The organism is Sutcliffiella sp. NPDC057660 (assembly GCF_042800035.1).
Lineage (GTDB): Bacteria > Bacillota > Bacilli > Bacillales > Bacillaceae_I > Sutcliffiella_A.
This window is the reverse complement of record NZ_JBHVHV010000023.1, coordinates 19,374-70,261: the sequence shown is the minus strand read 5'-3', so window position 1 is coordinate 70,261 and position 50,888 is coordinate 19,374. Positions and strand designations below refer to the sequence as shown.

Below are 50,888 nucleotides of genomic sequence, written 5' to 3'. Positions count from 1 at the left end.
CTGTCCCCCTGTGAGAGTAGGACGTTGCCAGGCAAGTTTAGAGGGAAGATCAGTGCTTAGGTGCTGGTCTTTTTTTGTTTTGGTTTTGTTCTTTGGAATTTTTGTTGTGAGGGGATGGTACTTAGTAGTGCCAGGCCCCTCTTTTTTTGTTTGGGGGAGAAAGAGGTTGGGTGGTGGGTGGAGGGGCCAGGCACTGGTGTGATTAGTGCCGTGACCAAGGGGGAAAGTTGAGGATGACGGTAAGAAAAGAAGCAATTCGTACCGCGACCGAGGGGGAAAGTTGAGGATGACGGTAAGAAAAGAAGCGATTCGTACCGTGACCAAGGGGAAAAGTTGAGGATGGCGGTAAGAAAAGGCGTGATTCGTGCCGTGACAGAGGAGAAGAAGAAGGGGAGACGGTAAGAAAGAAGTGATAAACCGTATAAATTAAAGAATGAAAATAGAATTGTGCGGATAAGAGAGGGTTTCATGTGACTCCCTCTGTGATAGTAGGACGTTGCCAGGTAAATTTTGTTGGAAGATCAGCGCAAAGGTGTTGGTCTTTTTTGTTTTGTTATTTGTTCTTTGTATGGTTGTTGTGGGGGATGGTACTTAGTAGTGCCAGGCCCCTCTTTTTTTGTTTGGGGGAGAAAGAGGTTGGGTGGTGGAGGGAGGGGCCAGGCACTGGTGTAGTGAAGTCCTCCTACTACCATTTACACCAACCTACCCCATGCCCGGCACACCTCATTACATAATACCCGCCCCCGCCAAACCAACATTTCCCCCGGACATGCAGCCGCCTCCCAAACCCCCATATAAACTTCTCTGAACAAATTTGACCAATTGATGTTTACATGCGGTCAAAAAGTGGAATTCTGTTGTTGTGAGAGATATTTATTGAAAAATTTTTGGTGGTCTTATATATTTTAATTATAGTCAAAGATAGTCAAGGTCAGATGGGGGGATAGCATGAGGAACATATCTGATGTCATTGAACAATATTTAAAGCAGGTTTTAGAGCGAAGCAGGGAGCATTCTGCGGAGATAAAACGGAGTGAGATTGCTGATAAGTTTGAATGTGTACCTTCTCAGATTAATTATGTGATAAATACAAGATTTACAATTGAACGAGGATATCTAGTGGAGAGTAAGCGCGGTGGCGGAGGTTATATACGCATCATAAAGATCAAGACCCATGATCACTTGCAGCTTATTGACCAGATTATTGATTTGATAGATGTGCGTGTTTCGCAGTCGAGTGCAGAGGATGTAATTTTTCGATTAGTGGAGGAGAAGATAATTTCTGCACGCGAGGCGAAGATAATGGTTAGTGTGATGGATCGTTCTGTTATCTATTTAGGGTTGCCTGAGAGAGATGAGCTGCGGGCAAGGATGCTAAAAGCGATGCTTACTACTCTTAAGTACCGTTAAGGGGGAAAACACGATGGTGTGTCAGGAATGTAAGGAACGTCCTGCGACGTTGCATGTTACGAAAGTTATCAACGGGGAGAAGTCGGAAGTTCATATCTGCGAGCAGTGTGCACAGGAAAAGGGAAACATGTCCATGTTCTCCGGCGGAACGGGATTTTCATTAAATAATCTGATTGCTGGATTGTTGAATTCAGAGCAGCTGATTTCGAACAAAAAGCCGGAGGAGTTCAAGGAGACCAAGACCCTCCAATGTGAACGGTGCAAGATGACATTTCCTCAGTTCACCAAGATTGGACGTTTTGGCTGTTCGGAATGCTATCGGACATTTGAGGATAAGATGCAGCCGATTTTAAAAAGGTTTCATAGCGGCAATACGGTGCATACGGGTAAAATCCCCAAGCGGATCGGCGGAAGCATGCATGTCAGAAAAGAGATAGATGCGCTAAAAGAAGAATTAAAAGAACTTATCTTACAGGAAGAGTTCGAAAGCGCAGCGAATATAAGAGATAAGATTAGAGAGTTGGAAAAGAAATTAAGTGATAAAAGAGAGGAGGAGCAATAAATGTCTCTTGAACACTTTTTGAATAATGAAGTTAGTTCCTGGATGAAGCAGGAGGGCCCCGCTTCTGATATTGTGCTTAGCAGCAGAGTGAGGCTTGCCAGGAATCTGGAGGAGATGTGGTTCCCTACCGTTTCTAGCAACGAAGAAGCAAAGGAAATCGTCGAAACGATGAGAACGCATTTTTCCGACCGGACCTTTCAGGAAATTGGTGAGTTGGAGTTTCTTGTTATGGAGGAGCTTAATGCGCTGCAGAAAAGAGTCCTGGTGGAGAAGCATCTGATTAGTCCGCAGCTTGCGGAACATTCGACGTATGGTGCATGTTTTCTATCACCGAATGAAGAAGTGAGCATTATGATAAATGAAGAGGATCATATTCGTATTCAGTGTCTGTTTCCAGGGTTGCAGCTGACAGAAGCTTTACAGATGGCCAATGACCTCGATGATTGGCTGGAGGAAAAGCTAGATTATGCTTTTGATGAAAAGCGAGGATACTTAACCAGCTGCCCGACCAATGTTGGGACAGGGATGAGGGCTTCGGTGATGATGCACTTGCCAGCACTTGTCATGACACAGCAAATGAACCGCATTGTCCCGGCAATCAACCAGCTGGGTCTGGTCGTTAGAGGGATATACGGCGAAGGCAGCGAAGCGTTGGGAAACATTTTTCAAATCTCGAATCAACTGACTCTGGGAAAATCAGAAGACGATATTGTGAACGACCTGCTTAGTGTGGTACAGCAACTAATTGCACAGGAGAGGTCGGCAAGGGAAGCATTAGTTAAAACTTCCAACATACAATTAGAAGACAGAGTTTTTCGTTCCTATGGTATATTGGCGCATAGCCGGGTGATGGAAACGAAGGAAGCGGCAAAATGCTTATCCGATGTACGACTTGGCATTGATTTGGGGTATATCGAGAATATATCAAGATCCATTTTGAATGAATTGATGATTTTAACGCAGCCAGGTTTTTTACAGCAGTATGCTGGCGGTCCATTAAGACCGGATGAACGAGATATTCGTAGAGCGAGCCTAATTAGAGAAAGACTTCGTTTAAAATTATAAATTAATCGGGAGGCGATTATATATGATGTTCGGTCGATTTACAGAGAGAGCACAGAAAGTACTTGCATTAGCACAGGAAGAGGCACTTCGTTTAAGCCATAATAATATCGGGACAGAGCATATCTTGTTAGGCCTGGTAAGAGAGGGAGAGGGAATTGCCGCTAAAGCGCTGATTGCTCTTGGCCTTGGTCCGGAGAAGATTCAAAAAGAAGTGGAGAATTTGATTGGACGTGGACAAGATAGCGGACAATCCATTCCGCACTACACACCTCGAGCGAAGAAAGTGATTGAGCTTTCCATGGATGAAGCACGCAAGCTGGGACATTCCTATGTAGGCACAGAGCATATCCTGCTCGGCTTGATCCGTGAAGGCGAGGGAGTGGCGGCACGTGTGCTGAATAATCTTGGTGTCAGCCTGAACAAGGCTCGCCAGCAGGTGCTTCAGCTTCTGGGCAGTAATGAATCTTCAGGAGGCCATCAGGGTGGAGCATCTCAAAATGTGAATACACCTACACTTGATAGCCTTGCGCGTGACCTTACAGCCGTTGCAAGAGAAGGCAGCCTGGATCCGGTAATCGGAAGAGCAAAGGAAATTCAGCGAGTGATTGAAGTACTTAGCAGAAGAACAAAAAATAACCCGGTTCTGATCGGAGAGCCTGGGGTAGGGAAGACGGCTATCGCTGAAGGCTTGGCACAGCAGATTGTCAACAACGAGGTGCCGGAGATTCTTCGTGATAAACGTGTCATGACGCTTGATATGGGTACAGTGGTAGCAGGAACGAAATATCGTGGGGAATTCGAGGATCGTCTGAAAAAGGTGATGGATGAGATCCGCCAGGCAGGCAATATCATTCTATTCATTGATGAGCTTCATACGTTGATTGGAGCAGGCGGTGCGGAAGGTGCCATTGATGCATCCAACATTTTGAAACCATCCCTAGCACGTGGGGAGCTTCAATGTATCGGTGCCACAACCTTGGATGAGTATCGTAAATATATCGAAAAGGATGCCGCGCTTGAGCGACGCTTCCAGCCTATTCAGGTGGATGAGCCAACAGCGGCTGAGTCCATTCAGATTCTGACAGGCCTGCGTGACCGCTATGAGGCGCATCACCGTGTATCCATCACGGATGAAGCGATTGAACAGGCGGTTAAGCTTTCCGATCGTTATATTTCGGACCGCTTCCTGCCGGATAAGGCGATCGACCTTATCGATGAGGCCGGCTCCAAAGTAAGACTGCGTTCATTCACTACACCTCCTAATCTAAAAGAACTGGAAGTGAAGCTGGAATCAGTTCGCAACGAAAAGGATGCAGCTGTCCAAAGCCAGGAATTTGAAAAGGCGGCGTCCTTGCGTGATACGGAGCAGCGCTTACGCGAACAGCTGGAGGATACGAAGAAAACGTGGAAGGAAAAGCAGGGTCAGGAGAATTCCGAGGTGACAGTTGAAGACATCGCCATGGTAGTGTCCAGCTGGACTGGAATTCCGGTATCCAAGCTTGCCCAGACCGAAACAGATAAATTGTTGAACATGGAACAGCTGCTTCACTCCCGTGTCATCGGTCAGGACGAAGCGGTGAAAGCAGTATCCAAAGCGGTGCGTCGAGCACGTGCCGGTTTGAAAGACCCTAAACGTCCTATCGGCTCCTTCATCTTCCTTGGACCTACCGGGGTAGGTAAAACGGAACTTGCAAGAGCCTTGGCCGAGTCCATTTTCGGCGATGAGGATGCGATGATCCGCATTGATATGTCCGAGTACATGGAGAAGCACTCCACTTCCCGTCTGGTAGGGTCCCCTCCTGGATATGTAGGATACGATGAAGGCGGACAATTGACAGAGAAGGTTCGCCGTAAACCATATTCAGTCATTTTGCTGGATGAGATAGAAAAAGCGCATCCGGACGTGTTCAATATTCTCCTGCAAGTGCTGGAGGATGGCCGTTTGACAGATTCTAAGGGACGTACGGTCGATTTCCGCAACACGCTTGTCATTATGACATCCAACGTTGGAGCGGACGCATTAAAACGCAACAAGTATGTGGGTTTCAATGTACAAGATGATAATCAGAACTATAAGGACATGAAAGGGAAAGTGATGGAGGAGCTGAAAAAGGCTTTCCGTCCGGAGTTCCTGAACCGTGTCGATGAGATGATTGTATTCCACTCCTTAGAGAAGGCGCACCTGAAGGAAATTGTGACACTTCTGTCCGATCAATTGACGAAGCGTCTGAAGGAACAGGATATCGAACTGGAATTGACCGATGCAACGAAAGAGAAAATCTCGGAGGAAGGGTACGATCCGGAATACGGAGCAAGACCTTTGCGCCGGGCTATTCAGAAGCATGTGGAGGATAAACTATCCGAAGAGCTGTTGAAAGGGAATATTGAAAAAGGCAAGAAAATTGTCATGGATGTAGTAGACGGCGAGTTTATTGTCCGTGACGTGGAAATAGTAAAATAAAGAAAATGTTCATGGTTTTTGGGACCAAAATCATAGTGGAGGTAGGCTCTTATTTTCAGAGCTTTGCCTCCTTTCTTGTATATGCGAATTCTACAACTTAAAATTGGCTTGGACGGTAGGAAATAAGGTATCATAAAAAGAGGAAAACAATGGTATTTTAACGTGGCTCTTATCGTAAAGTATAATGCTTATAACCTAGAAAAATCGGCTTTTGGATTTTTCACTTGAAAAATCGGCTTTTGGTTTTTTTACAGCATTTCTCCCCATATCATTCAAAGAGAAAGTAAATTTACTACACTGGAAAAGAGCACGAAAGCAAGTAATATTACGTATGTACGCTGGGTACGTCAAAAGCAACAATATAAGCGAAAACAGCATTTAAAAGAGAGAGGATTTTTTCATGGCAAAACGTAAGACGAAATTTATTTGTCAGGAATGCGGATACGAATCTGCCAAATGGATGGGGAAGTGTCCAGGTTGCGGCACATGGAATAAAATGACCGAGGAAATGGAAGAATCCAAAACTCCAAGAAGAGGAGGGTTTACTACATCCTCTCCGACACTTGTGAGAAAAGCGGAATCCATTACGAAGGTAGAGACCATAAAGGAAGCGCGGATCCAAACCGATATGGCGGAATGCAATCGGGTACTTGGCGGTGGCTTGGTACAAGGTTCACTCGTACTAATCGGAGGCGATCCCGGTATCGGGAAGTCGACACTCCTGTTGCAGGTGTGCTGTCAGCTCGCTGTGAAAAAGCATCGGGTGCTTTATATTTCCGGAGAAGAGTCCGTACAGCAGACGAAGCTTCGAGCAGACCGCTTAGGCGTGCAGGCTGATGAATTGTTCGTATTATCGGAGACCGATTTTGAGTTGATTGGAAAGGCGATAGATGACGTTCAGCCAACGCTCCTTGTTATTGATTCGATTCAAACGGTCTATCATCCCGCTGTTACCTCTGCACCAGGTAGTGTATCACAGGTAAGAGAGTGTACAGCAGAGCTGATGAGGATTGCCAAAACCAAGAATATTGCGGTATTCATTGTAGGGCATGTAACGAAGGAAGGTTCCATTGCCGGACCTCGTTTGTTGGAGCATATGGTAGATACTGTGTTATATTTTGAGGGAGAGCGTCATCATACATATCGTATTTTGCGATCTGTTAAAAATAGATTTGGTTCGACAAATGAGATTGGCATTTTTGAAATGAAGGAGGAAGGGTTGGAGGAAGTGAAAAACCCTTCTGAGATCTTTCTCGAAGAGCGCTCCAAAGGGGCAGCGGGTTCAACGGTTGTAGCATCGATGGAGGGAACACGACCGGTGCTGGTGGAAATACAAGCACTGATCTCTCCGACAGGATACGGAAATCCGAGAAGGATGGCCACCGGTATCGATCATAATCGCGTGTCACTGATCATGGCAGTATTGGAAAAAAGGGTAGGTCTCCTTCTGCAAAACCAGGATGCTTATCTGAAGGTGGCTGGTGGAGTGAAGCTGGACGAACCGGCTATCGATTTGGCTGTTGCTGTCAGTATTGCATCAAGCTTCCGGAACCAAGCGTCCGAACCTACGGATGTGGTGATTGGGGAAGTGGGACTGACCGGGGAAATCAGGCGGGTCTCCCGAATCGAACAGCGGGTGCAGGAGGCTGCAAAACTTGGGTTTAAGCGCGTCATTATCCCTTCCAAGAATCTTGGAGGGTGGACCGTTCCGAAAGAGGTCAATGTTATCGGCGTTGCCACCATTGACCAAGCGCTGCAATATGTTTTAGGAGGATAGGGATGGAGGAACTACGTCTGAACGAAAAAACAATGGCGGATACGTTACAATTTATTGCACCGGGCACACCAATCAGAGAGGGGATCAACAATATTCTCCGCTCGCAGACAGGTGGGTTGGTGGTAGTCGGCTTTAATGACAAGGTGAAAGACATGGTTGATGGAGGTTTCTCCATCAACTGTCCATTCAGCCCAGCATATGTATATGAATTGGCAAAAATGGATGGAGCCATTATATTAAATGAAAAAGGTACAAAAATCCTTTATGCCAATGCACAGCTGACTCCCAACCCGACCATCATCTCCACAGAGACCGGTATGCGTCATAGAACGGCGGAGCGGGTGGCCAAGCAAACAGGATGCCTCGTTGTTGCGATATCGCAAAGAAGGAATGTCATTACCTTGTATAAAGGTGACTTCCGATACGCTTTACGTGACATTGGCGTAATTTTTACAAAGGCGAATCAAGCCATTCAAACCTTGGAAAAATATAAGTCTGTCCTTGACCAGGGAATCACAAATCTTGGGGCACTCGAATTTGAAGAGCAGGTTTCTTTATCCGAGCTGCTGCAGGTGATACATCGGATTGAGATGGTTCTCCGCATCAAAAATGAGATTATCAGTTATATCAATGAGCTGGGGACAGAGGGAAGATTGATCCGTTTGCAGATGACCGAACTTCTGGCACACATAGAGGAAGAAGCGATTCTGCTGATAAAAGACTATTGTGTGGACAAAGACAGGGATGCTTTTGTCATTCTGAAAAAGCTGCAGGAGCTTGCCAATACTGATCTGCTGGATGATAACGTCATTCTGAAGATGCTGGGATATTCAGGCTTCATCAATCCGGATGACTTCGTGCTTTCAAGAGGCTACCGAATCCTGCATAAGATTCCTAGACTACCGCCACTTGTCATAGAAAACTTGGTGTGCAGATTCAAAAATATGAAACAAATCCTTCTTGCAACCGTAGAAGAGTTGGACGAAGTGGATGGGATAGGGGAAGTGAGGGCCCGGAAAATTAAAGAAGGCCTTAAACGGATCCAGGACCAGCTGCTGATAGATCGTCAAATTTAATACGGACAACGGTGACAGGTTGTTTGCAATTACGTGTCAAATTTCTAACAAATGTAAAATTTAAAGTGTTTGGACGTTTTATTTAGAAAAAACTGTTTATAATGAATAAAGGGAGGTGAGGCAATGTTAAGGCGCATGGTTCAATTATTTTTCGTCATCCTTGGTGGGACATTGGGGATATTCTTTATCCCGGAGCTTTTTTCCCTTTTAAACATAGGAGATATTCCTTTTTTAACTAAGCCTTATACTGTTGCGATACTAGGAGCAATCATATTTTTTATCCTTACTTTTTGGTTAGTGGATTATGTGGTCGGAATTATTAAGTGGATGGAGGAATCGCTAGTAAAAGCGCCGGTGACAGACGTGCTGTTTGGTAGTCTGGGTCTCATATTTGGCTTGATTGTCGCCTATCTGGCCGTAATTCCATTGGAGCGGATTCCGTTTGTCAGCGTGATATTCCCAATTTTCATCACTATTTTGCTGGGATACCTCGGCTTTCAGGTTGGTTTCAAAAAACGAGACGAGCTTGTTAATCTGTTTTCCATCTCCAGCAAATTCGGAAAGAAAAAAGCAAGTGATGAGGAAGAGCAGGATCTTTCGTCCAAAAAGCTGAAAATCTTGGATACAAGTGTTATTATCGATGGAAGAGTAGCAGATATCTGCCAAACTGGGTTTCTTGAGGGCACCATCGTGATCCCTCGATTTGTTCTGGAGGAGCTGCAGCATATCGCGGATTCATCCGACGTGCTTAAAAGAAATCGTGGCAGACGTGGACTGGATATACTGAATAGAATCCAAAAAGAGTTGGCAATAAAAGTGGAGATTTATGAAGGTAACTTCGAAGACATTCAGGAAGTGGACAGCAAGCTTGTAAAACTTGCAAAGCTGACTTCCGGTGTCGTAGTGACCAATGATTTCAATTTAAACAAGGTGTGTGAACTTCAGAGCGTTGAGGTACTGAATATCAATGACCTTGCTAATGCCGTAAAACCTGTTGTACTTCCAGGTGAAGAGCTGACTGTTCAGGTGATTAAGGATGGGAAAGAGCATAATCAAGGAGTTGCCTATCTGGATGACGGTACGATGATCGTGGTCGAAGAAGGCCGTGATTATATCGGCAAGCATATTGAAGTCCTTGTCACAAGTGTGCTTCAGACGTCTGCTGGACGGATGATTTTTGCCAAGCCCAAACAGCTTGAAAGAGCGGCACTTTAATAAGAAAAAACGTCTACCCTCTCAAGCGTTGCTAAGAGGGTAGATGTTATTTCAGCATAGATATTATATGGGAGAGTTTATGATGAAATACCAAGTGATGGTTCTGGCTGCCGGCCAGGGGAAAAGAATGAAGGCAGGCAGAAACAAGCAGTTTATCGAGCTTGAGGGGAAGCCTGTTATTATCCATACTTTGACAGTGTTTGAGAATGACCCTATGTGTGAAGAGATTAAACTTGTCATCAATGAAAAAGAGGTCCCGATTTTCAAAGAACTGTTGGCCACCTACCAGATTGCCAAGGTAAGCGAGATGGTGCTCGGGGGCAAGGAACGCCAGGATAGCGTCTATAATGGATTGCTTCGTATGGAAAATGCGGAAATTGTACTTGTTCATGATGGGGCAAGGCCTTTTATCAGACAAGCGGTGATCCATCGATTGGTGGAAAAGGCAAAGCTTGAAGGAGCGGCCATTGTCGGGGTGCCGGTCAAGGATACGATAAAGAAGGTCAATTCGGATCTGCTGATCATGGAGACGGTCGAGCGAGCCGCATTATGGCTGATTCAGACTCCACAAGCCTTCCGGTATCCTATTCTGCAAAAGGCCCATCAGCAGGCAAAAGAGGAACAATATCTGGGAACGGATGAATCAAGCCTGGTGGAGCGAATCGGTGTACCTGTACATATGGTCGAGGGTGATTATGAAAATATCAAATTGACCACTCCGGAAGATTTGATTGTCGCAAATGCTATTTTAAAAAAACAAAAGGTGTAAAAGCCTGGAATAAGGAGAAACCAAATGTTTCGAATAGGACAAGGATTTGATGTACATCAATTTGCAGAGGGAAGACCGTTAATATTGGGCGGAATCACGATCCCTTATGAAAAGGGGCTGCTCGGTCACTCTGACGCGGATGTGCTCTTGCATACCATTTCAGATGCGTGCCTCGGAGCTGTGGGAGAAGGGGATATCGGCAAGCATTTCCCTGATACGGACCCCGCTTTTAAAAATGCCGATTCAGCTGTTTTAATGCAGCAGGTATGGGAGATAGTAAAAGAAAAAGGTTATACGCTTGGCAATGTGGACTGTACAATCATTGCACAAAAACCGAAAATGGCCCCACATATCGAAACGATGCGTGCAAGAATCGCCGAGTTATTGGAAGCAGATATAGAGCAGGTGAACGTAAAAGCCACAACCACCGAAAAGCTCGGATTCACCGGTAGAGAAGAAGGCATTGCAGCCCAGGCAGCTGTTTTATTAATAAAGAAATAGAGGCTTTCCCTTTGCTTTTATGGTAGAATAATGCTTGGATTTTGAAAATACCCCCGTCAAAAGCTCGTCGGTTGACGGAAAAATGGAGGTAACCTCACTATGACAGTTCGCGTACGCTATGCCCCAAGTCCAACTGGGCACTTACATATAGGAAATGCACGTACCGCATTATTTAATTATCTTTTCGCCCGCAGCCAGAATGGGCAATTTATTATCCGCATTGAAGATACGGATAAAAAGCGCAATATCGAAGGCGGAGAAGAAAGCCAGCTGAAATATTTGAAATGGCTTGGCATGGAATGGGACGAGAGCGTCGATGTTGGTGGGGAATATGGCCCTTACCGCCAATCGGAGCGAAATGACCTTTATGAAAAATACTATACAGAGCTTCTTGAAAAAGGGCTCGCCTATAAATGCTACTGTACGGAAGAAGAGCTGGAAGCGGAAAGAGAAGGGCAGATTGCTCGCGGGGAAATGCCGCGTTACTCCGGCCAGCATCGCAACCTGACATCAGAAGAGCAGACGGCTTTTGAAAACGAAGGAAGAGCGCCAAGCATTCGTTTCCGTGTACCCGAAGGCGAAGTGGTCAAATTCAATGATATGGTAAAAGGCGAAGTATCCTTTGAATCAGATGGGATCGGCGACTTTGTTATCGTGAAAAAAGACGGTACGCCAACTTACAATTTTGCGGTGGCCGTGGATGATCACCTGATGAAAATCTCCCATGTTCTTCGTGGCGATGACCATATTTCCAATACACCAAAACAAATCATGATCTTCGACGCTTTGGGCTGGGATGTTCCGACATTCGGACATATGACATTGATTGTGAATGAAAGCCGTAAAAAGTTGAGCAAGCGTGATGAGTCCATCATCCAATTCATTGAGCAGTATGAAGAGCTGGGATATCTACCTGAAACACTGTTCAACTATATCGCCTTGCTGGGCTGGTCTCCGGTTGGGGAGGACGAGATTTTCTCGAAGGAAGAATTCATCAATATCTTTGATGCAGCCCGACTGTCCAAGTCTCCTGCTGTGTTTGATACACAGAAATTAGCATGGATGAACAATCAGTACCTGAAGAAACTTGATCTGGACACAGTAGTGGGGCTTTCCCTGCCTCACCTAGTGAAAGCAGGACGTTTCGGTGAAACGATGACAGAAGATGAGAAGCAATGGGCAAAAGAGCTGATTTCCCTGTATCAGGAGCAGATGAGCTTTGGAGCGGAAATTGTGGAATTGACGGAAATGTTCTTTAAAACTCATATTGAGTATGACGCAGAAGCACAAGCTGTTCTTGATGAAGAGCAGGTACCAGAAGTGGTGGCAGCATTCCGTGAGGAGCTGTCGGCATTGGAGGAATTCTCTGCTGAAACCATCCAGGCTTCCATCAAAGCTGTACAAAAAGCGACAGGCCATAAAGGGAAAAAGCTGTTCATGCCAATCCGTGTAGCAACGACAGGACAGACACATGGCCGGGATTTGCCTCAAACCATCCATCTATTGGGCAAGGAAACAGTTATTGCCCGTTTGGAGAAGCTAATTAATTAACATTTTCAAGAAAACATAATATGATAGAACTAACTTAAAAAATATAGACTATATATCAGGCTGAAAATCAGTCTGTGTCTGAATGTAGATGAGGAGAGTAGAAGAAACTCCATCCGTTCCAGAGAGAATCGTCCCCGGCTGAAAACGATTCATGTGATGAATTCTTTGAAGTGCACCTCGGAGTCTATTGCTGAAAAGCTTCATGCTTACTAAGTAATAGCGGCTGCCTCCCGTTACGAGGAAGAGTGGGGATTGCATATTTGTGCATCCCTAAACAGAGTGGAACCGCGCCATCAGCGTCTCTGTGTCTTTTGACACAGAGACTTTTTTTATATAAAGAAAGGAGGAATGTGGGATGCTACGAACATTGAAAGAAGATGTAGATGTCATTTTCGAACAGGACCCTGCCGCAAGGAATTATTTTGAAGTCATTTTAACTTATTCAGGTCTGCATGCCATCTGGGCTCACCGTCTGGCACATGCTTTTTTCCGGAAAAAACTGTTTTTTATCGCGAGAGTGATCTCCCAGATAAGCCGCTTTTTCACAGGAATTGAGATTCATCCGGGAGCCAAGATAGGACGCCGCTTTTTTATTGACCACGGGATGGGAGTCGTAATCGGGGAAACCTGTGAAATCGGTAATAACGTGACCGTCTTTCAAGGTGTCACCTTGGGTGGAACGGGAAAAGAAAAAGGGAAAAGACATCCTACGATCCTGGATAATGCCCTGATTGCAGCCGGTGCAAAGGTATTAGGTTCCATCACAGTTGGAGAGAATTCCAAGATAGGAGCCGGATCGGTTGTATTAAAGAACGTTCCCAACAATTCCACAGTAGTGGGGATACCAGGTAAGATTGTCATACAGGATGGGGTAAGGGTAAAGAAGGATTTCAATCACCAGAACATGCCTGACCCTACCGGAGACCGTTTTATTGCATTGGAAAAGCAGATTACAGAATTGCAGAAAGAGCTGCAACTTTTAAAAGAGAGGAAGAACGCAGATGACTATTCATCTTTATAATACCTTAACCCGCCAGAAGGAGAAATTCACCCCGCTTGAAGAGGGAAAGGTGAAAATGTATGTGTGCGGGCCTACTGTATATAATTATATTCATATAGGTAATGCGAGACCGCCGATTGTATTTGATACCGTGAGAAGATACCTCGAGTATCGTGGATATGAAGTGAATTACGTTTCCAATTTCACCGATGTGGATGACAAGATGATCAAAGCAGCGAATGAACTTGGCGAGGATGTTCCGACTATTGCGGAGCGCTTTATTGAAGCCTATTTTGAGGATGTTTCCGCATTGGGATGCAAGCAGGCAACCGCTCACCCGCGTGTCACGGAGAATATAGATACTATTATTGAATTCATCGAAACACTGATTGAAAAGGGCTTTGCCTATGAGTCCGGCGGGGATGTATATTACAGAACTAGGGAATTCAAGGAGTACGGGAAGCTTTCCCATCAGCCGATAGAGGACCTGCAGCTCGGTACCCGTATCGAAGTTGGGGAAAAGAAGCAGGATGCACTGGACTTCGTTCTTTGGAAAGCCGCGAAGGAAGGGGAAATCTTCTGGGAAAGCCCTTGGGGGAAAGGGCGCCCTGGTTGGCATATCGAATGCTCTGCCATGGCACGCAAGTATCTTGGTGATACGATTGATATTCATGCAGGCGGACAGGATCTTTCCTTCCCCCATCATGAAAACGAGATTGCCCAAACCGAGGCGCTGACAGGCAAGACGTTTGCGAAATACTGGCTGCATAATGGGTATATTAATATCGATAATGAGAAAATGTCTAAGTCACTCGGCAACTTCATCCTTGTGCATGACATCATAAAAAAGCATGATCCACAGCTGATCCGTTTCTTCATGCTTTCGGTTCATTATCGTCATCCGATCAACTACAATGATGAACTATTGGAAAGCACGAAAAACGGTCTGGAGAGAATCAGGACCGCCTACTCCAACCTGAAACACCGCATGGACAGCAGTGCGAACCTGACGGAGGAGAGCGACGACAATCAATGGCTCGAAAAGGTGGATGCATTGAAGAAAGAATTCATTACAGTGATGGACGACGATTTCAATACAGCCAATGCCATTTCCGTCCTGTTTGATTTGGCGAAACAGGCAAACCTTTATGCAAGCGAAAAGAATACTTCTGTTAGCGTGCTTCAGGCATTCCTTACGCAGTTTGAAGAGCTGTTCGGTGTCCTTGGTGTAACACTGACTGAAGAAGCGGAATTGCTGGACGAAGAAATCGATGCATTGATCCAAAAGCGGATTGACGCAAGAAAGAACCGAGATTTTGCGTTGGCAGATCAAATACGGGATGAATTGAAGGATAAAAATATTATCTTAGAGGATACGGCACAAGGTACGAGATGGAAAAGAGGGTAACACATACATGAGTACCAACAAAGTAGATGCAAAGAGTTTAAACAGCCTGGCGCTTGCTTATATGGGTGATGCCGTTTATGAGACGTACATTCGTCATCACCTGTTGAAGCTAGGGAAGATACGCCCTAATCAGCTCCATCGCACTGCAACAAGCTATGTGTCTGCCAAGGCGCAGGCGCGCTTGCTGCACAAGTTGGCGGAAGCGGAGTTTTTCACCGAGGAAGAGGAAGCGGTAATCAGACGGGGGCGCAATGCGAAATCCGGATCGGTACCAAGAAATACGGACGTTCAAACCTATCGCTACTCCACTGCCTTTGAGGCATTAATCGGATTTTTATATTTATCGGGTTCAACAGACAGAATGGAACAAGTCATCGAAGATTGCATGAAAATCGTAGATGAAGAAAGAGGTGAGTGAGGATGTCAAAAGAATTTATCATCGGGAGAAACCCTGTGCTTGAGGCGTTAAAATCAAAACGGGAAATCAATAAGCTCTGGATAGCTGAAGGGTCACAAAAAGGTTCCATGCAACAGATTATCGATCTTGCAAAAGAAGCGAATGTACTGGTTCAGTTTGTACCAAAAAAGAAAATCGATCAAATGGCAGAAGGAAATCACCAAGGCGTGGTGGCATCTGTTGCAGCCTATGATTATGCGGAATTGGAAGACCTTTTTCACTTGGCGGAGAAAAGAAATGAAACACCATTCTTTCTTATCCTGGATGAAATAGAAGACCCTCATAATCTGGGGTCGATCATGAGAACTGCGGATGCGGTGGGAGCCCATGGGATCATCATTCCGAAGCGCCGTGCGGTTGGATTGACTGCAACGGTTGCGAAGGCTTCCACAGGTGCCATTGAGCACGTCCCAGTAGTAAGGGTCACTAACTTGGCCCGCACAGTGGACGAGCTGAAGGAAAAGGGATTATGGATTTTTGGAACCGATGCAAAAGGAACCGTCGATTACCGAAACATGGACGGCTCCCTGCCGACAGGCCTGATTATCGGAAGCGAAGGAAAAGGAATGGCAAGGCTGCTCAAAGATAAATGCGACTTCCTCGTTTCCTTGCCGATGGTAGGAAAGGTTACCTCCTTGAACGCGTCCGTGGCAGCAAGTCTGCTTATGTATGAGGTTTACCGCAAACGACAGCCGGCAGGAGTATAAATAGCAATGGATATCTTGCTTGTAGATGGTTACAACATTATTGGCGCGTGGCCGGAGCTGAGAGTACTGAAGGATCAGGATCTTGCTCTGGCACGTGATATCCTTGTTTCAAAAATGGCGGAATACCAGGCTTATACAGGCTATCGCGTGTTGGTGGTGTTTGATGCCCACCTATCACAAGGCATTGAAACGAAATATAAAAACCATCGTGTGGAAGTCATCTATACTCGGGAAAATGAAACCGCAGACGAACGGATAGAAAAACTGGCAATCAGTCTCAGCGATATTCGCACCCAGATCCATGTTGCCACGTCCGATTTTACCGAGCAATGGGCAATATTCGGACAAGGAGCATTGAGAAAATCGGCCCGTGAGCTGTTGAATGAAACCAATGCCATAGAGAATCGAATAAAAAAGAAAGTAACAAATTTTACCAACGAAAAGCCCTCAAAACGTATTGAACTGAACACTGAACTTTCAGCAATTTTTGAAAAATGGCGCAGAGGGCAGCGATGAGTGGTTGACGGTCAAATTAAGCCTACTGTATAATATTTCTATCTACTGTTTCGGTCGGAGGGATAGGTGTGATAGTGAGCGACCCAAGAAAAACTAGCAGGGTATTGGAATTAATGGAAGATGAGCAGGTAGTCGAACACGTGCATTTAGGTGATAGTGAAGCGCTGGACTATTTAATCAACAAGTATAAAAACTTTGTAAGAGCGAAAGCTAGATCCTACTTTCTCATTGGTGCAGATCGCGAAGATATTGTGCAGGAAGGAATGATAGGCCTCTATAAGGCAATACGCGACTTCAGAGAGGACAAGCTTACCTCCTTCAAGGCGTTTGCCGAACTGTGCATTACAAGGCAGATCATTACAGCGATCAAGACAGCAACAAGACAAAAGCATATTCCACTTAATTCATACGTTTCACTGGACAAGCCTATATATGATGAGGAATCGGATCGTACGTTAATGGATGTGATTTCAGGTGCTAAAGTGATGGATCCTGAAGAACTGATCATTAACCAAGAGGAATTTGATGATATCGAAGTCAAAATGGCAGAGCTTTTAAGTGATCTCGAACGAAAGGTGCTGGTTCTCTATCTGGATGGAAGATCCTATCAGGAAATTTCAGAAGATTTAAACCGGCATGTGAAGTCAATCGATAATGCTTTGCAGCGGGTCAAAAGAAAGTTAGAGAGATACCTAGAATTAAGGGAGATTACGCTCTGATAAGTGTCCAACTCCATTTTTGGTACCGTTGACATCCATGTTACAGGTATGTTACATTTTTATGGACATCTATGTATGTGGTGGTGTACTCAATGCAGAGTAAATTGGTGCTTGCCTGTGCGCAGTGTGGTTCAAGGAACTACTCTACTGTAAAAGGGAAATCGCAAACTGGCGAGCGTTTGGAAATAAAGAAATTTTGTAAGGTTTGCAATGCTCATACCGTTCATCGGGAGACAAAATAGATAATAGTATTTATGGGGTTGGAGGTTACATGGATGCAACGTTTAACTAACTTCTTTCGTGGTGTAAACCGTGAAATGAAAAAGGTCTCTTGGCCTAAACGTAAGGAATTAACTCGCTATACAATCACAGTAGTAACTACCGTTGTTTTTGCAGCAGTGTTCTTTTATGTTGTAGATCTAGGGATTTCCGAGCTTATTCGTCTAGTAATACGATAAATTTCGCACTTATTCTTTTTGCACTTGAATAAGTCATGTTATATCATGGTATAATGTGATTAATACTGTTTACAAAAAAACCCGTCCAACGGGTTTTTTCATTTGGAGAAAAATAGGTAGGCTATATCATGTGAACAATATAGTCGTGTTTTTCAAGAAGATTCGAGTTTATATTAGCTTCTGTTACAATAATGATTGATACAACCTATGTGAATAGAAGTGTTTTACAATGACACTCCATTATTGATTAATTACATGGGGGATGTTTATTTTTAACCTTTGCCCCTGTTGGTTGTAGCGCAGGGGGTGAGACTCCTGCGGGAGCAGCGTGTCAAGGGAGACCCCACAGGCGCAAAGCGCCGAGGAGGCTCCCGAGGCCGCCCGCGGAAAGCGAACTCCCCTCGCTGCAACCAACAGGGTGTTTAGAGTCAAGATCTTAATCTCAAGGCAGCTTGGCTAATATGAATCAAGCAACAAAAAATAAAGATTAATGGGGAGGGACGGACAGTTAGTCCTTATACATGGAAAAAAGCTGGTACGTCGTTCATACTTATTCCGGTTACGAGAATAAAGTAAAAGCGAACTTAGAAAAAAGAGTAGAGTCTATGGGAATGCAGGACAAAATCTTCCGTGTTGTTGTTCCGGAAGAGGAAGAAACCGATATCAAGAACGGCAAGAAAAAAGTAACCAAGAAGAAAGTATTCCCAGGCTATGTACTTGTGGAAATCGTCATGACAGATGACTCCTGGTATGTGGTGCGTAATACTCCTGGTGTAACTGGATTCGTAGGATCGAGCGGTTCTGGCTCCAAACCTACCCCTCTATTGGATGACGAGATCCAATTCATTCTTAAGAGAATGGGGATGGCGGAGAAACAGATCGAGGTAGATTTCGAAATGAAAGAAACGGTACGCGTAAAAGAAGGTCCTTTCGCAAACTTCACTGGACATATCACTGAGATGGATAAAGATAAGCATAAAGTGAAAGTTCTTGTAAATATGTTCGGCCGTGAAACCCCTGTGGAGCTTGACTTTACACAGATCGAAAAATTATAATGTAAAAAAACTTGAAATAATTTCGTAAAAGTGATATTATTTCAAAGGTCAGTATGTCTCTCAAAAAGAGACTATTAATAAAAAAATATTCTTTATCTAATATATAAAGAATGAGTTGAGTGGGAGGGAGCAATCCCAGATACCACATCACGGACTTAAGGAGGTGTGTCTCGTGGCTAAAAAAGTAATCAAATTGGTAAAGCTACAAATTCCAGCAGCGAAAGCTAACCCAGCACCACCAGTTGGACCAGCACTAGGTCAAGCAGGTGTTAACATCATGGGTTTCTGTAAGGAGTTCAACGCTCGTACAGCGGACCAAGCTGGTCTTATTATCCCTGTTGAAATTACGGTTTTTGAAGACCGTTCATTTACATTTATTACGAAAACTCCACCTGCTGCAGTATTACTTAAAGTAGCAGCTGGTATCCAGTCTGGTTCTGGTGAACCAAACCGTAATAAAGTTGCAACAGTTAAGCGTGACAAAGTACGCGAGATTGCGGAAACGAAAATGCCAGACCTTAACGCTGCCAGTGTAGAAGCTGCAATGCGCATGGTTGAAGGTACTGCTCGTAGCATGGGTATCGTCATCGAAGACTAATCCATCGCTATTGATTTAACTGCTGTTCGGGGTTGCGGATTCGGTCTATTGCCAATTCGCAACCTTTATTCGTGGGAGGTTATTCCGCTAAAACCACATAAGGAGGACATTTAAAATGGCTAAAAGAGGTAAAAAGTACATCGAAGCTGCGAAACTTGTAGACCGTCAAACGGCTTACTCTGTAAACGAAGCTATCGAATTAGTTAAGAAAACAAACACCGCGAAGTTCGACGCTACTGTGGAAGTTGCATTCCGTCTTGGAGTTGACCCTCGTAAAAACGACCAACAAATCCGTGGAGCAGTAGTTCTACCTCACGGAACTGGTAAAACTCAAAAGGTTTTAGTGTTTGCTAAAGGCGAGAAAGCGAAAGAAGCGGAAGCTGCTGGAGCTGACTACGTTGGAGATGCGGATATGATTCAAAAGATCAGCCAAGGCTGGTTCGATTTTGATGTTATCGTAGCTACTCCTGACATGATGGGTGAAGTTGGTAAACTTGGTCGCGTATTAGGACCTAAAGGTTTAATGCCAAACCCTAAAACTGGTACTGTAACATTTGATGTAACGAAAGCTGTTAACGAAATCAAAGCTGGTAAAGTAGAATACCGCCTTGACAAATCCGGTAACATCCACGTTCCAATCGGTAAGATCTCTTTCGAAGATAACAAACTTGTTGAGAACTTCGGTACTATCTTTGAAACTTTACAAAAAGCTAAACCAGCTGCTGCTAAAGGTACATTCATGAAGAACGTAGCCGTTACTTCTACAATGGGCCCTGGCGTTAAAGTTGATACTTCTACTGTTGTAGCTGTAAAAAACTAACATATTGACATAAGCTAACCACGCGGTTATAATAATCGTTGTGTTTATAAAATAATATTGTTTGTACCGTAGACAGTAGGTGCTCATTAGAGCTTAATTTCCTACCGAGGTGTAGATTTTACGATAAAAGGCTTTATGCTTTTAAACTAAAATTTCTGCCTCCATGATACGTGGAGGCATTCTTTATGTACACCGGTCGGTATAAGTAGTAACCAACTATATAGGAGGTGTAACGATGAGCAAAGCAGTTGAAATGAAGAAGGAAATTGTTGGACAAATCGCTGATAAGTTCAAAGGATCTGTTTCTACAATCGTAGTTGACTACCGTGGACTTAACGTGGCAGAAGTAACAGAACTTCGTAAACAACTTCGTGAAGCAGGTGTTGAGTTCAAGGTTTACAAAAACTCTTTAACTCGCCGTGCGGCAGAAGCAGCGGAGATCACTGGACTTAACGATGCACTTACAGGACCAAACGCTATCGCATTCTCTACTGAAGATGTAGTAGCTCCTGCTAAAATTTTGAATGACTTCGCTAAAAAGCATGAAGCATTGGAAATCAAAGCTGGTGTAATCGAAGGAAACGTAGCTACTGTGGAAGAAGTGAAAGCTCTTGCTGAACTTCCATCCCGCGAAGGTCTACTTTCTATGTTGCTTAGCGTTCTTCAAGCTCCAATCCGCAACCTGGCTCTTGTTACAAAAGCAGTTGCAGAGCAAAAAGAAGAGCAAGGCGCTTAATTTTCATCTAGCAAGTTAAGTAAAGAAACAAAAAACCCATATATTATTAAGGAGGAAAATAACAATGACACACGAACAAATCATTGAAGCGGTTAAGAATATGACTGTTTTAGAATTAAACGACCTAGTAAAAGCAATCGAAGAAGAATTTGGTGTAACTGCTGCTGCTCCTGTAGCTGCTGCTGGTGTAGCTGCTGAAGCTGCTGCTGAGCAAACTGAATTCGACGTAATCCTAGCTAGCGCTGGCGGACAAAAAATCAAGGTTATCAAAGTAGTTCGCGAACTTACTGGTCTTGGTTTGAAAGAAGCGAAAGAATTAGTTGACAACGCTCCTAAAGCTCTTAAAGAAGGTATTGCTAAAGAAGAAGCTGAAGAAGTTAAAGCTAAACTTGAAGAAGTTGGAGCTTCTGTAGAAGTTAAGTAATTACAGGCTCTTAAGAAAGCTCGCTACCCGTTAGCGAGCTTTTTTTAAACTATCGAACTGCAAATAAAGGTTAGATAGTTTGCTTACTGTTTTTTTCAAACGTACTAACTATCATTTTAGCTACTACTTGAAGTAAGGAGAATGACTATGGCTTCAGATCATTATTTTACTAACAAACCATCCGTGGAAAGCAACAGACAACATTGGGATTATGAACTGAAAGGCCATAAGCTTTCCTTTATTACGGATGCTGGCGTCTTTTCAAAAAAAGAAGTGGATTTCGGATCGAAAGTTCTGATTGAAGCTTTTGCGGAGCCTGAAATTCCAGGAAATATACTGGATGTCGGATGCGGTTATGGTCCGATTGGTCTTTCGCTTGCCAAGACTTTTCCCGACCGACAAGTAGATATGATAGATATCAATGAGAGAGCTGTCGAACTGGCAAACGAAAATGCCGGAAGAAACGGTATCCAAAATGTTAACATCTTTTCTAGTAACATTTATGAAAAGGTAACTTCTACCGATTATGCAGCTATCCTTTCCAACCCGCCAATTCGTGCGGGGAAAAAAGTGGTGCATGAAATTTTGGAGAAAGCATTCGAGCATTTGGCTATAGGCGGCGAGCTGTGGATCGTCATCCAAAAAAAGCAAGGTGCACCATCGGCAATGGAGAAGCTGGAGTCATTATTTGAAGAAGTAGAAGTGGTTATGAAGAAAAAAGGCTACTATATAATTAGATCAAAAAAAGGTTGACGTTGGTTTTTTGTTGTGGTAGCATTGTTTAATGCCAATATGTATTTTTTTGAGCTATAATAATTTTATGTCAATTGCATGTATAAAATTAGTATGCTTGGAAAAGATAGTAAAATCAATAGAGCGAATGTAAAAAAATGTGGTTTTCTGTATTGAAACCATTTTTCTTTTTTAACATGGTAGTTTTCTGCTGTGTTGAAAAATTTTTTTGTTTGGCTTTAAGTGGTTTGTTCAAATAGGAGGATAAAAAGAGCAAAGAATTTCAAGGAAGCGAAGGTTCGAGCACCGGAGCGTATGATTGGTATACGTGAGGGGCGGAGAGGCAAGTTGACGAAGAAATTCTATAGCTTTTTTACCGGACTATTTGAACATCCTCTTTAATAACGCTTGATACGAGGGGTGAATGAGTTGACAGGTCAACTAGTTCAATATGGACGACACCGCCAACGCAGAAGTTATGCTCGCATTAGTGAAGTATTAGAATTACCAAATCTAATAGAAATTCAAACCTCTTCTTATCAATGGTTCCTTGATGAGGGTTTGAGAGAAATGTTTCATGATATTTCTCCTATTGAGGACTTCACTGGAAATCTATCGTTAGAATTCATCGACTATAGCTTAGGGGAACCTAAATATTCCGTTGAAGAATCAAAGGAAAGAGATGTTACATACTCAGCTCCTTTACGTGTGAAGGTTCGTCTCATTAACAAAGAAACTGGTGAAGTAAAAGACCAGGATGTATTTATGGGTGATTTTCCGTTAATGACGGATACAGGAACGTTTGTTATTAATGGAGCAGAACGTGTTATTGTATCTCAATTAGTACGTTCACCAAGTGTGTATTACAGCGGAAAAGTAGATAAAAATGGTAAAAAAGGCTTTTCGGCTACTGTTATTCCAAACCGTGGTGCATGGTTAGAGTATGAAACAGATGCAAAAGATGTTGTATATGTTCGTATTGATCGTACTCGTAAACTACCAGTAACGGTTCTTTTGCGTGCTCTTGGATTCGGATCCGACCAAGAAATCATTGATCTTCTTGGCGAAAACGAGTACCTTCGCAATACTTTAGATAAGGATAACACAGAAAGTTCTGAAAAGGCGTTACTAGAAATATACGAGCGTCTGCGCCCTGGTGAGCCACCAACGGTTGAAAACGCAAAAAGCTTATTGGAATCTAGATTTTTTGACCCTAAACGCTATGATTTAGCAAGTGTTGGAAGATACAAGATTAATAAAAAGCTTCATATTAAGAACAGACTTTTCAACCAGCGTATTGCTGAAACGCTAGTGGACCCTGAAACAGGGGAAATTATCGTTGAAAAGGGTACACTGTTAGATCGTAGAACATTAGATCGCATTCTACCTAACATTGAAGACGGTATCGGTCTGACTTCTTTCCACCCAGCAGGTGTTGTGGATGCCGAAGTTCCAATGCAGTCTATTAAGATATATGCGCCTAACGATGCAGAAGGCGAAAAAGAAATTCTGGTATTGGGAAATGGCTTTATTGAAGAAAAAGTAAAGCATATTGCTCCGGCAGACATTATCGCTTCTATCAGTTATTTCTTCAACCTTTTACATGGTGTCGGTGACACTGACGATATCGACCATTTAGGTAACCGTCGTTTGCGTTCTGTTGGAGAGCTTCTTCAAAATCAGTTCCGCATCGGTTTATCCAGAATGGAGCGTGTAGTTCGTGAAAGAATGTCCATCCAGGACACAAACACGATTACGCCTCAACAGCTGATCAATATCCGTCCTGTTATCGCATCCATTAAAGAGTTCTTTGGTAGCTCACAGCTTTCTCAGTTCATGGATCAAACCAATCCATTGGCTGAGTTAACGCATAAACGTAGATTATCTGCGCTTGGACCTGGTGGATTGACGCGTGAGCGTGCCGGCTTTGAAGTGCGTGACGTTCACTACTCCCACTATGGGCGTATGTGTCCGATCGAGACTCCAGAGGGACCAAACATTGGATTGATCAACTCCCTTTCTTCTTTTGCAAAAGTAAACAAGTTTGGATTCATTGAAACTCCTTACCGCAGGGTCGACCCTGAAAGTGGTAGAGTAACCAACCAAATTGATTACTTGACAGCAGATGAAGAGGACAACTATGTTGTTGCCCAAGCGAATGCTCGCTTAGGGGAAGATGGAACATTCCTGGATCAAAATGTTGTTGCCCGTTTCCGCGGGGAGAACACCGTTGTTATCAGCGAAAGAATCGACTATATGGATGTATCTCCTAAACAGGTTGTTTCCGCTGCGACAGCGTGTATTCCTTTCTTGGAGAATGATGACTCCAACCGTGCGCTCATGGGAGCGAACATGCAACGTCAAGCTGTACCATTAATGCAACCGGAATCACCGATTGTTGGTACAGGTATGGAGCACGTATCTGCAAGAGACTCAGGTGCAGCAGTAATATGTAAATATCCTGGTGTTGTAGAACGCGTTGAAGCCCGTGAAGTATGGGTTCGCCGTATGGAAGAAGTAGATGGGCAGCAGATTAAAGGAAACCTTGATAAGTACAGAATGCAAAAATTCATTCGTTCCAACCAAGGTACTTGCTATAATCAACGTCCAATCGTTTCTGTTGGCGATCAAGTTACAAAAGGTGAAATCCTTGCGGATGGTCCTTCCATGGAAAAAGGTGAGCTAGCGCTTGGCCGTAACGTAATGGTAGGGTTCATGACGTGGGATGGTTATAACTACGAGGATGCGATCATCATGAGTGAGCGTCTGGTTAAAGACGATGTTTACACTTCCATTCATATTGAAGAATATGAGTCGGAAGCACGTGATACAAAGCTTGGACCGGAAGAAATCACTCGCGATATTCCAAACGTAGGGGAAGAAGCCCTGAAGAACTTGGATGATCGCGGAATCATCAGAGTCGGTGCGGAAGTGAAAGATGGAGATCTTCTTGTAGGGAAAGTAACGCCTAAGGGTGTAACGGAACTTACTGCGGAAGAACGTCTATTGCACGCAATCTTCGGAGAGAAAGCAAGGGAAGTACGCGATACATCACTAAGAGTTCCTCACGGTGGCGGCGGTATTGTCCTTGATGTAAAAGTATTTAACCGTGAAGACGGAGATGAACTGCCACCAGGCGTTAACCAGCTTGTTCGTGCTTACATCGTTCAGAAGCGTAAAATTTCTGAAGGTGATAAAATGGCTGGACGCCATGGTAACAAAGGGGTAATCTCCCGTATCTTACCGGAAGAAGATATGCCTTACTTGCCGGATGGTACACCAATTGATATCATGCTAAACCCACTAGGGGTTCCTTCTCGTATGAATATCGGTCAGGTATTGGAGCTTCACTTGGGTATGGCAGCCAGAACACTTGGTATCCACGTTGCTTCCGCCGTATTTGATGGCGCGCGTGAAGAAGATGTTTGGAGCACTTTAGAAGAGGCTGGCATGGCAAGAGATGCAAAAACTGTCCTTTATGACGGAAGAACCGGTGAGCCGTTTGATAACCGTGTGTCTGTTGGTATCATGTACATGATCAAACTTGCCCACATGGTAGACGATAAGCTGCATGCCCGTTCAACTGGACCTTACTCTCTTGTTACACAGCAGCCACTTGGCGGTAAAGCGCAATTTGGTGGACAGCGTTTCGGGGAGATGGAAGTATGGGCGCTTGAGGCGTATGGTGCTGCTTATACACTTCAAGAGATCTTGACTGTTAAATCGGATGACGTGGTAGGACGTGTGAAAACGTACGAAGCGATTGTAAAAGGTGAAAATGTACCTGAACCTGGCGTTCCTGAATCTTTCAAAGTACTTATCAAAGAACTTCAAAGTTTGGGTATGGATGTTAAAATCCTATCCGGCGATGAGAAAGAAATTGAAATGAGAGACACGGAAGATGATGAAGAGCAATCTTCTGAAGGAATCTCTTTAGATTCAGAGCAAGTAGAAGCAGTAAAAGAAACTGTCGCTAAAGACTAATGACCAACAGGACTTTAAAGATAAGCATTTGGGTAGAACCTGTAGATTATAAGGGAGGTAGGCCCCTTGCTAGATGTTAACAATTTTGAGTATATGAAGATAGGCCTAGCTTCTCCGGATAAGATCAGATCTTGGTCTTTCGGAGAAGTGAAGAAGCCTGAAACAATCAACTATCGTACATTAAAGCCAGAAAAAGATGGGTTATTCTGCGAGCGTATCTTCGGTCCGACAAAGGACTGGGAATGTCACTGTGGTAAATACAAACGCGTCCGTTACAAGGGCGTTGTCTGTGACCGCTGTGGAGTGGAAGTAACAAGAGCGAAGGTTCGCCGTGAACGTATGGGTCACATCGAACTAGCTGCTCCTGTATCTCATATTTGGTATTTCAAAGGTATACCTAGCCGTATGGGACTAGTTCTTGACATGTCCCCGCGTGCATTGGAAGAAGTAATCTACTTTGCGTCCTATGTAGTAACGGAAACGGGAGATACTCCTTTAGAGAAGAAACAGCTTCTTTCTGAAAAAGAGTTCCGTGCTTACCGTGAAAAGTATGGCCAGACTTTCCAAGCATCCATGGGTGCTGAAGCGATTAAAAAGCTTCTTCATGACATCGATCTTGAAAAAGATGTAGAATCCTTGAAAGAGGAACTTAAAACTGCTCAAGGCCAACGCCGTACAAGAGCAATCAAACGTTTGGAAGTATTGGAATCCTTCAGGGGATCTGGAAATGAGCCATCTTGGATGATCCTTGATGTTCTGCCAGTCATTCCTCCTGAATTGCGTCCAATGGTTCAATTGGATGGTGGTCGTTTCGCGACTTCCGACTTGAACGATCTATACCGTCGTGTTATCAACCGCAACAATCGTTTAAAACGTTTGTTGGACCTCGGTGCTCCTAGCATCATCGTTCAAAACGAAAAACGTATGCTACAAGAAGCTGTTGATGCACTGATCGATAATGGCCGTCGCGGCCGTCCTGTAACCGGTCCTGGTAACAGACCGTTGAAATCTCTTTCTCATATGCTGAAAGGGAAACAAGGACGTTTCCGTCAGAACTTGTTGGGTAAACGTGTTGACTATTCTGGTCGTTCCGTTATCGTAGTAGGTCCTAACTTGAAAATGTACCAATGTGGTTTACCAAAGGAAATGGCTCTTGAGCTATTCAAACCATTCGTAATGAAAGAGCTTGTTGAACGTGGCCTTGCGCATAACATCAAGAGTGCGAAACGCAAGATCGAACGCGTACAGCCAGAGGTTTGGGACGTATTGGAATCTGTAATCAGAGAGCATCCGGTATTACTGAACCGCGCACCAACCCTTCACAGACTAGGTATTCAAGCATTTGAACCTACACTTGTGGAAGGTCGTGCAATCCGTCTTCATCCACTAGTATGTACTGCATACAATGCGGACTTTGATGGTGACCAAATGGCGGTTCACGTTCCACTTTCTGCTGAAGCTCAGGCTGAGGCGCGCATTCTTATGCTTGCTGCCCAGAACATCCTTAACCCTAAGGATGGAAAGCCTGTAGTAACTCCTTCGCAGGATATGGTACTTGGTAACTACTACTTAACATTAGAGCGTGAAAATGCAGTTGGAGAAGGAATGGTATTCAAGGATACTAACGAAGCGTTGATCGCTTATGCAAATGGCTATGTTCACTTGCATACTCGTGTTGCGGTTCATGCAGGATCCCTGGATAACGAAACCTTCACACCTGAACAAAAACAGAAGCTTCTTATTACAACTGTCGGGAAAATGATCTTCAATGAGATTTTACCGCCATCTTTCCCTTACATCAACGAACCGACAAAGCATAATCTTGAGGTGAACACTCCGGACAAATACTTTGTTGAAAAGGGAGCGAATGTAAAAGAAGCGATTCAACAACAAGAACTTATCGATCCATTTAAGAAGAAAATTCTTGGTAATATCATCGCTGAAGTATTCAAGCGTTTCAAAATCACAGAAACGTCCAAAATGCTTGACCGCATGAAAAACCTTGGATTCCGTTATTCTACCAAGGCCGGTATTACGGTTGGTGTAGCTGATATCGTGGTTCTTAAAGAGAAAGAAGAAATCTTGGTTGAAGCACAAACGAAAGTAGATACAGTTCTTAAACAGTTCCGTCGCGGACTTATCACAGAAGAAGAGCGCTATGATCGCGTAATTTCCATCTGGAGTGCTGCGAAGGATGTAATACAGAACAAACTGATGCAATCCTTGCCACGATTGAATCACATCTTCATGATGAGTGATTCAGGAGCCCGTGGTAACGCATCTAACTTTACACAATTGGCAGGTATGCGTGGACTGATGGCCAACCCGTCTGGACGTATCATTGAACTTCCGATCAAATCAAGTTTCCGTGAAGGTCTGACGGTATTGGAATACTTCATCTCCACACATGGTGCGCGTAAAGGTCTTGCCGATACTGCACTGAAAACTGCCGATTCCGGTTACCTGACTCGTCGTCTGGTTGACGTTGCACAAGATGTTATCGTCCGCGAGATTGATTGTGGAACAGATCGTGGGTTACACATCTCATCTCTGAAAGATGGTACAGAGGTAGTAGAAAAGTTAGAAGAGCGCCTAATTGGTCGTTATGCTAGAAAAGCTGTCAAACACCCGGAAACTGGTGAAGTTCTTGTAGCGGAAAACGATTTGATTACGGAGGATATCGCAACAATCATCGTGGAAGCAGGCGTGGAAGATGTTACGATCCGCTCTGTATTCACTTGTAATACTCGCCATGGTGTATGTAAGAAATGTTACGGCCGCAATCTGGCAACTGGTTTAGAGGTAGAAGTGGGAGAAGCTGTAGGTATTATCGCTGCTCAATCTATCGGTGAGCCAGGAACTCAGTTAACGATGCGTACTTTCCATACAGGTGGGGTTGCTGGAGACGATATTACACAAGGTTTACCGCGTATCCAGGAAATTTTCGAAGCGCGTAATCCGAAAGGTCAAGCGGTCATTTCTGAAATTGATGGTGTTGTTACTGCTATCAACGAAGGAAAAGATCGTCAGCAAGAAATCACTGTACAAGGTGAAGTGGAAACGAGAAACTACACAGTACCATATACTGCCCGCCTAAAAGTAGGGGTTAATGCTGAAGTGCTACGTGGCCAGGAACTTACAGAAGGTTCCATTGACCCGAAAGAGTTGCTGAAAGTAAAAGATATGGTTTCTGTCCAGGAGTATCTACTGCTTGAAGTTCAAAAAGTATACCGTATGCAAGGGGTAGAAATTGGAGATAAACACGTTGAGGTTATGGTTCGTCAAATGTTGCGTAAAGTACGTGTCATTGACGCTGGTGATACGGATGTACTGCCAGGAACCCTGCTTGATGTCCACCAATTCACTGATGCAAACGAGCGTGTGCTGATTGAAGGCAAAACACCTGCAATCGGTCGTCCGGTCCTACTGGGTATTACCAAGGCATCTCTGGAAACCGATTCGTTCTTGTCTGCTGCATCTTTCCAAGAAACAACAAGAGTCTTAACAGACGCTGCAATCAAAGGAAAGCGCGATGAGCTACTAGGATTAAAAGAGAATGTTATCATCGGTAAACTAGTTCCAGCTGGTACTGGTATGAACCGTTACCGTAAATTCGATCTGACGAAAGAAGTCGGCAAAGAAGAACCTGTAACGGTAGAATAATTGGGAGATTGTCGGGGCAACCCGACAATCTTTTCAATGTTATTCAAGAAACGGGTTGACATCTAAAAACAGAGATGGTACTATAGCAAAGGTGCTTATATAACCTGTTGCTTTGGAGGATATCAATGTCTTATGAAAAAGTGATACAGGCAAACACCTTCATTGTTGGTACTAAACAAACAGTGAAGGCGCTGAAATCCGGAACAGTAAAAGAGGTTGTCATTGCGGAGGATGCCGATGTGATAGTAACACAGAAGGTTGTCCAGACTGCAAAGGAACACAATATTCCAATCGTGAAGGTTGACTCGATGAAAAAACTCGGGAAGGCTTGCGGGATTGAAGTAGGTGCCTCGGCTGTTGCGATCATTCAATAAAAACTGTTTTTGTGAGTATAGATTCGCAAAGACTTTGTTTTTTGCCTTAAAATGAACCACCTGGATATGTGGTCTTAAAACATGAGGAAGGAGGAAAAATAAATGCCTACTATTAACCAGTTAGTACGTAAAGGTCGTACAAGCAAAGTTGTAAAGTCTAAATCACCAGCTTTAAACAAAGGTTATAACAGTTTCAAGAAGGCGCAGACTGATGTGTCTTCTCCTCAAAAACGTGGTGTATGTACTCGTGTTGGTACAATGACTCCGAAGAAACCGAACTCCGCATTGCGTAAATATGCTCGTGTTCGTTTAACAAATCAAATTGAGGTAACTGCTTATATCCCTGGTATCGGTCACAACCTACAGGAGCATAGCGTAGTTTTAATCCGCGGCGGTCGTGTAAAAGACTTACCGGGAGTACGTTATCACATCGTACGTGGAGCACTTGACACTGCGGGAGTTAACAACCGTATGCAAGGTCGTTCTAAGTACGGAACTAAGAGACCAAAAGCGCCTAAGAAATAATAGAATACGAATTGCTTAACATTAAGTTATGCGAAAGGAGGATATTAATATGCCACGTAAAGGCCCTGTTGCAAAAAGAGACGTATTACCAGATCCGTTATATAACTCCAAGTTAGTAACTCGTCTTGTAAACAAATTAATGATCGATGGTAAGAGAGGAAAATCTCAAGCTATCATCTATAATGCATTCAAACTAGTTGGTGAGCGTTCCGGACAAGAACCTATGGAAGTGTTCGAACAAGCGATGAAAAACATCATGCCTGTTCTTGAAGTTAGAGCACGCCGTGTAGGTGGAGCGAACTACCAAGTACCTGTAGAGGTGCGCCCAGATCGTCGTACTACTCTTGGACTACGTTACCTAGTTAACTACTCTCGTCTTCGTGGAGAGAAAACGATGGAAGAGCGTTTAGCTAACGAAATCCTAGATGCAGCGAACAACGCTGGAGCATCAGTTAAAAAGCGTGAAGATATGCACAAAATGGCAGAAGCGAACAAAGCGTTTGCTCACTACCGTTGGTAAAATCACATATTATCTAGAGCTGTTAAGACAAGTACTTAACAGCTTTAGGTATAAACAACAAAATTTCGATACTTAGGAAGGAGAAATACCATATGGCAAGAGAGTTCTCCTTAGATAAGACACGTAATATCGGTATCATGGCTCACATTGATGCTGGTAAAACAACTACAACTGAGCGTGTTTTGTTCTACACAGGACGTATTCACAAAATCGGTGAAACTCATGAGGGTGCATCTCAAATGGACTGGATGGAGCAGGAGCAAGAGCGTGGAATCACGATCACATCTGCTGCGACAACAGCTCAATGGAAAGGCCACCGCGTAAACATTATCGATACACCTGGACACGTAGACTTCACAGTTGAAGTAGAACGTTCCCTTCGTGTACTTGATGGTGCGGTAGCAGTTCTTGACGCACAATCCGGTGTTGAGCCTCAAACAGAGACAGTTTGGCGCCAAGCGACAACTTATGGTGTACCACGTATCGTGTTCGTCAACAAAATGGACAAGATCGGTGCAGACTTCATTTACTCTGTAGGTACAATCCATGACCGCCTTCAAGCTAACGCTCATCCAATTCAACTTCCTATCGGAGCTGAAGATGAGTTTGAAGGTATCATCGACCTTGTAGAAATGGTTGCTTACTTCTACGAAGACGATTTAGGTACTCGTTCTGAAGCAAAAGAAATCCCGGCTGAGTACAAAGACCAAGCAGACGAATATCGTCAACGCTTAGTTGAAGCAGTAGCAGAATTGGATGAAGAATTAATGATGAAGTACTTAGAAGGTGAAGAGCTTACAACTGAAGAGTTAAAAGCGACTATCCGAAAAGGTACTTGTGACGTTGAATTCTACCCAGTAATCTGTGGTTCTGCATTCAAAAACAAAGGTGTTCAATTAATGCTTGATGCTGTAATTGACTACCTACCAGCTCCAACAGACGTTCCAGCAATCAAAGGAACTTTACCGGATTCTGATGAAGAGGTAGCTCTTGAATCTTCCGATAATGGCCCATTTGCTGCTTTAGCGTTCAAAGTTATGACTGACCCTTATGTTGGGAAGCTAACGTTCTTCCGTGTGTACTCAGGTTCACTTAACTCCGGATCTTACGTTATCAACTCTACAAAAGGTAAGCGTGAGCGTGTAGGACGTATCCTTCAAATGCACGCAAACAGCCGTGAAGAGATTCCAGTAGTTTATGCTGGTGACATCGCTGCTGCTGTAGGATTAAAGGACACTACTACTGGTGATACGTTATGTGACGATAAGCACCAAGTAATCCTTGAGTCCATGGAGTTCCCTGAGCCGGTTATCCAATTATCCGTTGAGCCTAAATCCAAGGCCGACCAAGATAAGATGACTACTGCGCTTCAAAAACTTCAAGAGGAAGATCCTACTTTCCGTGCGCATACTGACCAGGAAACTGGACAAACAATCATCGCTGGTATGGGTGAGCTTCACCTTGATATCCTGGTTGATCGTATGAGACGTGAATTCAAAGTAGAAGCAAACGTTGGTGCTCCTCAAGTAGCATACCGTGAAACGTTCCGTGGATCTGCAAGAGTTGAGGGTAAATTTGCTCGTCAATCTGGTGGTCGCGGTCAATTCGGACACGTTTGGATCGAATTCGAACCAAACGAAGAAGGAAAAGGCTTCGAATTTGAAAACAAAATCGTAGGTGGAGTAGTTCCTCGTGAATACGTACCTGCTGTTCAAGCTGGTCTTGAAGATTCCATGAAAAACGGAGTTCTTGCTGGTTACCCTCTAATCGATGTTAAAGCTGCATTGGTTGACGGTTCTTACCATGATGTTGACTCCTCTGAGATGGCGTTTAAAGTAGCTGCTTCCCTAGCTCTTAAAAACGCAGTATCAAAATGTAGCCCAGTAATTCTTGAGCCGGTTATGAGAGTAGAAGTTGTAACTCCGGAAGAATACATGGGAGACATCATGGGTGGTATCACTTCCCGTCGTGGACGCGTTGAAGGTATGGAAGCTCGCGGTAACGCTCAAGTTGTTCGCGCTATGGTTCCACTATCTGAAATGTTCGGTTATGCAACATCCCTACGTTCTAACACACAAGGACGCGGAGTGTTCACAATGCATTTCGATCACTACGAAGAAGTACCAAAATCGATTTCTGAAGAAATCATCAAAAAAAATAAAGGTGAATAATTGATTTTCACCTGATCTTGTTTTATAAATAGTATGTAGGTTAATAAGTGGTCATCACTTGTTAATGTCTCATATAAAAATAAAAAACTAATGAAACTCTAAGGAGGATATTCTAATGGGTAAAGAGAAATTCGATAGATCCAAAACGCATGCTAATATCGGTACAATCGGACACGTTGACCATGGTAAAACAACTTTAACAGCTGCAATCACAACTGTACTTGCAAAGCGCAGTGGTAAAGGTGCTGCAATGGCTTATGACATGATCGACGCGGCTCCAGAAGAAAGAGAGCGTGGAATCACTATTTCTACAGCTCACGTTGAGTACGAAACTGAAAACCGTCACTATGCACACGTTGACTGCCCAGGACATGCTGACTATGTTAAAAACATGATCACTGGTGCTGCTCAAATGGACGGCGGAATCCTAGTAGTATCTGCTGCTGATGGTCCAATGCCACAAACTCGTGAGCACATCCTTCTTTCTCGTCAAGTTGGTGTACCTCACCTAGTTGTATTCTTAAACAAATGTGACATGGTTGACGACGAAGAATTACTAGAATTAGTTGAAATGGAAGTTCGTGACCTTCTTTCTGAGTACGATTTCCCTGGAGACGATGTTCCTGTAATCAAAGGTTCTGCACTTAAAGCTCTTGAAGGAGATGCTGAGTGGGAAGAAAGAATCGTTGAGCTTATGGCTGCAGTTGATGAGTACATCCCAACACCAGCTCGTGACACTGAAAAGCCATTCATGATGCCAGTTGAGGACGTGTTCTCTATCACTGGACGTGGAACAGTTGCTACTGGACGTGTTGAGCGTGGACAAGTTAAAGTTGGTGACACTATCGCAATCATCGGTTTAACTGAAGAGCCTAAATCTACTACTGTAACTGGAGTAGAAATGTTCCGTAAGCTTCTTGACTATGCTGAAGCTGGAGACAACATCGGTGCACTTCTTCGTGGGGTTGCTCGTGACGATATCCAACGTGGACAAGTATTGGCTAAGCCTGGTACTATCACTCCACACACAAAATTCAAAGCTGAAGTTTACGTATTATCTAAAGAAGAGGGTGGACGTCACACTCCATTCTTCACAAACTACCGTCCTCAGTTCTACTTCCGTACAACTGACGTAACTGGTATTTGTAACCTACCTGAAGGCGTAGAAATGGTTATGCCTGGTGACAACATCGAAATGACAGTTGAGCTTATCGCTCCAATCGCGATCGAAGAAGGAACTAAGTTCTCTATTCGTGAAGGTGGACGTACAGTAGGCGCTGGCGTAGTTGCTACTATCCAAGAGTAATTCTTGACCTGAATAGATCTTATAAAAACCGGCATCCCTTTGGGGTGCCGGTTTTTTGGTGCGCTCGGCATGGGTGCAATCTATAGGGTGCAAGTCCCGAACTGTGAAGACAGAAGTAACAGTTAGCTTAACGCAAGGGTGTCCACGGCGACGTGGAATCTGAAGGAAGCGGGCGGCAAACTTCCGGTCTGAGGAACACGAACTTCATATAAGGCTAGGTATTATTGGATGAGTTTGCCAAACAAAACAAAGTCCTTTCTGTCAAAGGTGATACAAAGTAAATGAAGCAGATAGATGGAAGGAAAGATTGCATCCTTACCCGGGGAGATCTGACTGAAACGCCAAGCACACTTGGTAACCTGTCTAGCGATAGACAGTTGAACAGTCAGAAGTCAGCAGACGTCATAGTACCTTACTTACTCGAGAAAGTAAGGGAAGGACTGAACAATTAAAGAAGAACGAGAACTATGCGTACAATTCTTGTGCTGAAGCAGACAATCTCTTAGGAGACCTACTTGGAAGAGGAAGTGGTGTATCCCACGGGGGATTCCAAGAGGGTGGAGCAAGAATAACACAAATAGACCACTCGTCCGCGTGGAAAGGAAATATCTTATGTTAATGGATAGGTTACTGTCACGGGAAAACTTAATAGAAGCACTTAAACGTGTGGAAAGAAACAAAGGAGGCTATGGGGTTGACGAAATGTCCGTAACATCCCTACGAAGACATCTCGTTGATAACTGGGACTCTCTTTGTCAATCGCTAAGGAATGGAACCTATAAACCGAGTCCTGTCCGTCGAGTCGAAATCCCGAAACCGAACGGTGGGGTCCGTTTACTAGGAATACCTACTGTGACAGACCGATTCATCCAACAGGCAATCGCTCAGGTACTGACTCCTATCTTTGACCCTTCCTTTTCTGAACATAGCTATGGCTTCCGACCAAATAGAAGAGGACATGACGCCGTTCGGAAAGCAAAAGGGTTTATGAAAGAAGGAAACAGGTGGGTGGTTGATATAGACCTTGAGAAATTCTTTGACAAAGTAAATCATGACAAGCTAATGGGGATACTGGCTCCTAAAGTTGAAGACCGGACGGTCCTAAAGCTAATTAGAAGGTATCTTCAAGCTGGAATTATGATTAACGGTGTAGTACATGAAGTAGAAAAAGGGACCCCTCAAGGTGGTCCGCTAAGTCCACTTCTCTCTAACATCCTCTTGGATAAACTCGATAAAGAGCTTGAATCAAGAGGCCATAACTTCGTTCGATATGCGGATGATTGTAACATTTATGTTCAGTCCAAGAAGGCAGGAGAAAGAGTTATGAACTCCATTTCTGAGTTTATCGAAAAGAAGCTGAAACTTAAAGTGAATCGAGAGAAATCAGCAGTGGACCGTCCTTGGAAACGTAAATTCCTTGGCTTTAGCTTCACTTATCATTATGAACCTAAGGTTCGGATAGCAAACGAGAGTATCAAACGACTTAAAGCTAAAGTAAGACTACTCACATCTCGTTCTAAACCAATCCCAATGGAAGTGAGAATTAAGAAATTAAACCAATACCTAGTAGGTTGGTGCAGCTATTTTTCTCTCGCAGATACACCGAGCAAATTCAAAGAATTTGATAAATGGATAAGAAGACGACTTCGAATGATTGTATGGAAAGAATGGAAGAACTCAAAGACCAGAGTGAGAAAGTTAAAAGGTTTAGGGGCTATTCCTTCCAAAGCATACGAATGGGGTAACTCTAGGAAGAAGTATTGGAGAATTTCAAGCAGTCCAATCCTACACAAAACCCTTGGGAACTCCTACTGGATTTCCCAAGGGCTCAAAAGTCTATATGCAAGATATCAGAGTTTACGTCAACTTTAATTGAACCGCCGTATACCGAACGGTACGTACGGTGGTGTGAGAGGTCGGGGGTTAGTCACCCCCTCCTACTCGATTCTATGTATGTCAAACAAATTATTAATCAGGGATTTTAAAGTGAAAGTTTATGTATCATCCTTTATAGAGACACATAATGAATTTCCATTCTCCCCCTGTTGATTGGAGTGCAAGTGGTGAGACTCCTGCGGAAGCAGCGTGTCGAGGGAGACCCCACAGGCGCAAAGCGCCGAGGAGGCTCCAGAGACCGCCCGCGGAAAGCGAGCCACTGGAACGGAAATCAACAGGGGACTTAGTAAGAAACGAAAAATAACTTAGATCCAGAGTTCAAACAAAAACGACTTTCTTCTATATAAATAAACACAATATAACGATGATGTATAACTACCAACCATACTGGAAAAAACTGAAATGAATAATTCTTACAGTCCATGTTGCAATAAACTCAACTTCTCGTTATAATATGAAAAGTGCTCAGAGATTTTATATGAAATATAGTTGCATTGTCTATTTGTTAGATGTATAATAGATAATGTTGGTCTTTGACTGCGATGATGTGAAAGGTTGCTGGCACACCCGGCCGCTTTGCCATGGCGAGTGTGACAGGTTAATTTTCACGGAGAATGTCTATCAATAATATAGGCGAAAAAAGGAGGGAAAAATAATGGCAAAAGAAAAGATTCGCATTCGTTTAAAAGCTTATGATCACAGAATTCTAGATCAATCTTCTGAGAAGATCGTTGAAACTGCAAAACGTTCAGGTGCTACTGTTTCTGGTCCAATTCCGTTACCGACGGAAAGATCTGTATACACTATCTTACGTGCGGTACACAAATATAAAGATTCTCGTGAGCAATTCGAAATGCGCACTCATAAGCGCTTAATCGATATCATTAACCCAACACCACAAACGGTTGATAGCTTAATGCGTTTAGATCTTCCATCTGGTGTGGACATCGAAATCAAGCTTTAATCAATAAATACTTAATTAATCAGGAGGTGTGACTAATGACCAAAGGAATCTTAGGAAAAAAGATAGGTATGACTCAAGTTTTTGCTGCAAACGGCGATCTTATCCCTGTAACAGTAATCGAAGCTACTCCAAACGTAGTGCTTCAAGTTAAAACTGTTGAAACAGACGGTTATGAAGCAGTTCAAATCGGTTTTGCTGACAAGCGTGATAAATTAGCGAACAAGCCTGAAAAAGGACATGTTGCTAAAGCTAACACAGCACCTAAGCGCTTCATTCGTGAAATCAATGGAGTAGACTTAGGAACTTACGAAGTTGGTCAGGAAGTCAAAGTTGATATTTTCGCAGAAGGCGATGTAGTTGATGTAACAGGAATCTCAAAGGGTAAAGGTTTCCAAGGCTCAATCAAGCGCCACGGACAATCACGCGGCCCAATGACTCACGGTTCTCGTTATCACCGTCGTCCTGGTTCTATGGGACCTGTTGCTCCAAACCGTGTATTCAAAGGTAAACTTTTACCTGGACGTATGGGTGGAGAGCGCATTACTATCCAGAACCTTGAGATTGTGAAAGTAGACACAGAACGTAACCTATTATTAGTAAAAGGTAACGTACCTGGTCCTAGAAAAGCATTGATCACAATTAAAAGTGCGGTAAAAGCAAACTAATTGTTTAGGAAAGGAGGAACTACAAATGCCTAAAGTAGCATTATACAATCAAACTGGCGCTAGTGTCGGTGAAATTGAATTAGCAGATGCTGTGTTCGGTATTGAGCCAAACAACAGCGTATTGTTCGATGCGATCGTTATGCAAAGAGCATCTCAACGTCAAGGTAATGCAAAAGTAAAAGGACGCTCTGAAGTAGCAGGTGGTGGACGTAAGCCATGGCGCCAAAAAGGTACCGGCCGTGCTCGTCAAGGATCCATCCGCTCTCCACAATGGCGTGGTGGTGGTATCGTATTCGGTCCTACACCAAGAAGCTATAGCTACAAACTTCCTAAGAAAGTTCGTCGCTTAGCTATCAAATCCGCTTTATCTTCTAAAGTGTTAGAAAATGAATTGTTAGTATTAGAAGGATTGGCTTTTGATGCACCAAAAACAAAAGAAATGACTTCTGTACTTAAAGGTTTAGAAATCACTCGTAAAGCGTTAATCGTAACAGCTGACGACAGCGAAAACGTTGCTTTATCTGCTCGTAATATCCCTGGAGTAACTGTTGTTACTGTAAGTGGTGTGAACGTATTAGACGTTGTAAACCATGACAAAGTAATCTTTACGAAAGACGCTGTTCAAAAATTAGAGGAGGTGCTTGCATAATGAGAGATCATCGTGATGTTCTTAAGCGCCCCGTGATTACTGAGCGTTCTACTGATTTAATGACAGAAAAGAAATATACATTTGAAGTTGATGTTAGAGCTAACAAGACTGAAGTTAAAGATGCTGTTGAAGCGATCTTTGGCGTAACTGTCGAGAAAGTAAACATCATGAACTACAAAGGTAAATTCCGTCGTGTAGGTCGTCATAGCGGATTAACTAACCGTCGTAGAAAAGCTATTGTAACATTAAAAGAAAATAGCAAAGAAATCGAATTCTTCGAGGTTTAATACAAAAAAACATCATTGAAAAGGAGGGAACATGATGGCGATTAAAAAATACAAACCAACCACCAACGGACGTCGTGGCATGACAGTTTCTGATTTTGCTGAGATCACTACAGACAAACCAGAAAAAAGTTTGCTTGCACCGTTGCACAGAAAAGGTGGTCGTAATAACCAAGGTAAATTGACTGTACGTCACCAAGGTGGTGGACACAAACGTCAATACCGCGTCATCGACTTCAAACGTGATAAAGATGGTATACCAGGACGCGTTGCTACAATTGAGTATGATCCAAACCGTTCCGCCAATATCGCGTTAATCAACTATGCAGATGGGGAAAAGCGCTACATTCTAGCTCCTAAGAACTTAGAAGTAGGAATGACAGTAACGTCTGGCCCTGAAGCTGATATCAAAGTGGGTAATGCACTACCACTAATCAACATCCCAGTAGGTACTGTAATCCACAACATCGAATTAAAACCAGGTAAAGGTGGACAATTAGTTCGCTCTGCAGGTACATCTGCTCAAGTACTTGGTAAAGAAGGAAAATACGTACTTGTACGTTTAACTTCCGGTGAAACTCGCATGATCCTTTCCACTTGCCGCGCTTCTGTAGGTCAAGTTGGTAACGAACAGCATGAACTTATCAACATTGGTAAAGCAGGACGTTCTCGTTGGATGGGTATTCGCCCAACTGTACGTGGTTCTGTAATGAACCCTAACGATCACCCACACGGTGGTGGTGAAGGACGTTCACCAATCGGACGTAAGTCACCTATGACTCCTTGGGGTAAACCAACTCTTGGTTACAAAACTCGCAAGAAGAAAAACAAGTCTGACAAATTTATCGTTCGTCGTCGTAAAAAATAACGGGGTTGTACTACGGTTCATAAGGGCCGTAGAGCAATCACGAAGGGAGGTTTCCACATGGGTCGCAGCTTGAAAAAAGGGCCTTTTGTAGATGATCATTTAATGACAAAGATTGAAAAGTTAAATGAAACTGAGGGTAAACAAGTCGTAAAAACTTGGTCTCGTCGTTCTACTATTTTCCCACAATTTATCGGACATACAATTGCTGTATATGATGGCCGTAAACACGTACCAGTATATGTGACAGAAGACATGGTAGGTCATAAGCTTGGAGAATTCGCTCCATCTCGTACTTACAAAGGTCACGCAAATGATGATAAGAAAACAAAACGCTAATTAGAGAGGAGGCTTTTACATGCAAGCTAAAGCTGTTGCAAGAACAGTTCGTATTGCTCCTCGTAAAGCTCGTCTAGTTATGGATTTAATTCGAGGCAAGCAAGTAGGCGAAGCAATAGCCATTTTGACATTAACTCCAAAGGCTGCTTCACCAGTAATCGAAAAAGTTCTCAAGTCCGCTATTGCTAACGCAGAGCACAATTTTGAAATGGACGCAAACACCCTGATCGTTACTGAGGCATACGTGAATGAAGGACCAACTTTAAAACGTTTCCGCCCTCGTGCAATGGGTCGTGCGAGTCAAATAAACAAACGCACTAGCCACATTACAATCGTGGTATCAGAAAAGAAGGAGGGATAATCAGTGGGTCAAAAGGTAAATCCTATCGGTCTTCGTGTTGGTATCATTCGTGACTGGGAGTCCAAATGGTACGCAGGAAAAGATTATGCTAACCTGCTTCATGAAGATATCAAAGTTCGTGAATATATCGCAAAACGTCTGAATGACGCTTCTGTATCTAAAGTAGAAATCGAACGTGCTGCAAACCGCTTGAACGTTACTGTTCACACTGCTAAACCAGGAATGGTTATCGGTAAAGGTGGTACTGAAGTTGAAGCACTTCGTAAAGCGTTGAACCAATTAACTGGTAAACGTGTACACATCAACATCCTTGAAATTAAGAGAGCTGATCTTGACGCTAAATTAGTAGCTGAAAACATCGCTCGTCAATTAGAAAACCGTGTATCTTTCCGTCGTGCTCAAAAGCAATCACTTCAACGTGCAATGCGCGCAGGTGCGAAAGGTATTAAAACGATGGTTTCTGGTCGCCTAGGCGGAGCAGATATCGCTCGTTCTGAACATTATAGTGAGGGTACAGTTCCACTTCATACTCTTCGCGCTGATATTGACTATGGTACAGCAGAAGCTGATACAACTTACGGTAAATTAGGTGTGAAAGTTTGGATCTACCGTGGAGAGGTCCTTCCTACGAAGAAGAAAACTGAGGAAGGAGGAAAATAATTATGTTATTACCAAAACGCGTAAAATATCGCCGCGAACATCGTGGAAAAATGCGTGGTAAAGCGAAAGGCGGTACTGAGGTACACTTCGGAGAGTTTGGATTACAATCTCTAGAAGCATCTTGGATTACTAACCGTCAAATCGAAGCAGCACGTCGTGCGATGACTCGTTATATGAAACGTGGCGGTAAAGTTTGGATTAAAATTTTCCCTTCAAAACCATACACTGCAAAGCCTCTAGAGGTCCGAATGGGTTCCGGTAAAGGTGCTCCAGAAGGATGGGTAGCAGTTGTTAAACCTGGAAAGGTTATGTTTGAAATTTCAGGTGTATCTGAGGAAATTGCACGTGAAGCATTACGTTTAGCTGCGCACAAGCTACCAGTTAAATGTAAGTTCGTTAAACGTGAAGAAATTGGTGGTGAAACTAATGAAAGCTAATGAACTACGCGACTTAACCACTGCCGAGATTGAACAAAAAGTGAAATCTTTAAAAGAAGAGTTATTCAACCTACGCTTTCAATTAGCGACTGGTCAATTAGAAAACACTGCTCGTATTCGCGAAGTGCGTAAGTCAATCGCTCGTATGAAAACAGTAGTTCGCGAGAGAGAGATCGCTTCTAACAAATAATTAAGAGGAGGTTCGCGAAAATGAGTGAACGTAACCAACGTAAAGTTTACACTGGGCGTGTTGTTTCCGACAAAATGGATAAAACAATCACAGTACTAGTTGAAACTTACAAAACTCACACACTCTACGGCAAACGTGTTAAGTACTCTAAAAAGTACAAAGCGCATGATGAAACTGGCGCAGCTAAGACTGGCGATATCGTTAAGATCATGGAGACACGTCCGTTATCTTCAACAAAGCGTTTCCGTTTAGTAGAAGTAGTAGAGAAAGCTGTAATTATCTAATATTTAAGTTCGGATAGTAATTCCGAAGGGAGGTACCATGCATGATTCAACAAGAATCTCGTTTAAAAGTTGCTGATAACTCAGGTGCTCGTGAAGTACTGGCAATTAAAGTATTGGGTGGATCTGGTCGTCGTTACGCGAACATTGGTGATGTTATTGTTTGTACAGTGAAACAAGCAACACCAGGAGGCGTTGTTAAAAAAGGTGACGTAGTGAAAGCTGTAGTAGTTCGTACTAAACGTGGAGTTCGTCGTAATGACGGTTCATATATCCGTTTTGATGAGAACGCATGCGTAATTATCAAAGATGATAAGAGCCCTCGTGGAACTCGTATCTTCGGACCAGTTGCACGTGAATTACGTGATAACAACTACATGAAGATTGTATCTTTAGCTCCAGAAGTACTTTAATATAAGAAATGAATGTGTCAAGGAGGTGCGAAAGGATGCATGTAAAAAAAGGTGATAAAGTTGTAGTTATCTCTGGTAAGGATAAAGGTAAACAAGGAGTGATCCTTGAATCTTTTCCTAAGAAAGACCGTGTTCTTGTAGAAGGTATTAACATCGTGAAAAAGCATGCTAAACCATCACAAGAAAACCCTCAAGGTGGAATCATCAACCGTGAGGCGCCTATTCATGTATCAAACGTTATGCCTTTAGATCCGAAATCCGGTGAACCTACTCGTGTAGGATACAAGGTAGTTGACGGTAAAAAAGTACGTGTTGCAACAAAATCAGGTGAACAATTAGATAAATAGACTTTTGAAGAAAGGAGGTACTTTTGATGAACCGCCTAAAAGAAAAGTATCAAAGCGAAATTATTCCTGCTCTAATGGGCAAGTTTAACTATAAATCTGTGATGCAAGCTCCAAAGCTTGAGAAAATCGTTATCAACATGGGTGTTGGTGATGCAGTTGCCAACTCCAAAGCGTTAGATGCAGCTGTAGAAGAATTATCTTCTATCACTGGTCAAAAACCTGTTGTAACTAGAGCGAAAAAATCTATCGCGGGCTTCCGTCTTCGTGAAGGAATGCCAATCGGTGCGAAAGTTACATTACGCGGAGAGCGTATGTACGAATTCCTAGATAAGTTAGTATCTGTATCTTTACCTCGTGTTCGTGACTTCCGTGGTATCTCTAAGAAGTCTTTCGACGGCCGTGGAAACTACACTCTTGGTGTTAAAGAGCAGCTTATCTTCCCGGAAATTGATTATGATAAAGTTAATAAGGTACGTGGTATGGATATCGTTATCGTTACTACTGCCAACACTGATGAAGAGGCTCGTGAGCTTTTAACATCATTCGGAATGCCATTCCAAAAATAATACCAGCGTGTGGTAGAGGGAGGCGAAAATGTGGCTAAAAAATCAATGATTGCGAAACAAAAACGCACACCTAAACATAATGTGCAAGCTTATACTCGTTGCGAACGTTGTGGTCGTCCCCACTCTGTAATCCGTAAATTTAAGCTTTGCCGTATTTGTTTCCGTGAATTAGCTTATAAAGGCCAAATTCCTGGCGTGAAAAAAGCAAGTTGGTAAAACCCGATAATTGGGAAGGAGGTAAATTAAATGGTTATGACAGATCCTATTGCAGATATGCTTACTCGCATCCGCAATGCGAACATGGTACGTCACGAGAAGCTTGAACTTCCTGCTTCTAAAATCAAAAAAGAAGTTGCTGAAATCTTGAAGCGTGAAGGTTTCGTACGTGACGTAGAATTTATCGAAGACAACAAACAAGGTATCATTCGTATTTTCTTGAAATACGGTGCTAACAACGAGCGTGTAATTACTGGTCTTAAACGTATCAGTAAGCCTGGTCTTCGTGTATATGCAAAAGCTAATGAAGTACCTCGTGTATTAAACGGTTTAGGTATTGCGATCATCTCTACTTCTCAAGGTGTTATCACTGATAAAGAAGCTCGTCAAAAACAAGCTGGTGGAGAAGTATTAGCGTACGTTTGGTAATAATTTCTTTAAATGAACGGAGGTGTAACTAAATGTCACGTGTAGGTAAAAAACCTATTGAAATCCCGGCTGGGGTTACAATTACAAACGACAACAACACAGTTACCGTAAAAGGTCCTAAAGGTGAATTAACTCGTGCATTCAGCCAAGATATGGCTATTACTATAGAAGAAAACGTACTAACAGTTGTACGTCCTTCTGAAAGCAAAGAACACCGTACTATCCACGGAACAACTCGTGCACTTTTAAACAACATGGTTGAAGGTGTAACAAAAGGTTTCGAAAGAGGATTAGAACTTATCGGGGTTGGTTACCGTGCTTCCAAGCAAGGTAACAAGCTAGTTCTTAACGTTGGGTACTCTCATCCGGTTGAAATCACACCAGAAGAAGGTATCGAAGTTGAAGTTCCAACAAACACAAAGATCCTTATCAAAGGTATCAATAAAGAGCGCGTCGGTGCTTTGGCAGCTAACATCCGTGACGTTCGCCCACCAGAGCCTTACAAAGGTAAAGGTATTCGTTATGAAGGTGAACATGTACGTCGTAAAGAAGGTAAAACTGCGAAGTAAGACCGCATAAGCAGATAGAAAGGAGTGACTGCAAGATGATTACAAAACCTGATAAAAATTCTACTCGTAAGAAAAGACACACTCGTGTTCGTGCTAAGTTATCAGGAACTGCAACTCGTCCACGTCTAAATGTGTTCCGTTCAAACCAACACATTTACGCTCAGGTGATCGATGATACGAACTCTGTAACAATCGCGAGTGCTTCTACACTTGATAAAGGCGTTGAGGCTAACGGAAGTAACGTTGAGTCCGCTAAAGCAGTTGGAGAACTAGTTGCAAAGCGCGCAATTGAAAAAGGAATTAAATCAGTAGTATTCGACCGCGGTGGATACTTATACCACGGACGTGTGAAAGCATTAGCAGATGCTGCACGTGAGGCTGGTTTAGAATTTTAATCGGAAAAGGAGGGACACTGATGCGTCGCATTGATCCAAACAAATTAGAACTTGAAGAACGCGTTGTTACGGTTAACCGCGTTGCGAAAGTAGTAAAAGGTGGACGTCGTTTCCGCTTTGCTGCTCTTGTAGTAGTAGGAGATAAAAACGGTAATGTTGGTTTCGGTACTGGTAAAGCTCAAGAAGTACCTGAAGCTATCCGTAAAGCAATTGAAGATGCGAAAAAGAACTTAGTTGCTGTACCTATCGTTGGTACAACAATTCCTCACCAAGTACTTGGAGAATTCGGTTCTGGAGAAATCCTTTTGAAACCTGCTTCTGAAGGTACTGGAGTTATCGCTGGAGGACCAGTTCGTGCGGTACTTGAGTTAGCGGGTGTTCAAGACATCCTTTCTAAATCTTTAGGATCTAACACACCAATCAACATGATCCGTGCAACACTTGACGGATTAAAGCAATTGAAACGTGCAGAGGACGTTGCTAAATTGCGTGGTAAAACGGTAGAAGAACTGTTAGGATAAGGAGGGAAACAAAATGGCGAACAAATTAGCAATCACCCTCACTCGCAGTGTAATCGGTCGTCCACAAGATCAACGTGTGACTGTTCAAACTCTTGGTTTGAAGAAGATGCACCAAACAGTTGTCCATGAGGATAACGCAGCTATCCGTGGAATGATTAACAAGGTATCTCACCTTGTTACTGTGAAAGAGCAATAATAGAAACGGTTTTTTTAAATAAGGAGGTGCCACAATGAAACTTCATGAGTTAAAACCAGCAGAAGGATCTCGTAAAGAACGCAATCGTGTAGGTCGCGGTACTGGTTCTGGTAACGGTAAAACTTCTGGTAAAGGTCATAAAGGTCAAAATGCACGCTCAGGCGGTGGCGTTCGTCCTGGATTCGAAGGTGGTCAAACACCTCTTTTCCAACGCTTACCAAAGCGCGGATTCACGAACATTCATCGTAAAGAGTATGCAATTATCAACCTTGATGCGTTAAACCGCTTTGAAGATGGTACAGAAGTTACACCTGAATTACTTCTTGAAACAGGTTTAGTTAGCAAACTAAACGCCGGATTGAAAGTATTGGGTAACGGTTCTATCGAGAAAAAGCTTACAGTTCGTGCTCATAAATTCTCCTCAGCAGCTAAAGAAGCTATCGAAGCAGCTGGCGGTTCAGTTGAGGTGATCTAATGTTCCAGACATTCTCCAATTTTATGCGCGTGGGTGATATAAGAAAGAAAATAGTTTTCACCCTACTAATGTTAATCATATTCCGTATCGGTACGTTTATCCCAGTACCAGGGGTAAACTCTGACATATTGAAATTTCAGGATGAGTTTAGTGTATTTGGTATCTTGAATACCTTCGGTGGTGGAGCTTTACAAAACTTCTCGATTCTTGCCATGGGTATCATGCCATACATCACAGCCTCCATCATTGTGCAATTGCTGCAAATGGATGTTGTTCCAAAGTTTACGGAGTGGTCAAAACAAGGAGAAGTTGGACGTCGCAAATTAGCTCAATTCACTAGATACTTTACTATTGTGCTTGGATTTATCCAGGCAATTGGTATGTCTATCGGCTTTAATAACTTGGCACAAGGCCAGCTTATTGCCGACCCGAGCCCCACTACTTATCTTTTAATCGCTTTAGTGTTGACAGCAGGTACGGCATTTTTAATGTGGCTTGGCGAGCAGATCACAGCACACGGAGTTGGGAATGGTATCTCCATCCTGATTTTCGCTGGTATCGTTGCTGCCATTCCAAATGGAGCTAACCAGATTTATGCACAACAAATTGAGGATGCTGGAGATCAGTTGTTCTTAAATCTTGTTATTGTTGCTCTAATTATTCTTGCAATCCTGGCTGTTATCGTAGGAGTTATCTTTATCCAACAAGCATTACGTAAAATTCCGATCCAGTATGCTAAAAAAGTATCCGGTCGTAATCCAGTTGGTGGTCATTCCTCACACTTACCGTTGAAAGTAAATGCAGCAGGGGTAATTCCTGTTATCTTTGCAGTATCCTTTATCATCACACCACCTACCATCGCGTCGTTCTTTGGACCTAATGATGTAACTCAGTGGATCCAAAGCACATTCGATTATACGAAGCCGATCGGTATGGTAGTGTACGTAGCTCTTATTATTGCCTTTACTTATTTCTACACGTTTGTTCAGTCTAATCCTGAGCAGATGGCAGAAAACTTAAAGAAGCAAGGTGGATATATTCCAGGAATTCGTCCTGGTCAGAACACGCAGGAATACCTAACAAAAATCATCTACCGACTAACCTTTGTTGGTGCATTGTTCTTGGCGGGAATCTCTGTTCTACCTGTAATCTTTATGAAAATAGCTGACCTGCCGCCAGCCGTACAGATTGGTGGTACTGGTATCCTCATCGTCGTAGGTGTTGCACTTGAAACGATGAAGCAACTTGAAAGTCAGCTTGTGAAGCGCCACTATAAAGGGTTTATCAAGTAATGAAGTAATTGGGATAGCATTATCCCAATATACTTCACAAGAGACTGAGGGGGCATTAAGATGAATTTAGTTCTAATGGGACTTCCGGGTGCCGGTAAAGGTACTCAAGCAGAACGAATTGTCGAAAAGTACAATATCCCTCATATCTCAACCGGAGATATGTTTCGTGCTGCAATGAAGGAAGGAACTGAACTAGGCCTTAAAGCAAAGTCTTTTATGGATCAAGGGCAGCTTGTTCCTGATGAAGTGACGATCGGTATCGTTCGTGAAAGACTTGAAAAAGAAGATTGCAAAAACGGATTTCTATTGGACGGTTTCCCAAGAACAGTTCCTCAGGCAGAGGCTCTAGAGCAAATGCTTGAAGATCTTGGTCGCAAAATTGATTATGTAATCAATGTGAACGTGGACCAAAGCATCTTGATGGAGCGTTTGACTGGAAGACGAATTTGCAAAGAATGTGGATCTACTTATCACCTTGTCTTCAATCCTCCAAGTGAGGAAGGGGTATGTGATAAGTGCGGCGGTGAACTTTATCAGCGTGCTGATGACAACGAAGAAACTGTCGGGAACCGCTTGGAAGTAAATGTGAAACAATCGCAGCCTCTATTGGACTTCTATGAAGGCAAAGGCTATCTTCGAAACATCGATGGACAGCAGCCGATCGGCCAAGTGTTCAGCGACATTGAAAAACTTCTTGGAGGGCATGCGTAATGATCATCTGTAAAACTCCTCGTGAGCTTGAAATCATGAGAGAAGCTGGCAGAATCGTCGCACTGACCCATCAAGAATTGAAAAAACATATTGTACCTGGCGTAACGACGAAACAATTGGATGATATTGCTGAGAAATTCATACGCAAACATGATGCAATTCCTTCGTTCAAAGGGTATAATGGTTTTCGCGGAAGCATTTGTGCTTCTGTTAACGAAGAACTTGTTCATGGTATCCCCGGCGATCGAGTACTAAAAGACGGTGATATCATTAGCATAGATATTGGTGCGAAGTATAATGGTTACCACGGCGATTCCGCCTGGACGTATGCTGTCGGTAACATTTCCGATGAAACGAAGCGATTACTTGAAGTCACGGAACAATCATTGTATGAAGGCATCAAGGAAGTAAAACCGGGCGCTCGGCTTTCTGACGTTTCTCATGCGGTCCAAACGTATGCAGAAGCACATGATTTTTCAATCGTGAGAGAGTATGTAGGCCATGGAATTGGTCAAGACTTACATGAAGACCCTCAAATTCCACATTATGGACCTCCTAATAAAGGTCCACGGTTAAAACCTGGTATGGTCCTGGCAATTGAACCAATGGTCAATGCAGGAACTCGCTACGTAAAAACGTTAGCAGATGACTGGACTGTTGTTACTGTTGACGGTAAGATGTGTGCTCATTTTGAACATACGGTCGCTATTACAGAAACAGGCTACGAGATCTTAACAAAAGCCTAAGCCCAAGAGGTGATACTGCTTGACTGAGTCTGAAACGGCTTTGAAAGTAGGGCAGATTGTTTTGATTACTCAAGGCAGAGATGCCGGACAGTATGCCGTAATTATTAAAATTCTTGATGAGCGTTTTGTCGTCCTTGCGGATGGAGACAAGAGGAAGTACGACCGCCCTAAGAAGAAGAACATTCATCATCTTGAATTTTTTGATTACGTGTCTCCAGAAGTTCAGAACAGTATGATCGAAACAGGTCGTGTGACAAATGGGAAACTTAGGTTTGTGCTAACAAAGTTTGTCGAGGGGCTTGTTACTGATTTGAAGAAGGGAGAACTTAATTAATGGCGAAAGACGATGTGATTGAAGTAGAAGGTACGGTCGTTGAGACTTTACCAAATGCTATGTTTAAAGTAGAATTGGAAAATGGTCATACGGTATTGGCTCATGTATCTGGGAAAATTCGTATGCACTTTATTCGAATCCTGCCAGGAGATAAAGTAACGGTGGAGCTTTCTCCATACGATTTAACACGCGGTAGAATTACGTATCGTTTTAAATAAACCTATTTTAGCACTCCGTACTATCAGGGAGGTAATATAAGATGAAAGTGAGACCATCTGTGAAGCCAATCTGCGAAAAATGTAAAGTTATTCGTAGAAAAGGTAAAGTTATGGTTATTTGTGAAAACCCGAAACACAAACAAAAACAAGGATAACTTGAGGGAGGTGCGCATATATGGCACGTATTGCTGGTGTTGATGTTCCTCGCGACAAGCGCGTTGTAATTTCATTAACATACATTTTCGGTATTGGTCGTTCAACAGCTGAGAAAGTTCTAGCTGAAGCAGGTGTTTCTGAAGAAACTCGTGTACGCGACTTAACGGAAGAAGAATTAGGAAAAATTCGTGATATCGTAGATAAAATTAAAGTTGAGGGTGACCTTCGTCGTGAAGTATCTCTTAACATTAAGCGTCTGATCGAGATTGGTTGCTACCGTGGTCTTCGCCACCGTCGTGGTTTACCGGTTCGTGGTCAAAACACTAAAAACAATGCTCGTACACGTAAAGGTCCTCGTCGTACTGTAGCGAACAAAAAGAAATAATTTTAAGTAAGTAAGGAGGTAAGAAATATGGCACGTAAAACTAATACACGTAAACGCCGTGTGAAAAAGAATATTGACACTGGTATCGCGCATATCCGTTCTACATTCAATAACACAATCGTTACGATTACTGACTCTCACGGAAACGCAATTGGATGGTCTAGTGCAGGAGCTCTTGGTTTCAAAGGTTCTCGTAAATCCACTCCGTTCGCAGCGCAAATGGCAGCTGAAACTGCTGCAAAGTCTTGCATGGAGCACGGTTTGAAAACTTTGGAAGTTACAGTTAAAGGCCCTGGTGCTGGCCGTGAAGCAGCAATCCGTGCTTTACAAGCAGCTGGTCTTGAAGTAACTGCTATCAGAGACGTAACCCCAGTACCTCATAACGGTTGCCGCCCACCAAAACGTCGCCGTGTTTAATTTGTCTGTATAGAATTTGTATACATGTCAATAATGGCTGATGATACAGTTTGTGAATTATACAGATAATTAAATGTTGTTGTTGTGCACAATCGGGACATACCTATGGGGAATTTCGGTTAGACAACTCTGTCTTTCCGGGGTTTCGACGTTTTGAAGGAGGGTTATGAATGTTAGAAATCGAAAAACCAAAAATCGAAACGGTTGAAATCAGCGATGACGCCAACTATGGTAAATTCGTCGTCGAGCCACTTGAGCGTGGATATGGAACAACTTTGGGTATCTCGTTACGTCTTATTCTTTTATCCTCACTTCCTGGTGCCGCTGTTACATCTATCCAAATAGATGGTG

The 50,888-nt window shown here is 43.3% G+C and carries 62 protein-coding genes, 1 pseudogene and 2 other annotated features; all 63 genes and pseudogenes read left to right on the top strand.

Annotation, left to right across the window (positions count from 1 at the left end; genetic code table 11):
• The first annotated feature begins 948 nt into the window (after positions 1-948).
• The gene (locus tag ACFVAD_RS21990) at positions 949-1,410 is read left to right on the top strand and encodes a CtsR family transcriptional regulator (protein WP_386645341.1); all 462 of its coding nucleotides are present in this window, start codon (positions 949-951) and stop codon (positions 1,408-1,410) included.
• 13 nt (positions 1,411-1,423) lie between these two features.
• Entirely contained in the window at positions 1,424-1,972 is a 549-nt protein-coding gene (gene mcsA / locus ACFVAD_RS21985) for a protein-arginine kinase activator protein McsA (RefSeq protein WP_386645338.1), read from the top strand.
• Positions 1,973-3,037, top strand: coding sequence for a protein-arginine kinase McsB (mcsB, locus tag ACFVAD_RS21980; protein WP_386645335.1), 1,065 nt, complete (start codon positions 1,973-1,975; stop codon positions 3,035-3,037).
• A gap of 22 nt (positions 3,038-3,059) precedes the next feature.
• Positions 3,060-5,498 (top strand): ATP-dependent protease ATP-binding subunit ClpC, encoded by a 2,439-nt coding sequence (gene clpC, locus ACFVAD_RS21975; protein ID WP_386645332.1) that lies wholly within the window; start codon positions 3,060-3,062, stop codon positions 5,496-5,498.
• 400 nt (positions 5,499-5,898) lie between these two features.
• Positions 5,899-7,275, top strand: coding sequence for a DNA repair protein RadA (gene radA, locus ACFVAD_RS21970; protein ID WP_204420071.1), 1,377 nt, complete (start codon positions 5,899-5,901; stop codon positions 7,273-7,275).
• 2 nt (positions 7,276-7,277) lie between these two features.
• Positions 7,278-8,351 (top strand): DNA integrity scanning diadenylate cyclase DisA, encoded by a 1,074-nt coding sequence (gene disA, locus ACFVAD_RS21965; RefSeq protein WP_386645328.1) that lies wholly within the window; start codon positions 7,278-7,280, stop codon positions 8,349-8,351.
• 123 nt (positions 8,352-8,474) lie between these two features.
• On the top strand, positions 8,475-9,566 hold the full coding sequence (locus ACFVAD_RS21960) for a PIN/TRAM domain-containing protein (RefSeq protein WP_386645325.1): 1,092 nt from the start codon (positions 8,475-8,477) through the stop codon (positions 9,564-9,566).
• An 82-nt stretch (positions 9,567-9,648) separates the two neighbouring features.
• The gene (gene ispD, locus ACFVAD_RS21955) at positions 9,649-10,335 is read left to right on the top strand and encodes a 2-C-methyl-D-erythritol 4-phosphate cytidylyltransferase (protein ID WP_386645353.1); all 687 of its coding nucleotides are present in this window, start codon (positions 9,649-9,651) and stop codon (positions 10,333-10,335) included.
• Positions 10,336-10,359: 24 nt separating this feature from the next.
• Complete coding sequence (gene ispF / locus ACFVAD_RS21950) at positions 10,360-10,836, top strand: 2-C-methyl-D-erythritol 2,4-cyclodiphosphate synthase (RefSeq protein ID WP_386645322.1); 477 nt, start codon at positions 10,360-10,362, stop codon at positions 10,834-10,836.
• Between the two features lie 99 nt (positions 10,837-10,935).
• Positions 10,936-12,387, top strand: a complete 1,452-nt coding sequence (gltX, locus tag ACFVAD_RS21945) for a glutamate--tRNA ligase (protein WP_386645319.1) — start codon at positions 10,936-10,938, stop codon at positions 12,385-12,387.
• 76 nt (positions 12,388-12,463) lie between these two features.
• Positions 12,464-12,694 (top strand) — a binding site (T-box leader).
• Positions 12,695-12,742: 48 nt separating this feature from the next.
• On the top strand, positions 12,743-13,408 hold the full coding sequence (gene cysE / locus ACFVAD_RS21940) for a serine O-acetyltransferase (RefSeq protein ID WP_386645316.1): 666 nt from the start codon (positions 12,743-12,745) through the stop codon (positions 13,406-13,408).
• On the top strand, positions 13,389-14,795 hold the full coding sequence (gene cysS / locus ACFVAD_RS21935) for a cysteine--tRNA ligase (RefSeq protein WP_386645314.1): 1,407 nt from the start codon (positions 13,389-13,391) through the stop codon (positions 14,793-14,795). The genes cysE and cysS overlap by 20 nt, the downstream gene beginning before the upstream one ends.
• 7 nt (positions 14,796-14,802) lie before the next feature.
• Positions 14,803-15,213, top strand: coding sequence for a Mini-ribonuclease 3 (locus tag ACFVAD_RS21930; protein ID WP_386645311.1), 411 nt, complete (start codon positions 14,803-14,805; stop codon positions 15,211-15,213).
• Positions 15,214-15,215: 2 nt separating this feature from the next.
• A complete protein-coding gene (gene rlmB / locus ACFVAD_RS21925) occupies positions 15,216-15,959 on the top strand; it encodes a 23S rRNA (guanosine(2251)-2'-O)-methyltransferase RlmB (protein ID WP_386645308.1) in 744 nt (247 codons plus the stop codon).
• Positions 15,960-15,965: 6 nt separating this feature from the next.
• The gene (locus ACFVAD_RS21920; protein ID WP_386645306.1) at positions 15,966-16,475 is read left to right on the top strand and encodes an NYN domain-containing protein; all 510 of its coding nucleotides are present in this window, start codon (positions 15,966-15,968) and stop codon (positions 16,473-16,475) included.
• A 68-nt stretch (positions 16,476-16,543) separates the two neighbouring features.
• A complete protein-coding gene (gene sigH, locus ACFVAD_RS21915) occupies positions 16,544-17,194 on the top strand; it encodes an RNA polymerase sporulation sigma factor SigH (RefSeq protein WP_386645303.1) in 651 nt (216 codons plus the stop codon).
• A gap of 92 nt (positions 17,195-17,286) precedes the next feature.
• Positions 17,287-17,436: a 50S ribosomal protein L33 gene (gene rpmG, locus ACFVAD_RS21910; RefSeq protein WP_386645301.1), complete on the top strand. Its 150-nt coding sequence runs from the start codon at positions 17,287-17,289 to the stop codon at positions 17,434-17,436.
• A gap of 33 nt (positions 17,437-17,469) precedes the next feature.
• Entirely contained in the window at positions 17,470-17,652 is a 183-nt protein-coding gene (secE, locus tag ACFVAD_RS21905) for a preprotein translocase subunit SecE (protein WP_204420047.1), read from the top strand.
• A gap of 521 nt (positions 17,653-18,173) precedes the next feature.
• Positions 18,174-18,707, top strand: a complete 534-nt coding sequence (gene nusG / locus ACFVAD_RS21900) for a transcription termination/antitermination protein NusG (RefSeq protein WP_386645298.1) — start codon at positions 18,174-18,176, stop codon at positions 18,705-18,707.
• 172 nt (positions 18,708-18,879) lie between these two features.
• Complete coding sequence (rplK, locus tag ACFVAD_RS21895; RefSeq protein WP_386645295.1) at positions 18,880-19,305, top strand: 50S ribosomal protein L11; 426 nt, start codon at positions 18,880-18,882, stop codon at positions 19,303-19,305.
• Between the two features lie 115 nt (positions 19,306-19,420).
• Positions 19,421-20,125, top strand: a complete 705-nt coding sequence (rplA, locus tag ACFVAD_RS21890; protein WP_386645292.1) for a 50S ribosomal protein L1 — start codon at positions 19,421-19,423, stop codon at positions 20,123-20,125.
• 48 nt (positions 20,126-20,173) lie between these two features.
• Positions 20,174-20,318: a sequence feature (ribosomal protein L10 leader region), on the top strand.
• A 42-nt stretch (positions 20,319-20,360) separates the two neighbouring features.
• Positions 20,361-20,861, top strand: coding sequence for a 50S ribosomal protein L10 (gene rplJ, locus ACFVAD_RS21885; protein ID WP_386645289.1), 501 nt, complete (start codon positions 20,361-20,363; stop codon positions 20,859-20,861).
• A 64-nt stretch (positions 20,862-20,925) separates the two neighbouring features.
• Positions 20,926-21,285 carry a 50S ribosomal protein L7/L12 gene (rplL, locus tag ACFVAD_RS21880; protein ID WP_386645286.1) on the top strand — a complete coding sequence of 120 codons (360 nt, stop codon included), beginning with the start codon at positions 20,926-20,928 and terminating at the stop codon, positions 21,283-21,285.
• Between the two features lie 147 nt (positions 21,286-21,432).
• On the top strand, positions 21,433-22,038 hold the full coding sequence (locus tag ACFVAD_RS21875) for a class I SAM-dependent methyltransferase (protein ID WP_386645283.1): 606 nt from the start codon (positions 21,433-21,435) through the stop codon (positions 22,036-22,038).
• 408 nt (positions 22,039-22,446) lie between these two features.
• Positions 22,447-26,001, top strand: a complete 3,555-nt coding sequence (gene rpoB, locus ACFVAD_RS21870; protein WP_386645281.1) for a DNA-directed RNA polymerase subunit beta — start codon at positions 22,447-22,449, stop codon at positions 25,999-26,001.
• Between the two features lie 66 nt (positions 26,002-26,067).
• Complete coding sequence (gene rpoC / locus ACFVAD_RS21865) at positions 26,068-29,664, top strand: DNA-directed RNA polymerase subunit beta' (protein WP_386645278.1); 3,597 nt, start codon at positions 26,068-26,070, stop codon at positions 29,662-29,664.
• Between the two features lie 125 nt (positions 29,665-29,789).
• Positions 29,790-30,038 (top strand): 50S ribosomal protein L7ae-like protein, encoded by a 249-nt coding sequence (locus ACFVAD_RS21860; protein ID WP_204420033.1) that lies wholly within the window; start codon positions 29,790-29,792, stop codon positions 30,036-30,038.
• A 102-nt stretch (positions 30,039-30,140) separates the two neighbouring features.
• Positions 30,141-30,563: a 30S ribosomal protein S12 gene (rpsL, locus tag ACFVAD_RS21855; RefSeq protein WP_010191479.1), complete on the top strand. Its 423-nt coding sequence runs from the start codon at positions 30,141-30,143 to the stop codon at positions 30,561-30,563.
• Positions 30,564-30,612: 49 nt separating this feature from the next.
• Entirely contained in the window at positions 30,613-31,083 is a 471-nt protein-coding gene (gene rpsG, locus ACFVAD_RS21850) for a 30S ribosomal protein S7 (RefSeq protein ID WP_386645274.1), read from the top strand.
• A 92-nt stretch (positions 31,084-31,175) separates the two neighbouring features.
• Positions 31,176-33,254: an elongation factor G gene (gene fusA, locus ACFVAD_RS21845; protein ID WP_386645271.1), complete on the top strand. Its 2,079-nt coding sequence runs from the start codon at positions 31,176-31,178 to the stop codon at positions 33,252-33,254.
• A gap of 115 nt (positions 33,255-33,369) precedes the next feature.
• Positions 33,370-34,560 (top strand): elongation factor Tu, encoded by a 1,191-nt coding sequence (gene tuf / locus ACFVAD_RS21840; RefSeq protein ID WP_386645268.1) that lies wholly within the window; start codon positions 33,370-33,372, stop codon positions 34,558-34,560.
• Between the two features lie 281 nt (positions 34,561-34,841).
• Positions 34,842-35,012 (top strand): hypothetical protein, encoded by a 171-nt coding sequence (locus tag ACFVAD_RS21835; RefSeq protein WP_386645265.1) that lies wholly within the window; start codon positions 34,842-34,844, stop codon positions 35,010-35,012.
• 160 nt (positions 35,013-35,172) lie between these two features.
• The gene (gene ltrA / locus ACFVAD_RS21830) at positions 35,173-36,432 is read left to right on the top strand and encodes a group II intron reverse transcriptase/maturase (RefSeq protein WP_386645262.1); all 1,260 of its coding nucleotides are present in this window, start codon (positions 35,173-35,175) and stop codon (positions 36,430-36,432) included.
• 679 nt (positions 36,433-37,111) lie between these two features.
• Positions 37,112-37,420: a 30S ribosomal protein S10 gene (gene rpsJ, locus ACFVAD_RS21825; RefSeq protein WP_010191483.1), complete on the top strand. Its 309-nt coding sequence runs from the start codon at positions 37,112-37,114 to the stop codon at positions 37,418-37,420.
• A gap of 35 nt (positions 37,421-37,455) precedes the next feature.
• Positions 37,456-38,085, top strand: a complete 630-nt coding sequence (gene rplC, locus ACFVAD_RS21820) for a 50S ribosomal protein L3 (RefSeq protein ID WP_386645259.1) — start codon at positions 37,456-37,458, stop codon at positions 38,083-38,085.
• 25 nt (positions 38,086-38,110) lie between these two features.
• On the top strand, positions 38,111-38,734 hold the full coding sequence (gene rplD, locus ACFVAD_RS21815; RefSeq protein ID WP_386645255.1) for a 50S ribosomal protein L4: 624 nt from the start codon (positions 38,111-38,113) through the stop codon (positions 38,732-38,734).
• Positions 38,734-39,021, top strand: a complete 288-nt coding sequence (gene rplW, locus ACFVAD_RS21810) for a 50S ribosomal protein L23 (protein ID WP_224841274.1) — start codon at positions 38,734-38,736, stop codon at positions 39,019-39,021. The genes rplD and rplW overlap by 1 nt, the downstream gene beginning before the upstream one ends.
• 34 nt (positions 39,022-39,055) lie before the next feature.
• Positions 39,056-39,886, top strand: coding sequence for a 50S ribosomal protein L2 (gene rplB, locus ACFVAD_RS21805; RefSeq protein WP_386645350.1), 831 nt, complete (start codon positions 39,056-39,058; stop codon positions 39,884-39,886).
• Between the two features lie 57 nt (positions 39,887-39,943).
• A complete protein-coding gene (gene rpsS, locus ACFVAD_RS21800) occupies positions 39,944-40,222 on the top strand; it encodes a 30S ribosomal protein S19 (RefSeq protein ID WP_204420020.1) in 279 nt (92 codons plus the stop codon).
• Between the two features lie 19 nt (positions 40,223-40,241).
• Positions 40,242-40,583 (top strand): 50S ribosomal protein L22, encoded by a 342-nt coding sequence (rplV, locus tag ACFVAD_RS21795; RefSeq protein ID WP_386645250.1) that lies wholly within the window; start codon positions 40,242-40,244, stop codon positions 40,581-40,583.
• 3 nt (positions 40,584-40,586) lie between these two features.
• Positions 40,587-41,243 carry a 30S ribosomal protein S3 gene (gene rpsC / locus ACFVAD_RS21790; protein ID WP_204420016.1) on the top strand — a complete coding sequence of 219 codons (657 nt, stop codon included), beginning with the start codon at positions 40,587-40,589 and terminating at the stop codon, positions 41,241-41,243.
• Between the two features lie 2 nt (positions 41,244-41,245).
• Positions 41,246-41,680, top strand: a complete 435-nt coding sequence (gene rplP, locus ACFVAD_RS21785; RefSeq protein WP_204420014.1) for a 50S ribosomal protein L16 — start codon at positions 41,246-41,248, stop codon at positions 41,678-41,680.
• Positions 41,670-41,870, top strand: coding sequence for a 50S ribosomal protein L29 (gene rpmC, locus ACFVAD_RS21780; protein WP_010191499.1), 201 nt, complete (start codon positions 41,670-41,672; stop codon positions 41,868-41,870). The genes rplP and rpmC overlap by 11 nt, the downstream gene beginning before the upstream one ends.
• A gap of 20 nt (positions 41,871-41,890) precedes the next feature.
• Positions 41,891-42,154: a 30S ribosomal protein S17 gene (gene rpsQ, locus ACFVAD_RS21775; RefSeq protein ID WP_204420012.1), complete on the top strand. Its 264-nt coding sequence runs from the start codon at positions 41,891-41,893 to the stop codon at positions 42,152-42,154.
• Between the two features lie 41 nt (positions 42,155-42,195).
• Positions 42,196-42,564 (top strand): 50S ribosomal protein L14, encoded by a 369-nt coding sequence (gene rplN / locus ACFVAD_RS21770; RefSeq protein WP_010191501.1) that lies wholly within the window; start codon positions 42,196-42,198, stop codon positions 42,562-42,564.
• Between the two features lie 35 nt (positions 42,565-42,599).
• Positions 42,600-42,911: a 50S ribosomal protein L24 gene (rplX, locus tag ACFVAD_RS21765; RefSeq protein WP_204420009.1), complete on the top strand. Its 312-nt coding sequence runs from the start codon at positions 42,600-42,602 to the stop codon at positions 42,909-42,911.
• Between the two features lie 26 nt (positions 42,912-42,937).
• Positions 42,938-43,477: a 50S ribosomal protein L5 gene (rplE, locus tag ACFVAD_RS21760; RefSeq protein ID WP_386645244.1), complete on the top strand. Its 540-nt coding sequence runs from the start codon at positions 42,938-42,940 to the stop codon at positions 43,475-43,477.
• Between the two features lie 30 nt (positions 43,478-43,507).
• On the top strand, positions 43,508-43,693 hold the full coding sequence (locus ACFVAD_RS21755; protein ID WP_010191505.1) for a type Z 30S ribosomal protein S14: 186 nt from the start codon (positions 43,508-43,510) through the stop codon (positions 43,691-43,693).
• A gap of 30 nt (positions 43,694-43,723) precedes the next feature.
• Complete coding sequence (gene rpsH / locus ACFVAD_RS21750) at positions 43,724-44,122, top strand: 30S ribosomal protein S8 (RefSeq protein WP_010191507.1); 399 nt, start codon at positions 43,724-43,726, stop codon at positions 44,120-44,122.
• 32 nt (positions 44,123-44,154) lie between these two features.
• A complete protein-coding gene (rplF, locus tag ACFVAD_RS21745) occupies positions 44,155-44,691 on the top strand; it encodes a 50S ribosomal protein L6 (protein ID WP_386645239.1) in 537 nt (178 codons plus the stop codon).
• Between the two features lie 35 nt (positions 44,692-44,726).
• Positions 44,727-45,086 (top strand): 50S ribosomal protein L18, encoded by a 360-nt coding sequence (rplR, locus tag ACFVAD_RS21740; RefSeq protein WP_224841273.1) that lies wholly within the window; start codon positions 44,727-44,729, stop codon positions 45,084-45,086.
• 20 nt (positions 45,087-45,106) lie between these two features.
• Positions 45,107-45,607: a 30S ribosomal protein S5 gene (gene rpsE / locus ACFVAD_RS21735; RefSeq protein ID WP_078382543.1), complete on the top strand. Its 501-nt coding sequence runs from the start codon at positions 45,107-45,109 to the stop codon at positions 45,605-45,607.
• A gap of 13 nt (positions 45,608-45,620) precedes the next feature.
• Positions 45,621-45,803, top strand: coding sequence for a 50S ribosomal protein L30 (rpmD, locus tag ACFVAD_RS21730; protein ID WP_047972360.1), 183 nt, complete (start codon positions 45,621-45,623; stop codon positions 45,801-45,803).
• A 34-nt stretch (positions 45,804-45,837) separates the two neighbouring features.
• Positions 45,838-46,278, top strand: coding sequence for a 50S ribosomal protein L15 (rplO, locus tag ACFVAD_RS21725; RefSeq protein WP_386645234.1), 441 nt, complete (start codon positions 45,838-45,840; stop codon positions 46,276-46,278).
• Positions 46,278-47,570, top strand: coding sequence for a preprotein translocase subunit SecY (secY, locus tag ACFVAD_RS21720; protein ID WP_386645232.1), 1,293 nt, complete (start codon positions 46,278-46,280; stop codon positions 47,568-47,570). Before rplO ends, secY begins: the two co-directional genes overlap by 1 nt.
• A 60-nt stretch (positions 47,571-47,630) precedes the next feature.
• Positions 47,631-48,281, top strand: coding sequence for an adenylate kinase (locus ACFVAD_RS21715; protein ID WP_386645229.1), 651 nt, complete (start codon positions 47,631-47,633; stop codon positions 48,279-48,281).
• On the top strand, positions 48,281-49,027 hold the full coding sequence (map, locus tag ACFVAD_RS21710) for a type I methionyl aminopeptidase (protein WP_386645226.1): 747 nt from the start codon (positions 48,281-48,283) through the stop codon (positions 49,025-49,027). The genes ACFVAD_RS21715 and map overlap by 1 nt, the downstream gene beginning before the upstream one ends.
• Before the next feature lie 19 nt (positions 49,028-49,046).
• The gene (locus ACFVAD_RS21705) at positions 49,047-49,361 is read left to right on the top strand and encodes a KOW motif-containing protein (RefSeq protein WP_386645223.1); all 315 of its coding nucleotides are present in this window, start codon (positions 49,047-49,049) and stop codon (positions 49,359-49,361) included.
• On the top strand, positions 49,361-49,579 hold the full coding sequence (gene infA, locus ACFVAD_RS21700) for a translation initiation factor IF-1 (RefSeq protein WP_003348578.1): 219 nt from the start codon (positions 49,361-49,363) through the stop codon (positions 49,577-49,579). The genes ACFVAD_RS21705 and infA overlap by 1 nt, the downstream gene beginning before the upstream one ends.
• Before the next feature lie 41 nt (positions 49,580-49,620).
• Positions 49,621-49,734 (top strand): 50S ribosomal protein L36, encoded by a 114-nt coding sequence (rpmJ, locus tag ACFVAD_RS21695; RefSeq protein WP_003156543.1) that lies wholly within the window; start codon positions 49,621-49,623, stop codon positions 49,732-49,734.
• 20 nt (positions 49,735-49,754) lie between these two features.
• Positions 49,755-50,120 carry a 30S ribosomal protein S13 gene (gene rpsM / locus ACFVAD_RS21690; protein ID WP_060666590.1) on the top strand — a complete coding sequence of 122 codons (366 nt, stop codon included), beginning with the start codon at positions 49,755-49,757 and terminating at the stop codon, positions 50,118-50,120.
• Between the two features lie 27 nt (positions 50,121-50,147).
• Positions 50,148-50,537 carry a 30S ribosomal protein S11 gene (rpsK, locus tag ACFVAD_RS21685; RefSeq protein WP_224841272.1) on the top strand — a complete coding sequence of 130 codons (390 nt, stop codon included), beginning with the start codon at positions 50,148-50,150 and terminating at the stop codon, positions 50,535-50,537.
• Between the two features lie 170 nt (positions 50,538-50,707).
• Positions 50,708-50,888: pseudogene (locus ACFVAD_RS21680) on the top strand (DNA-directed RNA polymerase subunit alpha); the annotation flags it as partial.

Coding starts and splice junctions, on each gene's coding strand:
- ACFVAD_RS21990 (WP_386645341.1), top strand. CDS start 949: ATGAGGAACATATCTGATGTCATTGAACAATATTTAAAGCAGGTTTTA.
- mcsA (WP_386645338.1), top strand. CDS start 1,424: ATGGTGTGTCAGGAATGTAAGGAACGTCCTGCGACGTTGCATGTTACG.
- mcsB (WP_386645335.1), top strand. CDS start 1,973: ATGTCTCTTGAACACTTTTTGAATAATGAAGTTAGTTCCTGGATGAAG.
- clpC (WP_386645332.1), top strand. CDS start 3,060: ATGATGTTCGGTCGATTTACAGAGAGAGCACAGAAAGTACTTGCATTA.
- radA (WP_204420071.1), top strand. CDS start 5,899: ATGGCAAAACGTAAGACGAAATTTATTTGTCAGGAATGCGGATACGAA.
- disA (WP_386645328.1), top strand. CDS start 7,278: ATGGAGGAACTACGTCTGAACGAAAAAACAATGGCGGATACGTTACAA.
- ACFVAD_RS21960 (WP_386645325.1), top strand. CDS start 8,475: ATGTTAAGGCGCATGGTTCAATTATTTTTCGTCATCCTTGGTGGGACA.
- ispD (WP_386645353.1), top strand. CDS start 9,649: ATGAAATACCAAGTGATGGTTCTGGCTGCCGGCCAGGGGAAAAGAATG.
- ispF (WP_386645322.1), top strand. CDS start 10,360: ATGTTTCGAATAGGACAAGGATTTGATGTACATCAATTTGCAGAGGGA.
- gltX (WP_386645319.1), top strand. CDS start 10,936: ATGACAGTTCGCGTACGCTATGCCCCAAGTCCAACTGGGCACTTACAT.
- cysE (WP_386645316.1), top strand. CDS start 12,743: ATGCTACGAACATTGAAAGAAGATGTAGATGTCATTTTCGAACAGGAC.
- cysS (WP_386645314.1), top strand. CDS start 13,389: ATGACTATTCATCTTTATAATACCTTAACCCGCCAGAAGGAGAAATTC.
- ACFVAD_RS21930 (WP_386645311.1), top strand. CDS start 14,803: ATGAGTACCAACAAAGTAGATGCAAAGAGTTTAAACAGCCTGGCGCTT.
- rlmB (WP_386645308.1), top strand. CDS start 15,216: ATGTCAAAAGAATTTATCATCGGGAGAAACCCTGTGCTTGAGGCGTTA.
- ACFVAD_RS21920 (WP_386645306.1), top strand. CDS start 15,966: ATGGATATCTTGCTTGTAGATGGTTACAACATTATTGGCGCGTGGCCG.
- rpmG (WP_386645301.1), top strand. CDS start 17,287: ATGCAGAGTAAATTGGTGCTTGCCTGTGCGCAGTGTGGTTCAAGGAAC.
- secE (WP_204420047.1), top strand. CDS start 17,470: ATGCAACGTTTAACTAACTTCTTTCGTGGTGTAAACCGTGAAATGAAA.
- nusG (WP_386645298.1), top strand. CDS start 18,174: ATGGAAAAAAGCTGGTACGTCGTTCATACTTATTCCGGTTACGAGAAT.
- rplA (WP_386645292.1), top strand. CDS start 19,421: ATGGCTAAAAGAGGTAAAAAGTACATCGAAGCTGCGAAACTTGTAGAC.
- rplJ (WP_386645289.1), top strand. CDS start 20,361: ATGAGCAAAGCAGTTGAAATGAAGAAGGAAATTGTTGGACAAATCGCT.
- rplL (WP_386645286.1), top strand. CDS start 20,926: ATGACACACGAACAAATCATTGAAGCGGTTAAGAATATGACTGTTTTA.
- ACFVAD_RS21875 (WP_386645283.1), top strand. CDS start 21,433: ATGGCTTCAGATCATTATTTTACTAACAAACCATCCGTGGAAAGCAAC.
- ACFVAD_RS21860 (WP_204420033.1), top strand. CDS start 29,790: ATGTCTTATGAAAAAGTGATACAGGCAAACACCTTCATTGTTGGTACT.
- rpsL (WP_010191479.1), top strand. CDS start 30,141: ATGCCTACTATTAACCAGTTAGTACGTAAAGGTCGTACAAGCAAAGTT.
- rpsG (WP_386645274.1), top strand. CDS start 30,613: ATGCCACGTAAAGGCCCTGTTGCAAAAAGAGACGTATTACCAGATCCG.
- fusA (WP_386645271.1), top strand. CDS start 31,176: ATGGCAAGAGAGTTCTCCTTAGATAAGACACGTAATATCGGTATCATG.
- tuf (WP_386645268.1), top strand. CDS start 33,370: ATGGGTAAAGAGAAATTCGATAGATCCAAAACGCATGCTAATATCGGT.
- ACFVAD_RS21835 (WP_386645265.1), top strand. CDS start 34,842: ATGAAGCAGATAGATGGAAGGAAAGATTGCATCCTTACCCGGGGAGAT.
- ltrA (WP_386645262.1), top strand. CDS start 35,173: ATGTTAATGGATAGGTTACTGTCACGGGAAAACTTAATAGAAGCACTT.
- rpsJ (WP_010191483.1), top strand. CDS start 37,112: ATGGCAAAAGAAAAGATTCGCATTCGTTTAAAAGCTTATGATCACAGA.
- rplC (WP_386645259.1), top strand. CDS start 37,456: ATGACCAAAGGAATCTTAGGAAAAAAGATAGGTATGACTCAAGTTTTT.
- rplD (WP_386645255.1), top strand. CDS start 38,111: ATGCCTAAAGTAGCATTATACAATCAAACTGGCGCTAGTGTCGGTGAA.
- rplW (WP_224841274.1), top strand. CDS start 38,734: ATGAGAGATCATCGTGATGTTCTTAAGCGCCCCGTGATTACTGAGCGT.
- rplB (WP_386645350.1), top strand. CDS start 39,056: ATGGCGATTAAAAAATACAAACCAACCACCAACGGACGTCGTGGCATG.
- rpsS (WP_204420020.1), top strand. CDS start 39,944: ATGGGTCGCAGCTTGAAAAAAGGGCCTTTTGTAGATGATCATTTAATG.
- rplV (WP_386645250.1), top strand. CDS start 40,242: ATGCAAGCTAAAGCTGTTGCAAGAACAGTTCGTATTGCTCCTCGTAAA.
- rplP (WP_204420014.1), top strand. CDS start 41,246: ATGTTATTACCAAAACGCGTAAAATATCGCCGCGAACATCGTGGAAAA.
- rpmC (WP_010191499.1), top strand. CDS start 41,670: ATGAAAGCTAATGAACTACGCGACTTAACCACTGCCGAGATTGAACAA.
- rpsQ (WP_204420012.1), top strand. CDS start 41,891: ATGAGTGAACGTAACCAACGTAAAGTTTACACTGGGCGTGTTGTTTCC.
- rplN (WP_010191501.1), top strand. CDS start 42,196: ATGATTCAACAAGAATCTCGTTTAAAAGTTGCTGATAACTCAGGTGCT.
- rplX (WP_204420009.1), top strand. CDS start 42,600: ATGCATGTAAAAAAAGGTGATAAAGTTGTAGTTATCTCTGGTAAGGAT.
- rplE (WP_386645244.1), top strand. CDS start 42,938: ATGAACCGCCTAAAAGAAAAGTATCAAAGCGAAATTATTCCTGCTCTA.
- rpsH (WP_010191507.1), top strand. CDS start 43,724: ATGGTTATGACAGATCCTATTGCAGATATGCTTACTCGCATCCGCAAT.
- rplF (WP_386645239.1), top strand. CDS start 44,155: ATGTCACGTGTAGGTAAAAAACCTATTGAAATCCCGGCTGGGGTTACA.
- rplR (WP_224841273.1), top strand. CDS start 44,727: ATGATTACAAAACCTGATAAAAATTCTACTCGTAAGAAAAGACACACT.
- rpsE (WP_078382543.1), top strand. CDS start 45,107: ATGCGTCGCATTGATCCAAACAAATTAGAACTTGAAGAACGCGTTGTT.
- rpmD (WP_047972360.1), top strand. CDS start 45,621: ATGGCGAACAAATTAGCAATCACCCTCACTCGCAGTGTAATCGGTCGT.
- rplO (WP_386645234.1), top strand. CDS start 45,838: ATGAAACTTCATGAGTTAAAACCAGCAGAAGGATCTCGTAAAGAACGC.
- secY (WP_386645232.1), top strand. CDS start 46,278: ATGTTCCAGACATTCTCCAATTTTATGCGCGTGGGTGATATAAGAAAG.
- ACFVAD_RS21715 (WP_386645229.1), top strand. CDS start 47,631: ATGAATTTAGTTCTAATGGGACTTCCGGGTGCCGGTAAAGGTACTCAA.
- map (WP_386645226.1), top strand. CDS start 48,281: ATGATCATCTGTAAAACTCCTCGTGAGCTTGAAATCATGAGAGAAGCT.
- infA (WP_003348578.1), top strand. CDS start 49,361: ATGGCGAAAGACGATGTGATTGAAGTAGAAGGTACGGTCGTTGAGACT.
- rpmJ (WP_003156543.1), top strand. CDS start 49,621: ATGAAAGTGAGACCATCTGTGAAGCCAATCTGCGAAAAATGTAAAGTT.
- rpsM (WP_060666590.1), top strand. CDS start 49,755: ATGGCACGTATTGCTGGTGTTGATGTTCCTCGCGACAAGCGCGTTGTA.
- rpsK (WP_224841272.1), top strand. CDS start 50,148: ATGGCACGTAAAACTAATACACGTAAACGCCGTGTGAAAAAGAATATT.